Annotated in this window: 54 protein-coding genes (1 of these 54 running past the window's edge); 26 read left to right on the top strand and 28 right to left on the bottom strand. The window is 62.1% G+C overall.

Annotation, left to right across the window (positions count from 1 at the left end; all coding sequences use genetic code 11):
- From xylB to AC4PR2_RS20630, 4 genes are all read left to right on the top strand, one after another.
- Positions 1–133, top strand: partial view of a xylulokinase gene (xylB, locus tag AC4PR2_RS20645; protein ID WP_197803918.1) — the final stretch only. The gene continues 1,319 nt to the left of window position 1, outside the view; 133 of the gene's 1,452 nt are visible here — the last part of the coding sequence; its start codon lies off the left edge, out of view; its stop codon occupies positions 131–133.
- A gap of 116 nt (positions 134–249) precedes the next feature.
- Entirely contained in the window at positions 250–1,638 is a 1,389-nt protein-coding gene (locus AC4PR2_RS20640; protein WP_197803917.1) for an amidohydrolase, read from the top strand.
- 100 nt (positions 1,639–1,738) lie between these two features.
- Positions 1,739–2,290, top strand: a complete 552-nt coding sequence (locus AC4PR2_RS20635) for an isochorismatase family protein (protein WP_060441240.1) — start codon at positions 1,739–1,741, stop codon at positions 2,288–2,290.
- Between the two features lie 2 nt (positions 2,291–2,292).
- Positions 2,293–3,216 (top strand): GlxA family transcriptional regulator, encoded by a 924-nt coding sequence (locus AC4PR2_RS20630; protein WP_049202579.1) that lies wholly within the window; start codon positions 2,293–2,295, stop codon positions 3,214–3,216.
- Here AC4PR2_RS20630 and AC4PR2_RS20625 read toward each other — a convergent pair.
- Positions 3,211–4,203 carry an acyltransferase gene (locus AC4PR2_RS20625; protein WP_060441242.1) on the bottom strand — a complete coding sequence of 331 codons (993 nt, stop codon included), beginning with the start codon at positions 4,201–4,203 and terminating at the stop codon, positions 3,211–3,213. The genes AC4PR2_RS20630 and AC4PR2_RS20625 overlap by 6 nt on opposite strands.
- A 217-nt stretch (positions 4,204–4,420) precedes the next feature.
- Between AC4PR2_RS20625 and AC4PR2_RS20620 the strand changes: the two genes are divergently transcribed.
- Positions 4,421–5,668: an MFS transporter gene (locus AC4PR2_RS20620; RefSeq protein WP_038875940.1), complete on the top strand. Its 1,248-nt coding sequence runs from the start codon at positions 4,421–4,423 to the stop codon at positions 5,666–5,668.
- A 53-nt stretch (positions 5,669–5,721) separates the two neighbouring features.
- On the opposite strand, the gene AC4PR2_RS20615 is transcribed toward AC4PR2_RS20620, so the two are convergent.
- Positions 5,722–6,348: a LysE family translocator gene (locus AC4PR2_RS20615; protein WP_197830663.1), complete on the bottom strand. Its 627-nt coding sequence runs from the start codon at positions 6,346–6,348 to the stop codon at positions 5,722–5,724.
- Positions 6,349–6,469: 121 nt separating this feature from the next.
- On the opposite strand from AC4PR2_RS20615, the gene AC4PR2_RS20610 reads away from it, so the two are divergent.
- Positions 6,470–7,381: a LysR family transcriptional regulator gene (locus tag AC4PR2_RS20610; RefSeq protein WP_197803914.1), complete on the top strand. Its 912-nt coding sequence runs from the start codon at positions 6,470–6,472 to the stop codon at positions 7,379–7,381.
- A gap of 11 nt (positions 7,382–7,392) precedes the next feature.
- Here AC4PR2_RS20610 and AC4PR2_RS20605 read toward each other — a convergent pair whose 3' ends face one another.
- The 10 genes from AC4PR2_RS20605 to fdnG form a co-directional block, all read right to left on the bottom strand.
- On the bottom strand, positions 7,393–7,668 hold the full coding sequence (locus AC4PR2_RS20605) for a type II toxin-antitoxin system RelE/ParE family toxin (protein ID WP_033631416.1): 276 nt from the start codon (positions 7,666–7,668) through the stop codon (positions 7,393–7,395).
- Positions 7,668–7,928: a CopG family ribbon-helix-helix protein gene (locus AC4PR2_RS20600; protein WP_041037283.1), complete on the bottom strand. Its 261-nt coding sequence runs from the start codon at positions 7,926–7,928 to the stop codon at positions 7,668–7,670. The genes AC4PR2_RS20605 and AC4PR2_RS20600 overlap by 1 nt, the downstream gene beginning before the upstream one ends.
- An 82-nt stretch (positions 7,929–8,010) precedes the next feature.
- The gene (gene selB, locus AC4PR2_RS20595; protein WP_337046928.1) at positions 8,011–9,852 is read right to left on the bottom strand and encodes a selenocysteine-specific translation elongation factor; all 1,842 of its coding nucleotides are present in this window, start codon (positions 9,850–9,852) and stop codon (positions 8,011–8,013) included.
- Positions 9,849–11,243, bottom strand: coding sequence for an L-seryl-tRNA(Sec) selenium transferase (selA, locus tag AC4PR2_RS20590; protein WP_337046930.1), 1,395 nt, complete (start codon positions 11,241–11,243; stop codon positions 9,849–9,851). Before selA ends, selB begins: the two co-directional genes overlap by 4 nt.
- A 68-nt stretch (positions 11,244–11,311) precedes the next feature.
- Positions 11,312–11,917: a glutathione S-transferase gene (locus AC4PR2_RS20585; RefSeq protein WP_337046931.1), complete on the bottom strand. Its 606-nt coding sequence runs from the start codon at positions 11,915–11,917 to the stop codon at positions 11,312–11,314.
- 40 nt (positions 11,918–11,957) lie between these two features.
- Positions 11,958–12,608 carry a DcrB/PsbP domain-containing protein gene (locus AC4PR2_RS20580; protein ID WP_049274320.1) on the bottom strand — a complete coding sequence of 217 codons (651 nt, stop codon included), beginning with the start codon at positions 12,606–12,608 and terminating at the stop codon, positions 11,958–11,960.
- 114 nt (positions 12,609–12,722) lie between these two features.
- Positions 12,723–13,652 (bottom strand): formate dehydrogenase accessory protein FdhE, encoded by a 930-nt coding sequence (gene fdhE, locus AC4PR2_RS20575; protein WP_038875958.1) that lies wholly within the window; start codon positions 13,650–13,652, stop codon positions 12,723–12,725.
- Entirely contained in the window at positions 13,652–14,287 is a 636-nt protein-coding gene (fdoI, locus tag AC4PR2_RS20570; protein WP_004934017.1) for a formate dehydrogenase cytochrome b556 subunit, read from the bottom strand. The genes fdhE and fdoI overlap by 1 nt, the downstream gene beginning before the upstream one ends.
- Complete coding sequence (gene fdxH, locus AC4PR2_RS20565; RefSeq protein WP_033649532.1) at positions 14,284–15,186, bottom strand: formate dehydrogenase subunit beta; 903 nt, start codon at positions 15,184–15,186, stop codon at positions 14,284–14,286. Before fdxH ends, fdoI begins: the two co-directional genes overlap by 4 nt.
- Before the next feature lie 12 nt (positions 15,187–15,198).
- Positions 15,199–18,246 (bottom strand): formate dehydrogenase-N subunit alpha, encoded by a 3,048-nt coding sequence (gene fdnG / locus AC4PR2_RS20560; RefSeq protein WP_492175403.1) that lies wholly within the window; start codon positions 18,244–18,246, stop codon positions 15,199–15,201.
- 418 nt (positions 18,247–18,664) lie between these two features.
- Between fdnG and sodA the strand changes: the two genes are divergently transcribed.
- Both sodA and AC4PR2_RS20550 read left to right on the top strand, forming a co-directional pair.
- Positions 18,665–19,285 (top strand): superoxide dismutase [Mn], encoded by a 621-nt coding sequence (gene sodA, locus AC4PR2_RS20555; protein WP_197803909.1) that lies wholly within the window; start codon positions 18,665–18,667, stop codon positions 19,283–19,285.
- A 125-nt stretch (positions 19,286–19,410) separates the two neighbouring features.
- Entirely contained in the window at positions 19,411–21,339 is a 1,929-nt protein-coding gene (locus tag AC4PR2_RS20550) for a methyl-accepting chemotaxis protein (RefSeq protein ID WP_492175402.1), read from the top strand.
- 32 nt (positions 21,340–21,371) lie between these two features.
- On the opposite strand, the gene AC4PR2_RS20545 is transcribed toward AC4PR2_RS20550, so the two are convergent.
- Entirely contained in the window at positions 21,372–21,986 is a 615-nt protein-coding gene (locus AC4PR2_RS20545) for a histidine phosphatase family protein (protein WP_197803908.1), read from the bottom strand.
- A gap of 131 nt (positions 21,987–22,117) precedes the next feature.
- Between AC4PR2_RS20545 and yiiM the strand changes: the two genes are divergently transcribed.
- Together yiiM and AC4PR2_RS20535 are read left to right on the top strand one after the other, a co-directional pair.
- Positions 22,118–22,789: a 6-hydroxyaminopurine reductase gene (gene yiiM / locus AC4PR2_RS20540; protein WP_025304787.1), complete on the top strand. Its 672-nt coding sequence runs from the start codon at positions 22,118–22,120 to the stop codon at positions 22,787–22,789.
- 102 nt (positions 22,790–22,891) lie between these two features.
- Positions 22,892–23,671, top strand: a complete 780-nt coding sequence (locus AC4PR2_RS20535; RefSeq protein WP_197803907.1) for a methyltransferase domain-containing protein — start codon at positions 22,892–22,894, stop codon at positions 23,669–23,671.
- Between the two features lie 11 nt (positions 23,672–23,682).
- Here the strand turns inward: AC4PR2_RS20535 and AC4PR2_RS20530 are convergent, their stop codons facing one another.
- On the bottom strand, positions 23,683–24,045 hold the full coding sequence (locus AC4PR2_RS20530) for a YibL family ribosome-associated protein (RefSeq protein ID WP_004933989.1): 363 nt from the start codon (positions 24,043–24,045) through the stop codon (positions 23,683–23,685).
- 73 nt (positions 24,046–24,118) lie between these two features.
- The gene (locus AC4PR2_RS20525) at positions 24,119–25,585 is read right to left on the bottom strand and encodes an aminotransferase-like domain-containing protein (protein ID WP_038875970.1); all 1,467 of its coding nucleotides are present in this window, start codon (positions 25,583–25,585) and stop codon (positions 24,119–24,121) included.
- A 142-nt stretch (positions 25,586–25,727) separates the two neighbouring features.
- Between AC4PR2_RS20525 and AC4PR2_RS20520 the strand changes: the two genes are divergently transcribed.
- The gene (locus AC4PR2_RS20520; protein ID WP_492175400.1) at positions 25,728–26,336 is read left to right on the top strand and encodes a LysE family translocator; all 609 of its coding nucleotides are present in this window, start codon (positions 25,728–25,730) and stop codon (positions 26,334–26,336) included.
- Here AC4PR2_RS20520 and AC4PR2_RS20515 read toward each other — a convergent pair.
- The 7 genes from AC4PR2_RS20515 to AC4PR2_RS20485 all read right to left on the bottom strand — a co-directional run bounded on the left by AC4PR2_RS20515 (position 26,333) and on the right by AC4PR2_RS20485 (position 37,426).
- Positions 26,333–26,884, bottom strand: coding sequence for an MltR family transcriptional regulator (locus AC4PR2_RS20515; RefSeq protein ID WP_016929575.1), 552 nt, complete (start codon positions 26,882–26,884; stop codon positions 26,333–26,335). The genes AC4PR2_RS20520 and AC4PR2_RS20515 overlap by 4 nt on opposite strands.
- 94 nt (positions 26,885–26,978) lie before the next feature.
- Positions 26,979–28,124, bottom strand: a complete 1,146-nt coding sequence (locus tag AC4PR2_RS20510; protein ID WP_060424325.1) for a mannitol-1-phosphate 5-dehydrogenase — start codon at positions 28,122–28,124, stop codon at positions 26,979–26,981.
- Positions 28,125–28,182: 58 nt separating this feature from the next.
- On the bottom strand, positions 28,183–30,102 hold the full coding sequence (locus tag AC4PR2_RS20505; protein ID WP_102985076.1) for a PTS mannitol transporter subunit IICBA: 1,920 nt from the start codon (positions 30,100–30,102) through the stop codon (positions 28,183–28,185).
- A 540-nt stretch (positions 30,103–30,642) separates the two neighbouring features.
- Positions 30,643–31,362, bottom strand: a complete 720-nt coding sequence (locus AC4PR2_RS20500) for a DUF3053 domain-containing protein (RefSeq protein WP_016929578.1) — start codon at positions 31,360–31,362, stop codon at positions 30,643–30,645.
- A gap of 332 nt (positions 31,363–31,694) precedes the next feature.
- Positions 31,695–33,764: a glycine--tRNA ligase subunit beta gene (gene glyS, locus AC4PR2_RS20495; protein ID WP_038875981.1), complete on the bottom strand. Its 2,070-nt coding sequence runs from the start codon at positions 33,762–33,764 to the stop codon at positions 31,695–31,697.
- A 9-nt stretch (positions 33,765–33,773) separates the two neighbouring features.
- A complete protein-coding gene (glyQ, locus tag AC4PR2_RS20490; protein WP_004933966.1) occupies positions 33,774–34,691 on the bottom strand; it encodes a glycine--tRNA ligase subunit alpha in 918 nt (305 codons plus the stop codon).
- Between the two features lie 746 nt (positions 34,692–35,437).
- Positions 35,438–37,426, bottom strand: coding sequence for an autotransporter outer membrane beta-barrel domain-containing protein (locus AC4PR2_RS20485; RefSeq protein WP_070914474.1), 1,989 nt, complete (start codon positions 37,424–37,426; stop codon positions 35,438–35,440).
- 196 nt (positions 37,427–37,622) lie between these two features.
- Here AC4PR2_RS20485 and AC4PR2_RS20480 point away from each other — a divergent pair, with 196 nt between their 5' ends.
- From AC4PR2_RS20480 to ghrB, 8 genes are all read left to right on the top strand, one after another.
- Entirely contained in the window at positions 37,623–38,189 is a 567-nt protein-coding gene (locus tag AC4PR2_RS20480; protein WP_038875986.1) for a DNA-3-methyladenine glycosylase I, read from the top strand.
- Positions 38,186–38,632, top strand: a complete 447-nt coding sequence (locus tag AC4PR2_RS20475) for an N-acetyltransferase (protein WP_187322747.1) — start codon at positions 38,186–38,188, stop codon at positions 38,630–38,632. The genes AC4PR2_RS20480 and AC4PR2_RS20475 overlap by 4 nt, the downstream gene beginning before the upstream one ends.
- A 254-nt stretch (positions 38,633–38,886) precedes the next feature.
- Complete coding sequence (locus AC4PR2_RS20470) at positions 38,887–39,549, top strand: OmpA family lipoprotein (protein WP_016929583.1); 663 nt, start codon at positions 38,887–38,889, stop codon at positions 39,547–39,549.
- 126 nt (positions 39,550–39,675) lie between these two features.
- A complete protein-coding gene (locus AC4PR2_RS20465) occupies positions 39,676–40,710 on the top strand; it encodes a LacI family DNA-binding transcriptional regulator (RefSeq protein ID WP_038875990.1) in 1,035 nt (344 codons plus the stop codon).
- Between the two features lie 166 nt (positions 40,711–40,876).
- Positions 40,877–41,629, top strand: coding sequence for a sugar phosphate isomerase/epimerase family protein (locus AC4PR2_RS20460; RefSeq protein ID WP_060424332.1), 753 nt, complete (start codon positions 40,877–40,879; stop codon positions 41,627–41,629).
- Between the two features lie 7 nt (positions 41,630–41,636).
- Entirely contained in the window at positions 41,637–42,602 is a 966-nt protein-coding gene (locus AC4PR2_RS20455; RefSeq protein WP_060424404.1) for a sugar kinase, read from the top strand.
- A gap of 141 nt (positions 42,603–42,743) precedes the next feature.
- Positions 42,744–44,012: an MFS transporter gene (locus AC4PR2_RS20450; protein ID WP_060424334.1), complete on the top strand. Its 1,269-nt coding sequence runs from the start codon at positions 42,744–42,746 to the stop codon at positions 44,010–44,012.
- A 73-nt stretch (positions 44,013–44,085) separates the two neighbouring features.
- Positions 44,086–45,063: a glyoxylate/hydroxypyruvate reductase GhrB gene (ghrB, locus tag AC4PR2_RS20445; RefSeq protein WP_016929588.1), complete on the top strand. Its 978-nt coding sequence runs from the start codon at positions 44,086–44,088 to the stop codon at positions 45,061–45,063.
- A 1-nt stretch (position 45,064) separates the two neighbouring features.
- Here ghrB and AC4PR2_RS20440 read toward each other — a convergent pair whose 3' ends face one another.
- The gene (locus tag AC4PR2_RS20440) at positions 45,065–45,217 is read right to left on the bottom strand and encodes a hypothetical protein (protein WP_443014823.1); all 153 of its coding nucleotides are present in this window, start codon (positions 45,215–45,217) and stop codon (positions 45,065–45,067) included.
- 195 nt (positions 45,218–45,412) lie between these two features.
- Here AC4PR2_RS20440 and AC4PR2_RS20435 point away from each other — a divergent pair, with 195 nt between their 5' ends.
- The 4 genes from AC4PR2_RS20435 (at position 45,413) to AC4PR2_RS20420 (ending at position 49,538) form a co-directional block, all read left to right on the top strand.
- Positions 45,413–47,476 carry an alpha-amylase gene (locus AC4PR2_RS20435; protein WP_443014822.1) on the top strand — a complete coding sequence of 688 codons (2,064 nt, stop codon included), beginning with the start codon at positions 45,413–45,415 and terminating at the stop codon, positions 47,474–47,476.
- A 135-nt stretch (positions 47,477–47,611) separates the two neighbouring features.
- Positions 47,612–48,862: a valine--pyruvate transaminase gene (locus AC4PR2_RS20430; protein ID WP_004933935.1), complete on the top strand. Its 1,251-nt coding sequence runs from the start codon at positions 47,612–47,614 to the stop codon at positions 48,860–48,862.
- A 74-nt stretch (positions 48,863–48,936) separates the two neighbouring features.
- The gene (locus tag AC4PR2_RS20425; RefSeq protein ID WP_004933932.1) at positions 48,937–49,158 is read left to right on the top strand and encodes a ribbon-helix-helix domain-containing protein; all 222 of its coding nucleotides are present in this window, start codon (positions 48,937–48,939) and stop codon (positions 49,156–49,158) included.
- Positions 49,158–49,538 (top strand): type II toxin-antitoxin system VapC family toxin, encoded by a 381-nt coding sequence (locus tag AC4PR2_RS20420; protein ID WP_492175399.1) that lies wholly within the window; start codon positions 49,158–49,160, stop codon positions 49,536–49,538. The genes AC4PR2_RS20425 and AC4PR2_RS20420 overlap by 1 nt, the downstream gene beginning before the upstream one ends.
- A gap of 10 nt (positions 49,539–49,548) precedes the next feature.
- On the opposite strand, the gene AC4PR2_RS20415 is transcribed toward AC4PR2_RS20420, so the two are convergent.
- The 3 genes from AC4PR2_RS20415 to ibpA form a co-directional block, all read right to left on the bottom strand.
- Positions 49,549–51,207 carry a putative transporter gene (locus AC4PR2_RS20415; protein WP_443014821.1) on the bottom strand — a complete coding sequence of 553 codons (1,659 nt, stop codon included), beginning with the start codon at positions 51,205–51,207 and terminating at the stop codon, positions 49,549–49,551.
- A gap of 167 nt (positions 51,208–51,374) precedes the next feature.
- Positions 51,375–51,803, bottom strand: a complete 429-nt coding sequence (ibpB, locus tag AC4PR2_RS20410; RefSeq protein ID WP_004933922.1) for a small heat shock chaperone IbpB — start codon at positions 51,801–51,803, stop codon at positions 51,375–51,377.
- Positions 51,804–51,903: 100 nt separating this feature from the next.
- On the bottom strand, positions 51,904–52,317 hold the full coding sequence (ibpA, locus tag AC4PR2_RS20405) for a small heat shock chaperone IbpA (RefSeq protein WP_004933919.1): 414 nt from the start codon (positions 52,315–52,317) through the stop codon (positions 51,904–51,906).
- 309 nt (positions 52,318–52,626) lie between these two features.
- On the opposite strand from ibpA, the gene AC4PR2_RS20400 reads away from it, so the two are divergent.
- Positions 52,627–52,974 (top strand): YceK/YidQ family lipoprotein, encoded by a 348-nt coding sequence (locus AC4PR2_RS20400; RefSeq protein ID WP_016929593.1) that lies wholly within the window; start codon positions 52,627–52,629, stop codon positions 52,972–52,974.
- A 30-nt stretch (positions 52,975–53,004) separates the two neighbouring features.
- Here AC4PR2_RS20400 and AC4PR2_RS20395 read toward each other — a convergent pair whose 3' ends face one another.
- A complete protein-coding gene (locus tag AC4PR2_RS20395) occupies positions 53,005–54,285 on the bottom strand; it encodes a YidR family protein (RefSeq protein WP_055316928.1) in 1,281 nt (426 codons plus the stop codon).
- A 132-nt stretch (positions 54,286–54,417) separates the two neighbouring features.
- Positions 54,418–54,738 (bottom strand): hypothetical protein, encoded by a 321-nt coding sequence (locus tag AC4PR2_RS20390; RefSeq protein WP_126191937.1) that lies wholly within the window; start codon positions 54,736–54,738, stop codon positions 54,418–54,420.
- Positions 54,739–54,774: 36 nt separating this feature from the next.
- Between AC4PR2_RS20390 and AC4PR2_RS20385 the strand changes: the two genes are divergently transcribed.
- Both AC4PR2_RS20385 and AC4PR2_RS20380 read left to right on the top strand, forming a co-directional pair.
- Positions 54,775–55,743: a threonine/serine dehydratase gene (locus AC4PR2_RS20385; protein ID WP_337046935.1), complete on the top strand. Its 969-nt coding sequence runs from the start codon at positions 54,775–54,777 to the stop codon at positions 55,741–55,743.
- A complete protein-coding gene (locus AC4PR2_RS20380; RefSeq protein ID WP_070913628.1) occupies positions 55,730–56,671 on the top strand; it encodes an ornithine cyclodeaminase family protein in 942 nt (313 codons plus the stop codon). Before AC4PR2_RS20385 ends, AC4PR2_RS20380 begins: the two co-directional genes overlap by 14 nt.
- The last annotated feature ends 163 nt before the right edge of the window (positions 56,672–56,834 follow it).

The raw sequence follows: 56,834 nt of genomic DNA, 5'->3' as shown, positions 1-56,834 counted from the left end.
GCCGCTGGCCGAGCTGCTGCCAGAACTGCCGCTGGAGCAGCTGCATGTGCCGGACGCCGAACGCCACCGGCAATACGCCGTACAACGCAGAACTTTCCGCGAGCTGTACCGCTGCCTGCTGCCGTTGATGTGATGGGGGTCATTACCAAATCGAATAGTCACCAGTGGCAAATGTCGCTGCCAACCGGCCGGTTCCTCTCCTAAATTGGGGGATGTTTCACCCCTCACCTCTGGATTAAGGAACCGAACGTGGAAAACCCTCAACAACCGGGCCGCAGAGCCTTCCTCAGCCAAACCGGCAAACTCACCACCGCCTGCGCGGTGATCGGCCTGACGGGCGGCATGGCGCAGGCCGCGTCACCGGGCGGCGGGCAGTGCGCACCGGCACCGATGACCCTGACCGATCGCCACTACTACCTAAGTGAGGTGCGGCTGGAAGACGGCTTTGAATACGACGGCGAAACGGTGATCGGCACCCGCACCGCGCTGTACACGCTGGAGATCAAAGACGGCAAGATCGCCGCCATTCACGCCGCCAACGCCTCCCTGCCCGCCGGCGTGCCCCGCTATCAGGCGCAGGGCCAGCTGCTGCTGCCAGCGTTCCGCGACATGCACATCCACCTGGACAAAACCTTCTACAGCGGCCCGTGGCAGGCGCCGCGCCCGCGCCAGGGCAAGACCATCATGGACATGATCGCGCTGGAGCAGACGCTGATACCGAAACTGCTGCCCACCTCGCGGCAGCGGGCGGAAAACCTGATCGCCCTGCTGCAGTCCAAAGGCAGCACCGTGGCGCGCAGCCACTGCAATATCGATCCGGTCAGCGGCCTGAAAAGCCTGGAGCACCTGCAGCGCGCGCTGGAAAACCACCGGGCGGATTTCAGCTGTGAAATCGTCGCCTTCCCGCAGCACGGCCTGCTGCACTCCAGGGTCGATGCGCTGATGCGCGAAGCGATGCAGATGGGCGTGCAGTACGTCGGCGGGCTCGATCCGACCAACGTCGACGGCGCGATGGAGAAATCGCTGGACGCCATGTTCCAGATCGCCCTCGATACCGGCAAAGGCGTGGATATCCACCTGCATGAGACCAGCCCGGCCGGGGTCGCCGCCATTAACTACATGATCGCCACCGTGGAGAAAAACCCGGCGCTGCGCGGCAAGGTCACCATCAGCCACGCGTTCGCCCTGACTACGCTGACGCCGGGCGAACTGGCGGAAACCGCCACCCGGCTGGCGGCGCAGCAGATCACCATCGCCTCCACGGTGCCGATCGGCGGCCTGATGATGCCGTTGCCGCAGCTCAGCGAGAAAGGGGTGTTCGTGATGACCGGCACCGACAGCGTGATCGACCACTGGTCGCCGTTCGGCACCGGCGACATTCTGGAGAAGGCCAACCTGTACGCCCAGCTGTACCGCGGCTCCGACGAGTATCACCTGTCGCGCGCCATGGCCATCTCCACCGGCGGCGTGCTACCGCTGGACGATAAGGGCCAGCGCGCCTGGCCGAAAGCCGGCGACGCCGCCGAGTTCGTGCTGGTCAACGCCAGCTGTTCCGCCGAGGCGGTCGCCCGCCTGCCGGCGCGCAGCGCCACCTTCCATCAGGGGCGTCTGGTGGCCGGCCAGGTGAGCAAAACCTAAGGTCGGTCCGCTGTTGTCATCATGATGGCCGTTTTTGGCCTTCTGCCAGAGCAAGGTGCAGCGCAAGATGGTCGCTACACACACTGGCGGAGGGCCGAAAATGTCACAGAGCGCGTTATTGATCATCGATGTCCAACAATCATTCCAGCACCGTCCATTCTGGCAGGAGGACGATCTGCCGGCGTTTCAGCAGGCGCTGACCCGCCTGATCGCGGGCTGCCAACAACGCGGCGCGGCGCTGGTCGACGTGCTGCACGTTTCGCCACAGGGGCCGTTCTCGCTGGCATCAGGCCACGTGCAGCGCCTGCCGTTCCTCACCCACCAGGCGGATATCACCGTGCATAAGCATGTGCACAATGCGCTGACCGAATCCGGCCTCGACGCCTGGCTGCGCGAGCGGGATATCAACCACCTGATCGTCTCCGGCATCCGTACCGAGCAGTGCTGCGAAACCACCACCCGGGTGGCGTCCGATCTCGGTTATCGGGTGACCTTCGTCACCGAGGCGACGCTGACCTTCCCGATGCGCCATCCCGACGGTGAAGTCTTTACCCCCGCGCAGCTGAAGCGGCATACTGAAACCGTACTGGTCGATCGTTTCGCCCGCATCGCCAGCGTGGATGAGGCGCTGGCGCAACTCGCACAGGAGTAACCATGTCGCAGGCCGTCTATTTTCTGCTGTTGCCCAACGTGCTGTCGCTGGACGTCAGCGGCCCGGCGGAAACCCTGCGCCTCGCGGGGCAGTTCAGCCTGCGTTATCTCAGCCCGGCGCCGCAGATCGTCTGCTCCATCGGCATGACGCTGAGCGGCCTGCAGCCGTTGCCCGAACGCCTGGAAGACGGCGCCATCCTGGTGCTGCCGGGCGTCGGCGATTCGCAGCGCTATTTCGCCGGGGAAGAGGCCGAGCAGGCGCGCCGCTGGCTGGCGACGCTGCGGCCCGATCTGCAGCGGCAGCGCATCACCCTGGTGTGCATCTGCTCCGGCGCGCTGCTGGCGGCGCAGGCCGGGCTGCTCGACGGCTATCAGTGCACCACCCACCACGACGTCATCGAGCGTATCCGCCGGCAGGCGCCGGCGGCGCAGGTGAAAGAGAACCGTATCTTCGTCGAAGATCGCGGCGTCTACACCAGCGCGGGCATCACCACCGGCATCGATTTGGCGCTGCACCTGGTCCACCGCCACTGCGGCTCCGGCCGGGCGCGCGACGTCGCCCGCGATATGGTGGTCTATTTCCGCCGCGCGGGGGACGATCCGCAGCTGTCGCCCTGGCTGCGCTACCGCAACCACCTGCACCCGGCGGTGCACCGCGCGCAGGACGTGATGGCCGCCGAGCCGGAGGCCGACTGGTCGGTGCCGCAGGTGGCGGAAAAAGCGCACGTCAGCAGCCGCCACCTGGCGCGGCTGTTTCGCAGCCACGTCGGCATCAGCGTGCGGGAATATCATGAGCAGCTGCGGCTGGCGGTGGCGCAACAGCGCCTGCAGCAAGGATATGGGTTGGAGAAGGCCGCGCTGGCGGCCGGCTTTTCTTCCGGGCGGCAGCTGCGCCGCGCCCAGCAGCGCCAGCGCTCGCCGCTATGACACCAGCCGGCGGGTATCCAGCCGCTGCAGGCCGACAGACAGCAGCAGGCTGAGCCCCAGCGCCACGCCGAACACCCAGAAGATATCCAGCAGCGGGTGGCCAGTGAAATCCAGGTGCCGGCTGCGCATCACGTTGACGATAAGGGCGTGAAAACCGTAGATCGCCAGCGAATGGCGGGAGAACGCGCTCAGCCAGCCGATCGGCTGCGGCAGACAGTGTTTCACCCACACCAGCAGCGCCACCGCCGCCATAAACACCAGCGGGCCGCTGTAGATATAGTAGGTATCGGCGAAGTTGCCGTTGATGAACAGCTGGTGCTTGGTGCCGCGCGCGATCAGCGCCACGCACAGCGCAAATCCCAGCGCCGCCAGCCAGCCCACGACGCGCCCGCGCGCCTCCATCATGCCAATCGCCCGCCCGGCCAGCGCATACAGCAGGTAGTAGAAGGTATCGCCGTAGATATACAGGTTAACCGGCAGCAGGTGCACGTTGCCGAAGGTCAGCTTGTCGGTATTCGGGTTGGCGATCGCCGCCAACACCACCAGCGCGGCGGCCAGGTAACGGCGCGACACCGGCTTGACGCTGATCAGCGGCGACAGCAGGTAAATCACCGCAATGGCATAGAAAAACCACAGATGATAGAACACCGGCTTTTGCAGGATGGCGCGCAGCGACGGCCAGAAGCCGATCTTGGTAAAGGCCGCGATATAGATCAGCGCGATGGCGCTGTAGAACAGAATGCAGCAGGCGATACGGGTGAAATGCCGCCGGCCGGCGCTCTTGTCGCCGAAGAACAGGTAGCCGGAAATCATGAAAAACAGCGGCACCGACACGCGCGACAGCGAGTTCAGCACGTTGGCGATATCCCAATTGTGCAGCCCTATCGCCGCGCCGTTGGTGACGTAATAGGTGGTGGCGTGGATCATCACCACCATCATGCACGCCATCGCCCGCAGGTTGTCTATCCAGCCGATTTTCTCGCTCAAACGCTCGCCCGATCTTGTGTCATATTGATATGTTAAGAAGAGGTTATCGGGCACGGCGTTCGGCGACAACCCAAAAGCGAAATATCAGAATGCACTTAAACAACACCTTATTATTGCGAAGGTGAACAATTGGCGGCAAAATAGCCGCCACAACTCGCTCAGTTTGCGCTTCCCGCCCTGGCAGTTCCTTTTTCTCTTTTACTATCAGTACAATAATATGAAAACGACATTACCACCTGCGGCACGTTTGGGCCGACAGGCGCTTTTATTCCCTCTTTGTCTGGTGCTGTTCGAGTTCGCCACCTATATCGGCAACGATATGATTCAGCCGGGCATGCTGGCCGTCGTGGCGGATTTCAACGCCGGCGAAGAGTGGGTACCCACCTCGATGACCGCCTATCTGGCCGGCGGCATCTTCCTGCAGTGGCTGCTCGGGCCGCTGTCGGATCGCCGCGGCCGTCGCCCGGTGATGCTGGCCGGGGTGGCGTTCTTTATCGTCGCCTGCCTGGCGATCCTGCTGGTCACCACCATCGAACAGTTCATCGCCATGCGTTTCCTGCAGGGCATCGGCCTGTGCTTTATCGGCGCCGTCGGCTACGCCACCATTCAGGAGTCGTTTGAAGAATCGGTGTGCATCAAGATCACCGCGCTGATGGCCAACGTGGCGCTGATCGCCCCGCTGCTCGGGCCGCTGGCCGGCGCGGCGCTGATCCACGTCGCGCCGTGGCAGAGCATGTTCGTGCTGTTCGCCGCGCTGGCGGCCATCGCCTTCTACGGCCTGTGGAAAGCGATGCCGGAAACCGCCACGCTGCAGGGCGAGGCGTTCTCCGCCGCCAACCTGTGGCGCGACTACCGCCAGGTGCTGGGCAACCGCCGCTTCCTGTGCGGCGCGCTGGCGATCGGTTTCGCCAGCCTGCCGCTGCTGGCCTGGATCGCCCAGTCGCCGGTGATCCTGATCAGCGGTGAGTCGCTGTCGACGCTGGACTACGGCCTGCTGCAGATCCCGGTGTTCGGCGCGCTGATCCTCGGCAACCTGACGCTGGCGCGCCTGACCGGCAAAAACAGCGTGGAGCGCCTGATCAAGCTGGGCGCAGGCCCAATGCTGTTGGGGCTGCTGATCGCCGCGCTGGCAACCCAGTTCTCCAGCCACGCCTACCTGTGGATGACCGCCGGCCTGAGCCTGTACGCCTTCGGCATTGGCCTCGCCAACGCCGGGCTGTATCGCCTGACGCTGTTCTCCAGCAACGTCAGCAAGGGCACGGTGTCAGCCACCATGGGCATGCTGAGCATGATGGTGTTCACCGTCGGCATCGAACTGGCCAAGGTCGCCTACGTCTGGGGCGGCAGCGGGCTGTTCAACCTGTTCAACCTCATCAGCGGCCTGTGCTGGCTGACGCTGGTGGCGCTGTTCCTCGGCAAACGCCGCAACGGCGACCCCACGCCGCAGCCGACCGGCGCGGCTTAAATGCCACGATAAAACGCCGGTCCGGTTTCCCGACCGGCGTTTTTTATGCGGCTTCAGCCGAACAGCCCCCACAGCGCATACCCCGCTCCCACTACCGCCACCCCCAACAGCAGCGACGCCGACAGGACAGAGATCGCCCGCCGCGCGTGCTGCAGCGCCATTCCCGACAGCAGGGTGATATAGGTCAGCAAGATGGCGAAGTCCGCCAGCACCCACAGCGCGGTCAGCAGCGTCAGGCTGGTGCCGATCGAGGGGGTGACGGCGATAAACTGCGGGAAAAAGGCGACGAAGAAGACAATGTCTTTGGGGTTGGCGATGCCCACCAGAAAACCGTTCAGGATCGCCGAGCGTTTTTGCGGCGGCGCAACGGGCTGCGCATCGGGGGTTCGCGCGGATAAATCCTCATACAGCGAGACGATCGCCATACGGCCGATAAACAGGCAACCCAGCAGGCCTACCCACTGCAGCATGCGCATATCCACGGCGAACAGCCCGGTGATAATCAGCGCGGCGATGCCGATCAGCAACAAGGAGGCCCCGTTGCTGCCCAGCGCGGTCAACAGCGCACGCCGGGCGCCAAAGCGCGCGGCGGTGTTGGCCACCATCGCCACCACCGGCCCCGGCGTGGCGATCAGCAACAAAATGGCGGCGAAATACGCCGCCAGTAACGACAGGTTCATCTTTATTTCACTCACATTCAGTCAGTTGGCGTCGCGCCATTATCATGCCGCCGCCCCCGCCTTGAAAAAGGAGTAATCCTGTCGTTTACTGTGAATCAGACTCATTATTAGAGACGCCGCGATGGCCAGTTCCCTTCCGCCGCTTTACGCCCTGCGCGCCTTCGAAAGCGCCGCCCGCACCGGCTCGTTCACGCTGGCCGCCGAGGAGCTGCATCTCACCCCGAGCGCGGTCAGCAAGCACATCAAAACGCTGGAGCAGCACTTCGGCTGCCGGCTGTTCCAGCGCAACGGCCCGCGTATCGAGGTCACGCCGCAGGGGAAAATCTTCGCCGCCGAGCTGCAGCAAGGGTTTGGCCGCATCGAGCAAGCCTGCGAGCTGTTCAGAAGCCACCGCGATCTGCTGCGGCTGAAGGCGCCTTCCACCCTGACCATGCGCTGGCTGCTGGACTGCCTGAGCCGGTTCCGGCAAACGGCGCAGGCGTTCGACGTGCAGGCAGCCAGCGTCTGGATGGACATCGACAGCGTGGATTTTTTCAGCGAACCCTACGACTGCGCCATCCTGCTCGGCAACGGTCATTTCGGCGCCAATACCGCCGCCGCCAAGCTGTTCGACGAATGGCTGATCCCGATTTGCGCCCCCGCGCTGCTCGCCGACGGGCAGCGCGATCTCGCCACCTGCCCGCTGATCCACCCTTCGCCCGATCGGCGCGACTGGCGGCGCTGGCTGCAAAAAAGCGGCATCGCGGCCCCGATCGATCTTGCACGCGGCCAGGTATTTGATTCGCTGGAACAGGGCAACGCCGCAGCCATCGCCGGGCACGGCATCTCGATCGGGGATCTGGCGCTGAGCCTGCGAACCATTGAGGAGGGATTATTGGCGCTGCCTTGTGACGCCGCCGTGCGCACCGGCGAGGGCTATTATCTGGTTTGGCCGGCGGAGTCGGCGAAACGGCCGCTGATCGAACGCTTACAGGCGTTTCTCACCGCCCAAACGCCCGACGTCAGCCGGGCCGCCGTCAGGTTTATCGGCTAGGGGAATTTGGCCTATCGCTCTTCGCGGGTATGCCAAATACGCAGAACATAAATCGCTGCCGGCTGCACCTGGTAACGTATCTCATAGCGGCCGACCAGAATACGCCTCACTTCCTGCGGTAAAAACTCGTCCAACCTTTCACCCAAGCGAGGATTATCAAGCAACGCTTTAGGCGCGGCGACCAAAGCCTTCACCGAATTCGCTGCCGCAGTACGGTTAGCCAAGGCAAGAAACTCAAACAAACGCGCCAAATCCGATAGCGCCTTACTCGTCCATTTTAACTCCATCAGCGCGGTACCGGCAGCGGATCGTCACTGTCCAGGCTGGCAGCCCAGGCTTCTACCGACTCATGATCGATAACGTTTTGCTGTTCGACATCGGCCAGCGCCGCCAGCGTTAATCGACGGCGCTCTTCCTCTTGCTCAAGCCAGGCGGCGAGGGCTTGCTTCACTATCCATCCCCGTGAGCGGTCAAGTTTGGCGGCCATTTCATCCACCTTTTCAGCCAAAGGCAGCGGCACATGAGCGGTGATGACTTTCGTATTCATCGTCTTGCTCCTCAATACAATCGACATCAATCAAAGTGATTAAAGCTGATTATACTGCCATCAGAGAACAAAAAACACGCTATCAGTTGCCGAACAACCCGCCGTCGCGCAGCAAATGCTCGTTACCCTTGCGGCGGGTAAAACCGCTGCGATCGAAGAACTCCAGCACCTGGATCGCCAGCTTGCGCCCGACGCCGAGCCGATCGCGGAAGTCGGCGGCGTTGGCGCCGCCCCGCTCCGCATCCAGCTCGCGGATCAGCGCCGCGAACTGATCGATGCGTCGGCTGAGGTAGTAGCGATCCACCACCACCGCCGTCACATGGCCCAGCTGAGCTGCCTTACGCAGCAGCGCCCGTACCCGGCTCTCTTCCTCGCCCAACTCGCTCGCCAGATCGCGCACCCACCACGGCTCGTCGCCGAACAGCGGTTCGATGCGTGCCCACAGCGGCGCCTCTTCGGCGCTGAATGCCAGACCGTGTTCCGGCAGATGCAGCCAGCCGCGCGTGTTGCGCAGCGCACCGGCTTTCAGCAGCCGATCGATCATCATAAACACCAACGCTTCCGGCTGCTGAGGCAGCGCCATACGCCGCAGGCGGGCGCGCCCTAACCCCAGCTGGTCGGCGTGCTGTTGGTGGTACTCCGCCAGCACCTGCAGCAGCCGGCTCTCCGCCTGTTGCACCTGATCCTGCGCGAGCGCCCGGTCACCGACGATCAGCAGATCGCGGTCCGCCAGCAGTGCCGCCAGGCCGTCGTCGGTCAACTGACGCGCCCAGGCGAACGCCGCCAGCGACAGCGCGCCCTGCGGCAGCTCAAGCGCCAGCACCTGCGCATCTTCTTGCGCCTGCGCCAGAGCCTGCAGCCATGCCAGGTAGTCCGGCTGGCGCTTGCCGCGCTTGGGCGCGCTCAGCCTGAGCACCCGGGCCGCGCCCAGCGTTTGCCGTGCGCCGATGTCGCGCAGCACCAGCCGATCGTTTTCCGCCAGCCACAGCGGGCGATCGAGGATCAGTTCCGCCAACCCGTCGTTCAGCAGCGAAATGCGCCCGGTGATGTGGCTGGCGGCATGGTGCAGATGCAGCGGCTGCCAATGGCGGATCGGCCGATCCGCTTCCAGCGCCACCAGAATGCGTTCCGCCGCCTCCGGCGGACGCTGCGCCAGCAGCCAGTCGCCGCGCGCGATCCGGTCTTTATCGACATCGCCGCTGATGTTCAACGCAATGCGTTGCCCGGCCTGCGCCTGCTCCACGGTCTGATTTTGGGCGTGCAGGCCACGCACCCGCACCGGCGCGTCGGCGCCGGTCAGCCACAGCGAATCCCCCACCTGCACCCGGCCACCGAGCGCGGTGCCGGTCACCACCAGCCCCGCCCCTTTGACGCTGAACGCACGGTCTACCGCCAGGCGAAAACGGCGCGTCAGCGCGTGCTCGCCGGAGGGCAGCGCCAGCAAATGCGCGCGCAGCGCCTCGATGCCTTCCCCCGCCGCCGCCGCGGTAACAAACAGCGGCGCATCGGGCCAGCCCTGGCGCACCAGTTCGTCGCGCACCTGGCGGCGTACCTCGTCGACACGCGCCGCGTCCACCCGGTCGGCCTTGGTCAACGCCACCGTCAGCGCCGGGCGCCCGCTCAGGCGCAGGATCGCCAGATGCTCGCGGGTTTGCGCCATCACGCCGTCGTCGCAGGCCACCACCAGCAATGCATGGTCGATACCGCCGACGCCCGCCAGCATATTGGCGAGGAATTTCTCGTGGCCGGGCACGTCGATAAAGCCCAGCACCCGGCCGTCCGGCTGCGGCCAGTAGGCGTAACCCAGATCGATGGTCATGCCGCGGCGCTTTTCTTCCGGCAGGCGATCCGCGTTGATCCCCGAGATCGCCTGCAGCAGGGTGGTTTTGCCATGATCGACATGGCCGGCGGTGGCGATGATCATGAGGCGCTCAGCGCTTCGATCAGCGCCCCTTCCTGTTCCAGACAGCGCAGATCCAGCCACAGCCGGCCGTCGCCGAGGCGGCCGATCACCGGCTGCGGCAGGCGGCGCCAGTGTTCAGCCAGCGCCTCCAGCGTGGCGCCGCGGCCGTCGCGCGGCGTGAAGGTCAGCGCATAGCTGGGCAGGCGATCCACCGGCAGTGAACCGCTGCCAATCTGCGACCAGCACGGTTCGGCGCGCAGCTCGAAATCGGCGGTGAACCGTGGCGTCAGCGCCACCAGCAGCCGCTCGGCCGCCTGTTGCATCTCCAGCTGCGGGCGGGTCAGCAGCCGCAGCGTCGGCAGCTGCTCAGCCAGTTTTTCCGGCTGCAGATAGAGCCGCAGCGTGGCCTCCAGGGCCGCCAGCGTCAGCTTGCCGACGCGCAGCGCGCGTTTGAGCGGATGCTGCTGCAGGCGAGCGATCAGCGCCTTTTTGCCGACGATGATGCCGGCCTGCGGGCCGCCCAGCAGCTTATCGCCGGAGAACGTCACCAGATCGACGCCAGCGGCCAGCAGCCGCTGCGGCATCGGTTCGGCGGGCAGGCCGTACTGCGCCATGTCGATCAGCGAGCCGCTGCCCAGATCGGTGGCGGTCGGCACGCCCTGTTCGGCCCCGAGCTGCGCCAGTTCGGCCTCGTCGACCGCCGCAGTAAAGCCCTGAATGCTGTAGTTGCTGGTGTGCACCTTCATCAACAGGCCGGTCTGCTCGTTGATGGCCTGGCGGTAATCTTTCAGATGGGTACGGTTGGTGGTGCCGACCTCCACCAGTTGGCAGCCCGCCTGGCGCATCACGTCGGGTATGCGGAACGCGCCGCCGATCTCCACCAGCTCGCCGCGCGACACTACCACCTCTTTGCCGGGAGCGATCGCCGCCAGCATCAGCAGCACCGCCGCCGCGTTGTTATTGACGATGCAGGCGTCCTCCGCGCCGGTCAGCCGGCACAGCAGACTCGCCACCGCCCGATCGCGATGGCCGCGCCCGGCACCATCCAGATCGTACTCCAGCGTCACCGCCTCCCCCATCACCGCGCTTACCGCGTCCTTCACCGGCTGCGCCAGCAGGGCGCGCCCGAGGTTGGTGTGCAGCACGGTGCCGCTGAGGTTGAACACCGGCAGCAAAGCCGGGCGTTGCTGCCGGGCCAGCTCCGCCCGCAGCGCCTGCGGCCAGTCGTCGCACCAGGCGGGTAAACGTTGCTGTTGCTTGATAGCGGCGCGCGCCTCGGCCTGCAGCCGGCGCAGCAGTTCGCCGATCAGCGTCTGGCCATGCTGCGCCACCAGCGGTTCAATCGCGGGTTCTCGCAGCAGGCGGTCGATGGCGGGCAGTTGGCTGTAAAGAAGGTGGGATTCAGTGCTCATGGTCGCTCGGTTTTCAGTTTAGACGTATCGGCATAGCAAAACCCCGCCGCGGCGGGGGAGAAAAAAGCTCAGGGCGGCGAGGTGCGGGCGAAGCTTTCGCGGGCGAACAGGCGTTCGGCCAGCTTGACCAGCGCCGGGCGCTCGACGCACCAGTTGGGCAGGATGCGGCGGAAATTGAGGTAGCCCAGCGCGCAGCCGGTGGCGATATCCGCCAGCGTCAGCCGCTCGGCATTGAGCCACGTTTTTTCCCGCGCCAGCGCCTCCAGCGCATCCAACCCCTGCGTCAGTTTGTCACGCTGGCGCAGCATCCAGTTTTCGTCCTGTTTTTCCGGCGCGCGCCGGCTTTCGCGAAACAGGGTCGCCGCCGCTTCGGTCACGCCGTCCGCCAGCGCCGCCACCTGGCGGACGCGCAACGCGGCGGCGCGATCGGCCGGCAAGAACGCCGGTTCCACCGCCAGCAGCTCAAGGTATTCGGCCACCACCGGCGAGTCGTAAAACACCTCGCCGTCATCGGCGATCAGCACCGGCACCTTGGCGAGCGGGTTCAGCTCCTTCACCCGGCTGCCGGGCTCATACGGCGGATCGTTGAGGAATTCGAACGCGATCCCCTTCTCCAGCAGCATCACGGAAATCTTGCGCACAAAGGGACTGGTGTAACTGCCGATAAGCTTCATCCGTTCTCCTCCGCTTCGTCCTGGCCGCGGCGCGGCGCCCTTACTTCACCGCCAGGGTATCGATAATCCGCTGCACCAGCGCCTGGTGCACTTCCGGCGTTTTGGCCGGCGACAGCATTTGCAGCGTCACCACCCGCTTGTTGAACACCGTCAGCACCAGCGTGGACACCACCTTCTGCCCGTTGACGGTCTGCTCGGTATCCACCCGGCGAAACTTCTGTTTGCCGACGGTGAAGTTCTCTTCTTTGGTGGTCTGGATATTCTGATAGCGCTCGGCCAGCACCGTGATGGCGCTCTGCGCCAGCTCTTTCAGCATTTTGTCGCTGGTGTTGAGCTTCATGTCGTCCGGCGGGATCACCTCGGACGAAACCGCGCTCTGGCGCGACTTGCCGTCAAGGAAGCGCTGAATGGTGGAGGTGCTGTCGTTGATGATGCCGCTGTTCAGCGTCTGATCGCTAAATCCCGGCGGCAGCTCGAAGGTGATTTTGCCCTTCTGCAGCGACACGCTCAGCCCCGGCGGCGCGGGCGGGGTTTCTACCGGCGCAGGCGGCGGCGGTGGCGCGGGCTGCGTCACGGTCGGCTTGGTGTCCGGTGGCGGCACCGCCGGTTTGGTGTCGTCTTTGTTGTCGCAGGCCGCCAGTCCCATCGCCAGCACGGCGACCGCGGTCAGTTTTGCCAGGGTGTTTAACATCGTGGTTCCTTTCGCTTGGCGCGTTATGGCCTAAACGTAGCAACTCGCCCGGGCGAATGCCAGAAGCCCGTTCTGAAATTGCTGGTCCGGCCCCGCGCGAACGGGGCCGGGCGGTTACTCCGCCGGGAACAGGAACGGATTGATGCTGCTGCGGCCGAAGCCTTCTTCTTCCATGCGGGCGTCCAGCACCAACGAAGCCAGATCGTCGGCCACCGCTTCGACCTGCGGGTCTTTTTCCTGATAGAGGATCTTCAGGTAAGTACCGCAGTCGCCGCAGCTCTCCGCCTTCACCGCCGCCTGCTCGCTGTCCAGCGACCAGTAGTTGAGATCGCGGGTCTGCTCGCAGTTGCTGCACTTCACCCGCACCACGTGCCATTCGCTTTCGCACAGGTTGCAGTGCAGGTAGCGCAGGCCGTTGACGGTGCCAATGTGCACCATGCTGGAGACCGGGATGCTGCCGCACACCGGGCAGAACTGGCGCTGCTCGCCGTATTCGGCGCGCGCCTTGCCGGGGATCAGGCTGGCCATCTGCGCCCAATAGAGCGACAGCGCGGCCCAGAGGAACGGCGCCTTCTCGCTGCCCACCTTGCCGAACTCGCGGTTGAGCAAGGCGTCGGCCATCAGCTCCAACTCGTGCGCCGAGGCTTTCTCCAGGTTGTCCAGCACCGCCAGTATATGCTCCGGCGCCTGCGGGCGCAGCTCGGCGATCAGCGACGTCAGCAGCTTGCGCCAGTGCTCGCTGCGCGGGAACACGCTCAGATCGAGCGGCGGTTTGCCGCTGGCGGCGCCCTGCGCCAGCGCTTCGCTCAGATCGAGCTCCAGCGGGTTATCGTGCAGCGCATGCTGCTGCGCCTGCGCCAGCTCAGCGGCGAAGTTCAGGTAGTCGCCCAGCGGGTTATCGACCGCCAGCTGACGCAGACGATCGGCGCGGCGGCTGTACAGGCTTTTCAGGTTGGCGAAAAGTAACGGCGGGATGTTCTCCGCCGTTGTGGACTTCTCACGCTGTGCCCCTAACTGCTCTTTAGGAACGATGCGGATACTCATCAGGGTTTATCTTCCTGTCGTTTCTCGCGGACCTCACGGTACCAGCGCGGATGATGTTTCTTGGCCCAGGCCGCCGGCACCCAGCCTTCCACCATCGCGGTAATGGTGCCTTTTACCCACAATGCGGCGTAAATGTGCACCATAATCACGATAATCAGGCCGACCGCGGCCAGCGAATGCACCAGCAGCGCGATGCGGATCAGCGGGATGGAGAACGACGGCGCAAAATACGGCCGCCAGATCACCACGCCGCTGGCCAGCAGCAGCACCAGGCTGATAATCGCCGCCCAGAACACGCACTTCTGGCCGAAATTATAACGCCCGGTGTCACCCACTTCCTCGTTCATGGCGATTTTGTGGATGTTCTTGGCCCAGACGATATCTTCCCGGTTGATCAGGTTATGCTTCCAGTAGCGCAGGAACATCAGCAGGAACGCGGCAAACATGATCACCCCGACAAACGGGTGCAGAATGCGCGCCAGCTGCGGCGTCCCGAAGATGTTCATCAGCCAGTTGAAGGAGGGGAAGAAGAACCCCAGCCCGCTGATGGCGGCGAACACGAAGCAGAACGCCACGATCCAGTGATTGATGCGCTCCGGTGCGCTGTAACGCTGAATGGGCTTTTCCTTTCTCATTTGCGCGTCTCCTCGTCGTGCGACTCGTCGTGCTCGTCCTCATCGTCGACGCGGTTAGGCCCGACGCCGACATAGTGGAACACGCTGGCCGCGAAGGTGGCGGCAAAGCCGATGGCCGCCAGGGGTTTCCACACGCCCTTCCAGAAGGTCACCGCCGGGCTGATGCTCGGGTTGTCCGGCAAACCGTGGTACAGCTGCGGTTTGTCGGCGTGGTGCAGCACGTACATCACGTGCGTGCCGCCCACCCCCGCCGGATCGTACAGACCGGCGTTCTGGTAGCCGCGGGTGTTCAGCTCGCTGACGCGATCTGCCGCTACCTGCTTCATCGCTTCCTTGGTGCCGAAGTGAATGGCGCCGGTCGGGCAGGTTTTCACGCAGGCCGGTTCCTGGCCGACGTCCACGCGGTCGACGCACAGGGTGCACTTGTACACCCGGTTGTCGTCCTTGTTCATGCGCGGTACGTCGAACGGGCAGCCGGCGATGCAGTAGCCGCAGCCGATGCAGTGCTCGGACTGGAAGTCGACGATGCCGTTGGCGTACTGAATGATCGCGCCTTCCGACGGGCAGGCCTTCAGGCAGCCCGGATCGGCGCAGTGCATGCAGCCATCCTTGCGGATCAGCCATTCCAGCTTGCCGTTTTCCTCCACCTCGGAGAAGCGCATCACCGTCCACGACTTGGCGGTCAGATCGGCGGGGTTATCGTACACCCCGACGTTGTGCCCCACCTCGTCGCGGATGTCGTTCCATTCGGAACAGGCCACCTGACAGGCCTTGCAGCCGATACAGGTGGTGACATCGATCAGTTTGGCCACTTCTTCCTGGTGGTCACGGGCGCGCGGCGCCGGCGTGAAACCATTGGTGGCGGATTTACGAATGATGTCTTGAGATTGCATGGCCATAATTCGTCTCCGTTACACCTTTTCCACGTTGACCAGGAACGCCTTGAACTCCGGCGTTTGCGTATTGGCGTCGCCGACGAACGGCGTCAGCGTGTTGGCGATAAAGCCTTTCTTCGCCACCCCTTCGTAACCCCAGTGGATCGGGATGCCGATGGTGTCGACTTCCTGGCCGTGCACCTGCAGCGTGCGAATACGCTTGGTCACCACCGCCTTGGCCTTGATGTAGCCGCGGTTGGAGCTGACCTTCACGGTGTCGCCCTGCTTGATGCCTTTCTTCTCTGCCAGCTTCTCACCGATCTCCACGAACTGCTCCGGCTGCGCGATGGCGTTCAGCCGCGCGTGCTTGGTCCAGTAGTGGAAGTGCTCGGTCAGACGATAGGTGGTACCGACGTAAGGGAACTTGTCGGATTTGCCCATCGCCGCCAGATCGTCCTTGAACACGCGCGCCGCCGGGTTGGACACCACGTTCGGGTGCAGCGGGTTGGTGCCGAGCGGCGTTTCGAACGGCTCGTAGTGTTCAGGGAACGGCCCTTCCGCCATCTTGTCGGTGGCGAACAGGCGGCCCATGCCCTCCGGCTGCATGATGAACGGCCCGACGTCGCTGCCCGGCGCGGCGGTGCTGTAGTCCGGGATATCGGCCCCGACCCACTTGGCGCCGTCCCACTCCAGCAGCTGGCGTTTCGGATCCCACGGTTTACCCTGCGGGTCCGCCGAGGCGCGGTTGTACAGGATGCGGCGGTTGAGCGGCCATGCCCAGGCCCAGCCCAGCGTATTGCCGAGGCCGGACGGATCGGCGTTGTCGCGCCGCGCCATCTGGTTGCCGGCCGGCGTCCAGCTGCCGGCGAAGATCCAGCAACCGCTGGCGGTGGTGCCGTCGTCGCGCAGCTGCGCGAACGAGCTAAGCAGCTCGCCTTTTTTCACCAGCACTTTGCCGTCGGCATCCAGCAGATCCGCCAGCGCCTTGCCGTTGTTTTCCTGCGCCACCTCTTCCGGCGACGGGTTGTCCGGCGTCAGGTAGTCCCAGCGCATGTTCAGCACCTGTTCCGGCACCGCACCGCCGTCGCGCGCATACATCTCGCGCAGGCGGCTGAAGATGCCCGCCAGGATCTCGCCGTCGTTCAGCGCTTCGCCCGGGGCATCTGCGCCTTTCCAGTGCCACTGCAGCCAGCGGCCGGAGTTGACGATCGAGCCGTTTTCTTCGGCGAAGCAGGTAGACGGCAGGCGGAACACTTCGGTCTGGATCTGCGAAGGATCCACCTCGTTGAACTCGCCGTGGTTCTGCCAGAAGTTGGAGGTCTCGGTGTTCAACGGATCGATGGTCACCAGGAACTTCAGCTTGGACAGCGAAGCCACTACCTTGTTTTTATTTGGGAACGACGCCACCGGGTTAAAGCCCTGGCAGAAGTAGCCGTTGACCTTGCCCTGCGCCATCATTTCGAAGTACTGCAGCACGTCGTAGCCTTTGTCCCACTTCGGCAACCAGTCAAAGCCCCAGCTGTTGTCCTTCTGCGCCTTGTCGCCGTAGAAGGTCTTCATCATGCTGACGAAGAATTTCGGGTAGTTGCCCCAGTAGTTCACCTGGCCCGGCAGCAGCGCCTTCGGCGTGTTGGCCTTCAGGTAGGTCTCGAGATCGGTCTGTTTCTCCGACGGCAGCGTCATGTAGCCCGGCAGGCTCTGCGACAGCAGGCCGAGATCGGTCAGCCCCTGGATGTTGGAGTGGCCGCGCAGCGCGTTGACGCCGCCGCCCGCCATGCCCATGTTGCCGAGCAGCAGCTGGATCATCGCCATGATACGGATGTTCTGCGCGCCGACCGAGTGCTGAGTCCAGCCCAGGGCATACAGGAACGAAGCGGTTTTATCCGCGACGCAGGTTTCGGCGATGTATTCGCACACCTTGAGGAAATCGTCCTTCGGCGTGCCGCAGATGTTGGTCACCACGTCAGGCGTGTAGCGGCTCACGTGCTGTTTCAGCATGTTCCACACGCAGCGCGGATCCTGCAGCGTGACGTCGCGCTTGGCGAAGCCGTTCTCGTCGAACTGGTAGTTCCAGGTGGTTTTGTCGTACTTGCGATTTTCCGCGTCGTAGCCGCTGAACAAGCCGTCTTCGAAGGCAAAGTCTTCCCGCACCAGCAGGCTGGCGTTGGTGTAGGCCTCGACGTATTCGCGGTTGAACTTGTTGTTGGTCATCAGATACAGCAACACGCCCGACAGGAAAGCGATGTCGGTCCCGGAGCGGATCGGCGTGTAAAAGTCCGCCACCGATGCGGTTCGGGTAAAGCGCGGATCGATCACGATCAGCTTGGCATTGTTGTGTATTTTGGCTTCCATCGCCCAGCGGAACCCCACCGGATGCGCTTCCGCCGCATTACCGCCCATGACGATAATCAAATTCGCGTTCTTGATATCAACCCAGTGGTTGGTCATCGCACCGCGACCAAATGTTGGAGCAAGACTTGCTACCGTTGGTCCGTGTCAGACACGCGCCTGGTTGTCTACGGCAAGCATGCCGAGAGCGCGACTAAATTTTTGCGACAGAAAACCGGTTTCGTTGCTGGCGGCCGAGGCGCACAGCATGCCGGTGGTCAGCCAACGGTTGACGGTAACGCCCTGGTCGTTGGTTTTGATGAAGTTGGCGTCGCGGTCTTCTTTCACCAGCTTGGCGATGCGGGTAAAGGCGTCGTCCCAGCTGATGCGTTGCCATTTGTCCGACCCTGGCGCCCGATATTCCGGGTACTTGAGGCGGCTTTCGCTGTGGATGAAGTCAACCAGGCCGGCGCCTTTCGGGCAAAGCGCGCCGCGGTTTACCGGATGATCCGGATCCCCTTCGATATGGAAAATGCTTTCTTTGGCGTTCTTGGCGCCATCACCAAGGCTGTACATCAACAGCCCACAGCCGACGGAACAATACGTACAGGTATTACGGGTCTCGCGGGCGCGCAGCAGTTTGTACTGCCGGGTTTCCGCCAACGCCACTTCGGGGGCAAAGCCCAGCGCGGCCACCGTCGTTCCTGCCATACCGCCAGCGCAGATCTTAAAGAACTGCCTTCTGCTGACCTGCATGGGGGTCTCCTTTCACTCTCGATTGTCACATTGTTCAAATGCGCCTGCCCCGCTAGCGCGGCAAACGCGAATGTCACTGTTGTTATGCTTGCTACGAACGCCGGCCATATTACCACAGCGTGCTTGTGGTTGTTACACACTCGTGCTCATTCAGTGAACGCATTGGCACATTTCGATACATTTCGGCGTGGGTGCTCCCTACAGTATAGAGAGTAACCCACGCGCCGGATCGACGGCTTGAGGCGGCCATCCGCCGCCCTCTTCTATCAGTATGTTAGCGCAGCGATTTGTTCATTAACCACACAGTTCACAGGGCATTGATAATCATTTTCAATATCATTTAATTAACTATAATGATCCGACTGCTTACGCGGTGCTCGCCCTTTGCGCCGCCCATACACCACTGGAGATGATGATTATGAGTTATTCACTGCCATCCCTGCCGTACGCTTACGACGCACTGGAACCGCATTTCGACAAGCAGACGATGGAAATCCATCACACCAAACACCACCAGACCTACGTCAACAACGCCAACACCGTGCTGGAAGCCTACCCAGAGCTGGCCAAATACAGCGTTGAAGAGCTGATCCAGGATCTGGATAAAGTGCCTGCCGACAAACGCACCTTCATGCGCAATAACGCCGGCGGCCACGCCAACCACAGCTTCTTCTGGAAAAACCTGAAAACCGGCACCACGCTGGGCGGCGATCTGAAAGCGGCCATCGAGCGCGATTTCGGCAGCGTTGAGAAATTCCAGGAAGAGTTCGAGAAAGCCGCAGCCACCCGCTTCGGTTCCGGTTGGGCCTGGCTGGTGCTGAAAGACGGCAAACTGGCCGTGGTGTCTACCGCTAACCAGGACAGCCCACTGATGGGCGAAGCCGTCGCCGGCGCTTCCGGTTTCCCAATCATCGGTCTGGACGTGTGGGAACACGCTTACTACCTGAAATATCAGAACAAACGCCCTGACTACATCAAGGCGTTCTGGAACGTGGTCAACTGGGATGAAGCCACCGCACGCTTCGCCGCGAAGAAGTAATTCGCCCCCGTTGATGAAGATGCCCGCCACCGGCGGGTATTTTTTTGCCTGAAATCCGCTAAAGTTTGACCACTTCTTGCCGATGGTTTGTTCAATTGACGTTCGCCCGGAGAAGGAAAAACGCTATGGCGGCATTGCAAGCATTGGCAGGAAAGTTCACTCATCTCACCGTAGGTAAAAAGCTCGGTCTCGGCTTCGCGCTGTTGCTGCTGTTGGCGGTCGTCATCGCCGGCACCGGGGCGCAATATCTGCACATCATCGAATCCCGCGCCGATCGCATCGACTTCAGCAACCGGCTGAACGAGGAGATCAACCAGGCCAAATACAATCGCGCCATGTACGGCCAGACCTACCGGCCGGAGTACATTCAGAACAACCGCGCCAATATTGAGAACGCCGTCAAACTGATAGACCAGGGGCAGGCGCTGGACTGGGACGCCCAAAGCCGCAAGGATCTGCTGCGTCTGGTGACGCTGATCGGGGAATATCAACAGCAGCAAAAAGTCTTTGAGCAGGCGGTCACGGCGAAAGACGCGGTGCGCCAGAGCTGGAACATGTCGGAAGTGCAGGCCAGCCTGAGCCAGGTGGAACGCCAGCTGACCAACGGCGATCTGCAGCTGGCCTTCATCCAGCTGAACCAGAAGCTGACCCAGGTGCGCTACGGCGCGCGCGGCCTGCTGCTGAGCCTGAACAAGGAAACCGAAGCCCCGCTGATGGCGGCCATCGACGACGCGCGCGACGCGGCCAACGCCCTGAGCCGCAGGGTGAGCGACGCGCAGCGCCCGCAGCTGCAGCCGCTGCTAGCCGCCCTGGACGATTACAAAAACCGCATCGCGGCTTACCTGCCGGCCTATGAGCACGAGCAGCAGATCAGCCGGCAGCTCGGCGAACGCGCGCAAGCGATCGGCATGCTGGTCAACGCCTTTATGCAGGACGAGCTGGTGCAGACGCGCAACAACATCAATCTGGCGCAGCTGCAAATGGGCATCACCACCCTGATCGCCATCATCGCCGGGGTGCTTATCGCCTGGCGCATCACGCTGCAGATCACCCGTCCGCTGCACAGTACGCTGGCGATGGCGGAACGCATCGCCGGCGGTGACCTGCGCCAGGCGCAGACCAGCACCCGCCGCGACGAGCTGGGGCAGTTGCTGAACGCGGTGGCGGCCATGAGCCAAAACCTGCGCACCATGATTGAGAAGATCCAGATGGGGGTCAGCCAGGTTTCTACCGCCTCTGCGGAAATCGCCGCCGGCAACACCGATCTCTCTTCCCGCACCGAGCAGCAGGCGGCGGCGGTCGAGGAAACCGCCGCCAGCATGGAACAGCTGACCGCCACGGTGAAACAGAACGCCGACAACGCCCATCACGCCAATCAGCTGGCCACCGATGCCTCGCAGACCGCGCAGCAGGGCGGCAAGCTGGTGGAAAACGTGGTCAGCACCATGCGCGATATCTCCAGCAGTTCGCAGCGTATCGCCGAAATTACCACCCTGATCAACGGCATTGCCTTCCAGACCAACATCCTGGCGCTCAACGCCGCGGTAGAAGCGGCGCGCGCCGGCGAACAGGGTCGGGGCTTCTCGGTGGTTGCCAGCGAAGTGCGCAGCCTGGCGAGCCGCAGCGCCCAGGCGGCCAAGGAGATCGAAGGGCTGATCGCCGAATCGGTCAGCCGGGTGAAAACCGGCACCGAACTGGTGGAAAGCACCGGCAACACCATGGAACAGATCGTCCGCTCGGTCACCCACGTGCGCGACATCATGGCCGAGATCGCCGCCGCCTCCGATGAGCAGACGCGCGGCATCGCCCAGATTGGCCAGGCGATCGTCGAGATGGACCACACCACCCAGCAGAACGCCGCGCTGGTGGAAGAGTCCGCCGCCGCCGCCGATTCGCTGGAAGAACAGGCCGACATGCTGCTGCAGAGCGTCTCGGTGTTCCGTTTGGCGGAGCAGACCGAACCCGCCGCCGTGAAAGCCGCCGCGCCGAAAGCGCCGGCGGTAAAACCCGCGGCCGCCAACGCCGCAGCGGAAGAGAACTGGACCACCTTCTGATGCCCTCAAGCGAGGAACATCTGTTCCTCGCCCTATCTTTGTGGCAACAGGTGGGTCGCGACTCCCCAATTCAACAAATTAAAACCAGAGGCGGTCGCATCAAGCATTGCGTAGCCGCAATTGCGATGACCGTATCTGCGGAGGTCCTCCTGCGGGTCGGCCCCTTTAAGCCACCAAATCAGTGCCTGCAGAGCATGGCCGTGCGTAACAACACCAAGCGTTTGATTTTGTCCATCGACAGCCAGATCGGACAGACAAGCCATCAGGCGCCAGGCAACCTCATAAGCATTCTCCCCTCCCCGAGCCGACGCCTCTGCCTTACCGGCAAAGAGGCACTGCGTCGCTTCAGGATAAACGCGCATGGCCTGCGCATAAGATAACCCTTCCAGCTTGCCAAAATCTTGCTCCTGCAAGCGTTCGTCCATTTGCACAGTACAGCCACATATCTGCGCCAACTTCTCCGCCGTCACACAAGCCCGACCGGCCGGTGAACTGACCAGCAAAGTGAGCGATAACATCTGCAACCTAGCGCCAAGCGCCGCGATTTGACGTTGTCCCTCCTCTGTCAGCGGACTGTCACTTCGCCCCTGAATAATTCCTGAGCGGTTCCATTCTGATTCCGCATGCCTCAATACAATGAAACGCATGGTTCTTTCTCGACGATAAAGGCCTAACTATAGACAGGAAAAACACATCCTTCCGTACAGGTAAATGCCGAGTAGTTTACGACATCGTCTCAGGCTATGCTGAGCCCTCGACGCGAGACACGGAGGCGCACATGCATCACCCAGACGTTTACATCGGCAATATTCAACCCTATGAAGGCGGGCGCCCCAGCGCCATCGCCAAACGCCAGGTGGATGGCGCCATCCGGCTCACGCCGCTCGGCCTGGAAGGCGACGAGCAAGCCGAGAAAAGCTACCACGGCGGGCCGGATCGCGCGCTGTGCCACTACCCGCGCGAGCATTATGCCCACTGGCGCGAACAGTTTCCGGCGCAGGCCGAGCAGTTTTGCGCCCCGGCCTTCGGCGAGAATATCTCCACCGAAGGACTGACCGAACACAATGTGTTTATGGGCGACATCTTCCGCTGGGGCGAAGCGCTGATCCAAGTCACCCAGCCGCGCTCGCCGTGCTTCAAGCTCAATTATCACTTCGCCATCGAGGACATTTCGGTGCTGATGCAGCAAAGCGGCCGCTGCGGCTGGCTGTATCGGGTGGTGTCGCCCGGCGCGGTCAGCGGCGATCGTCCGCTGGAGCTGGCGGCGCGCAACAGCGACGTGTCGGTCGCCGAAGCCATCGCCATCGCCTGGCACATGCCGTTCGACGCGGAACAGTATCGCCGCCTGTTGGCGGTGGCCGGCCTCTCCGCCAGCTGGAGCAAAACCATGCTCACGCGGCTTGCCGAAGGGCGCCTCGAGGACTTCAACCGCCGCCTGCTCGGCCGTTGAAATTGCGGGCGGAAAAGATGAAAAACGTGCGCCGAATGCCGCGTTAACCCTATTCTTCCGCCTATACTGTAGCCGCACGTTTTTTCAGCCAGGAGCCAGGTAATGACCACCCCGATCCATTCGATTCATCACGCCGCCGCCGAAGGCTATCAGGCCAACGCCGATCGCTATGTGAAAGGCCGGCCGGATTACCCGCCGGAAATCGCCGTCTGGCTGCGTGAAACTATCGGCCTGCACGCCGGCATGACGGTCATCGATCTCGGCGCCGGTACCGGCAAGTTTACCCCGCGCCTGCTGGAAACCGGCGCGCAGGTGATCGCCGTCGAACCGGTGCCGCAAATGCTGGAAAAACTGTCGGCGGCGCTGCCGCAGGTGAAAACGCTGGCGGGCACCGCCGAGGCGATCCCGTTGCCGGACGAGTCGGTCGATGCGGTGGTCTGCGCCCAATCCTTCCACTGGTTCGCCACGCCGCAGGCGCTGGCGGAAATCCAGCGCATCCTCAAGTCCGGCGGCAAACTCGGTCTGGTGTGGAACATGCGCGATGCGCGCGTCGGTTGGGTGCGTAAATTGAATCAGATCGTCGATAGCCACGAAGGCGATGCGCCGCGTTTCTATACCGGCGAATGGCGCAAGTTCTTCCCGTTCAAAGGCTTTGAACCGCTGCAGGAGCAGGTGTTTATGCTGGGCCACCGCGGCGCGATGGAGGACGTAATTTACAACCGGGTGCGTTCAACCAGCTTTATCGCCGCGCTGCCGCAGCCGCAACAGGAGCAGGTTATCGAGCAGTTGCGCCAGCTGGTGGCGGAAGAAGAGGAACTGCGGGGCCAGGACACGGTCACCGTGCCCTATCAGACCAAGGCGTATTTCACCACCAAGGTCTGACGCCCGGGGGTTCAGAACGCTTTCTTGGCGTAACCGGTGACCGCTTTCAGGCCCATCTCGCGGCCCAGCGCGGTCATCGGGTGCACCACGATCAGCCCGCGCGCGCTCTTCTTCAGCGCACCCATATCGGCCTGCTCTTTCTTGGTGATCTCGCGGCTGAACGGCAGCTTGCTCAGCTTCTGCGCTTCGGCGCTCAGCTTCTCGCCGCGCACGTTTTTCAGGCGTTCGATCTCCGTCGCCAGTTTCTCTTTCTCTTTGGTGTGCTGCGCGATCAACTCAGGGTTGCCCTGTTGGATCACGGTGGCGTCTTTGTGGTTCAAGGCGTCCAGCAGGTCGCTCAGGCGCTTGATCTCTGCCTTTTCTTTCTCTTTCATGGTCTCTGGCCCGTTGTGCCCAAAATGGCACGCTAATCAATGATACCGGCATTGTAGCAAAAGGCGCGCGCCGTTACCCGTCTTGCGCAATGCCGGGCGGCAGGCCGCTCATCTCGCAGGCCCTGGCGCCGAGCCGGGCCAACGCCTGGGTGTAGCGCGCGTTGAACGGGTAGCAGCAGGAGAGCCGCAGCGCGTTGCGGTAGCGCCCGCTCGGGGAATACAGGGTGCCCGGCGTCAAACAAATCTGCTCCTCCAGCAGCTGATGGAACAGCGCCACGCTGTCCACACCGGGGGGAAATTCGACCCAAAACACGAACCCGCCCGCCGGCTGCGTGGCCAGCGTGCCACGCGGGAAATGCCGGGCGATCAGCGCCCGCGCCTCGTCCACCTGCGCCGCATAACGCTTGCGCAGGTTGCGCAAATGGTGATCGTAGCCGCCGCTCTCCAGGAAGGTCGCCAGCGTTTCCGACAGCAGCTGCGACTCGGACATCGATGACACCGCCTTCAGCTTGCGCAACGCCTCGTGGAAACGGCCGCCGCAGATCCAGCCGACGCGAAAGTCCGGCGCCAGCGTTTTGGTAAAACTGGAGCAAAACAGCACCCAGCCGTCGCGATCGAACGCCTTCACCGCCGGCGACAGCGCGCCGCCGAACTGGATCTCGGCATACAGCCCGTCTTCAATCAACGGCACCTGATGATCGTTCATCAGCCGCGCCAGCCGCTTTTTCGCCGCCAGCGGCATAGTGCAGCCCAGCGGGTTTTGCACCGTCGGCATGGCGATCACCGCGTTCAGCCGCTTCTCGTTCAATAGCAGTTCCAGCGCGTCCAGCGACAGCCCCAGCTGCGGATCGGTGGGGATTTCCAGCGCTTTCAGCCCCAGGCTGGCCAGCAGCGGCAGCAGATAGAAATAGGTTGGCGACTCCAGCCCGACGCAGTCACCCGGTTTGGTGGTGACGCGCAGCGCCAGCTGCAGCGCTTCCATGCAGCCGTGGGTCAGCACCACGTCGCCCGGCTCCAGCAGCATGCCCAGCGTCATCGAGCGGCGGGCGATCTGCTGACGCAGCCGCAGGCTGCCGGGCGGCAACGGGTACTGCCCGATCAGATCCGGCTGGCGGCGCAGCTGAGAGGACAACATGCGCCCCAGCTTGCCGCCGGGATAAAAATCGCTGGTCTGCGGGCAGGCCAGCGCAATGTTGGTGAAAGCCGGGTTTTGCTGGGCGGCAAACACGGTGTCGATCAGCGCCAGCACGTCGTCCGCCGGCGGTTCAATGCGCCCGCTGGGCGCCGAGGCCATCTTCAGCGCCGGCAGCGTGCTGCGAACATAAAACCCCGACTGCGGCCGCGCTTCGATCAGCCCGCGATCCTCCAGCGTGCGGTAAGCCGACACTACCGTATTGATGCTGACGCGATGAGTTTGCGCACAGCGCCGCACCGACGGCAGGCGGTCGCCGGGCCGCAGCGTGCCGCGGCGAATGGCCTCGGCCAGCGTATCCGCCAGCTGCAGGTAACGGGTGTCCGGGGTTTCATCGAGCAGGGTCACAATTTCTCTCCAGGCAATGGGTACAGTTCACATTTTTCACAACTGTAACCATGACAATATCTGATTTGTGGTTCTGTCACCATCCCATCGCAGCGATTATGCTGATCCTCTCGTGATTACCGCCATTTTCAAGGAACCTGCCATGCTGGACTCCGCCTTTGTCAGCTACGTCACCGTCATGTCGATTACCCCCGGCCCCAACAACCTGCTGCTGGCCTCGTCGGGCGTCAACTTCGGCCTGCGCCGCACCCTGCCGATGCTGTTTGGCATCTGCGTCGGTTGTGCGGTGCAGCTGGCGATCATTATCCCGCTGCTGGCGCTGGCGCTGAGCTGGGCCGGCATCATCCGCCTCCCGCTGGCGGTGATCGGCTGCGCCTACCTGCTGTGGCTGTCGTGGAAACTGTTCCAGGCGGCCTCGCCGGACGCCAAAGAGCAGGCGCAGCCGATGAGCCTGCTCAATGGCGCGCTGTTTCAGGCGGTCAACCCCAAGGCCTGGCTGATGGTGATCAACGTGGCGATCCTGTTCACCCCGCGCGAAGGCGCCACCTTTGTCCATACGCTGTCGGTCATCGCCGGCTTCGCGCTGCTGAACCTGCCGTGCGTGCTGCTGTGGGCGGTGCTGGGCGACCGGTTGCGCAACGCGCTGCGGGTCACCTGGAAACTGCGCGCCTTCAACGGCGTGATGTCCGGCCTGATGGCCGCCACCGCGCTGTGGTTGTTGTTCGACGAGTGGCGCGCGGCCTTTGCTTAGCCGCGGCCGAGAGGAGAGAGTCGGGAAGGTTGTTTGGCGCCGATGCCGGCGATCAGATCGGTAATGGACAGCACCATGGTGGAGCGCACCATCTGCTGATAGCGCTGGCGCTGCATGGCGATCAGCGCTTCATCCGCTTCGCCCGGCTGCAGGAAGGTCGGCACCGGCGGCAGCGCGGCCACGCAGTGCAGCTCGCCGAAGGGCCCGAGGATTTCGTCGTCGACGAAGCGGTATTCCGAGCCGTCGTGGTTCAGCTCTTCGCGCATCGCCATCAGCAGCTCGGCGTCTTCATATTCGTGGCGGGAGATCACCCCCAGCCCGTACATCAGCTTCAGGCGCACCGACAGCTCCCCGAGCGGGCCGCTGCCGGACAATAGCGGTTCGACGGCATATTTCACCGCGTAGTCATCCTTGCGGAATACCTGCACCACCAGCACGTTGAGCGCTTCCGCCAGCAGCTCTACCGCCGCGATCAGGAAGCTGCGCACCGTTTTGCCCGCGTTCAGCTTTTCCAGAACCTGGTTTTCAAATGCCTGTGCTTCTTCCATCGTCGCTTTTCGAAAGGCGTGGGGAGGGCCGTCGATGCCGAACTCGGGTTGCAGGAGCGCAGCAAGCTGCGCTCGGGTGTTCATCATCACGATTCTACTTGTGCATGGCGTTATACACAGCAACGGCCTCTTCTACAACCTCGCTTTCCGCCGGCAGGCCGGAAATTTGCGCCAGCGCGGCTTTCGGCCCGAGCGTGTTCAGCAATTCCGCCAATTCCAGCGCCTGCGGATCCTGTTCGCTGCGGTAGCTCATGGCGGCGGCGATGCCCTGGATCAGGTTGGCGTGCGGCAGGCCGTATTCCAGCGTGCCCAGCAGCGGTTTGATCAGGCGATCGCCGGCGCTCAGTTTGCGCAGCGGCTGGCGGCCCACGCGCTCGACGTCGTCGTGCAGATACGGGTTTTCGAAGCGGCCGAGGATTTTGTTGATGTAGGCGGCGTGCTTGTCGGCGTCGAAGCCGTAGCGCTTGATCAGCACCGCGCCGCTCTCTTCCATCGCCCCTTTCACCACGCGGCGGATCGCCGGGTCGAGAATGGCGTCACGAATGGTTTGCAGCCCGGCCTGTTGGCCGAGGTAGGCGGTGATGGCGTGACCGGTATTGAGGGTGAACAGCTTGCGCTCGACGAACGCCATCAGGTTGTCGGTCAGCTCCATGCCGGCGATCGCCGGAGGCTGGCCTTTGAACTGGGTCTGATCGACGATCCATTCGCTGAAGGTTTCCACCGTCACTTCCAGCGGATCGCTGCTGTCCGCCGGCGGCACGATGCGGTCGACCGCCGAATCGACGAAGCCGACGTGCTGCTCAACCCATGCCTGCTCGTCCTGCGGCAGCGCGGCGAACACATGCTGTTTCAGCTGGCTGGTGCCGCGCACCATGTTCTCGCAGGCGATGATGTTCAGCGGCTGCACATTGCCCTGCTGATGACGCAGCACCAGCCCTTTAGCGATCGTGCCGGCGATTTTACCGAGAATTTGCGGGCCAACAGCGGTGGTCACCAGATCCGCCTCAGCGATCAGCGCCACCGCCGCCTCGCTGCCGCTGTTGACGGCGCTGACGTTGTTGACGTTCTCCACGCGTTCTTGCTCGCCCACCACGTGCACCGCGTAGCTTTTACGGCTGTTCAGCAAATCCAGCACCGTTTGATTGACGTCGGCGAAGGTCAGCTCAACCCCTGCGTCCGCCAGCAGCTTGCCGATAAAACCGCGGCCGATGTTCCCTGCGCCAAAATGTAATGCTTTCATATCTCTACCTTCTTAATGTCGAAGGGTGCAGCAAGCTGCACCCTTTAAAATGATTCTGTTATCCGGCTTTTTTGCCGCCGAGCAGGTCCAGCACTTCCTGCACGCTGGTGGTATTCGCCAGCCGCTCGATCACGCTCTCGTCATCCAGCGCGTTGGTCAGGCTGGTGATCACCTGGATATGCTCGTTGTTGCGCGCGGCGATGCCGATCACCAGGCGGGCCACTTCATCCTCTTCCTCGCCGAAGCGCACGCCCTGCGGGTACTGGCAGAACACCACGCCGGTGCGCAGCACCCGGTCTTTGGCCTCGATGGTGCCGTGCGGCACGGCGATCGACTCGCCCAGGTAGGTGGAGGTGAGTTTCTCGCGCTCCAGCATCGCCGGCACGTACTCCGCCTCGACGTAGCCGCCTTTCACCAGCTGCTCGCCGGCGAAGCGGATCGCCTGCTCTTTGTCGCTGGCCTGCAGGTTGAGGAACACGTTGCTCTCGCTCAGCTTGAACAGGTTCGGCTCACCGGCTTCGAAGCTGTCGTCCAGCGCGCCCAGCACCTTCTGCTGGTTGTCGCTGGTTTTGTTGACCGCCACCAAACGGTCGACCAGATCGCTGTACAGCTTGCTGTCGAGGAAGTTGGTCAGAGAGATGTGCTGGGCCTGCGGCGCGTGGCGCATCGCGCGCTCGGTCAGATCGCGGTGGGTGATCACCAGATCCACGTCGTCCGGCAGGCTGTTGATGGCGCTGTTGGTCACCGAGATGTTCTTCAGCCCGGCGTCGGCCACTTTCTTGCGCAGCACCCCGGCGCCCATGGCGCTGGAGCCCATGCCCGCATCGCAGGCAACGATGATTTTGCGCACGGTGCTCAGATCGCCGTCGACCGATGCCGACGCCGCTGCGCCGCCTTTGGACTGCGATTTCATCTCTTGCATGCGACGGGTTGCGGCTTCCAGATCGTCATCCTCTTTCACCTTGGAGGTTTTCAGCAGGAAAGCGGACACCACGAAGGAGACGGCAAAGGCTGCGCACACCGCCGCAATGTTGGCGAAGTAGGCGCCTTTCGGCGTCATCGCCAGCACCGCCAGGATCGAACCCGGAGAAGCCGGAGAAACCAGGCCGCCGTTCAGCATCGTCAGGGTGAAGACGCCGGTCATGCCGCCCAGGATCACCGCCAGCAGCAGGCGTGGGTTCATCAGCACGTAAGGGAAGTAGATTTCGTGGATGCCGCCCAGGAAGTGAATGATTGCCGCACCGCCGGCGGATTGCTTGGCGCTGCCGCGGCCGAAGAACATGTAGGCCATCAGTACGCCCATGCCCGGGCCTGGGTTGGCTTCAATCAGGAAGAACACCGACTTACCGGCTTCCGTAGCCTGCTGGATACCCAGCGGCGAGAAGATGCCGTGGTTGATGGCGTTATTCAGGAACAGGATTTTCGCCGGTTCAACGAAGATGGACGCCAATGGCAGCAGGTTGTTCGTCACCATGACGTGTACGCCCGCCGCCAGCAGCTTGGAGAGCACCTCCACCAGCGGCCCGATGCCGAGGAAGGCCAGGATCGCCAGCAGCATGCCGATGATGCCGGCGGAGAAGTTGTTCACCAGCATTTCAAAGCCGCTTTTGATCTTGCCGTCCACCCAGCGGTCAAAGTGCTTGATAGCCCAGCCGCCCAGCGGGCCGGCGATCATCGCGCCGAGGAACATCGGCATGTCGGCGCCAACGATGACGCCCATGGTGGTGATGGCGCCGACGACGCCGCCGCGATCGCCGCCCACCAGCCGCCCGCCGGTATAACCGATCAGCAGCGGCAGCAGGTAGGTGATCATCGGGCCGACCAGCTTGGCTAAGGTTTCATTCGGCAGCCAGCCGGTTGGAATGAATAGCGCGGTGATAATCCCCCAGGCGATAAAGGCGCCGATGTTGGGCATCACCATGTTGCTCAGGAAGCGGCCAAAGTTTTGTACTTTGACCTTGATGTCTGGTGAAAACATAAAACACACCCCTATTGTTACGCGCTGACAATAGAGCGCGTGATTATTGTTGTGACGATCCAGCCGTGTTGCCGCTGTATGCGAAACGGACTCTATCACGCTGTTTTTGTCACGCGAACTTCACGGATTTTTTGTGATACAAATCACATACAACACCCCAACAAACCACCCTTTATAGTGACAAAGATCACATTTATGGCGTGTAAAAAAAGCACAGTGAGAAAAAAACCGCCTTGAAACCCGTAATAACGTGATATTTGTCACATTTTTAACTTGGTGGTTTGTTTTTAAATTGTGACAAACATCACAATTTATTTTTGGCTGCAGCGCCCGATCGCGACGCTCTGTTTGATCTTCCCTGTAAGCACTCATCCCGCCGGGAACTAGCGAAGTGATGAATGAAAGAAAACTACATTGCCGAATGAATGGATTAATTGAAGTGTAGTACAGAAGCCTGCGCAATAAACCAGCAAGCTATTGGAAACGCTGAGGGGAAATAAAACAGGCCGGCAATGCCGGCCTGCTGCGTGCGTGGAGGCGTTATTGCGTCACGCTTTGAATGGCTTTCTGCGCGTTTACCAGGTTCTGCTGTTTGGCCACCAGATTCGACATCATGGTGTTGTACTGCGCCACCTGCTGCGCGGTACGGAACTGCACGCCGTTGTTGTTGAAGCTGACCTGATTGCCCTGACTCTGCAGGAAATCGCCAACCTGCACCAGATCCTGCACGAAGCTGGCGGTGGTCGGGATCGCCGGCATCAGGGCGTTGGCCGGTGCGGTGACAATCTTGTCATAGGCCTGGTTATACACCGCCTTCAGATCGTCGGGCTGCTTCAGCGCCGCGCGGGCGGTATCCGCCTGTGACTTGGCGGACTGGATCTGCTGGCCCAGCAGGTTCAACGCCCCGACCGATTGCTGCAGCGCATCGCGTTTGTTCAGATAGTCCTGCGCGGTGCGGATCTGGTTAATCTGATCCAGCGCCGGCGTCAGGCTGGCGCCGACCGACTTGGACAGCTGCTGCGAGAAGCCGACCAAAATCGCGTAATCGCCGGCATAGTTGCCGAACTTCTGCTTCTGATCTTCGCTCAGCGTGGGGATGTTCGCCCCGCTGCGCATCACGGTATTCTGTAAGTAATCGATAAATGCTTTGCGCTGTTCCGGCTCTTTATCGCCGCAGGCGGTCAATTGCATGACCACCAACAATGCCAATACCGGTGCCAACCAACGCGCGAAACCTCTGCTCTGGATCCCTACCGCCATGTGACATAACTCCTGTTATAAACCTGCTTTTTCATTGGACTCCGCCCCTTTTTCCGCACTCCGTGCGCCTATAAGAATAGATCAACTGGCGGCGTTCCGATACGCGATTCCGCTTGCGATGAGCATTGCCCCGGCCGGATGCGGTTGAAAATCGTGCGCAAAACGCACTGAGGTTCATTGCCGTCGACGACCGGACGCTTCAATTTCCCCAAGTCGCCCCCCAAGTCGCCCCCCAAGTCGCCCCCCAAGTCGCCAGGCGACCTTGCCTTCGCACCCAGGAAACGGAAATAAAAAAAGGCGCCCGCAGGCGCCTTTTCACAGCAGAGAATCGCTTACTGCAGCACGGAGATATCCGCCACCTGCAGGAACAGTTCGCGCAGCTTGCTCAGCAGCGTCAGGCGGTTTACGCGCACTTCCGCATCGTCCGCCATTACCATCACGTTGTCGAAGAACGCATCCACCGGCTCACGCAGCGCGGCCAGTTCCACCAGCGCTTCCTGGTAGTTGCCCGCCGCGAAGTACGGCTGCAGTTTGTCGCGCAGCACCACCAGGTGAGTCGCCAGCTGGATCTCCGCCGCGTCCTTCAGCACCGAGGCGCGCACGCTGTCGTTCAGCGTTTCGGTAGACTTGGCCAGAATGTTGGAGACGCGTTTGTTGGCCGCAGCCAGCGCCGCCGCCGCTTCCAGCGTACGGAAGTGGGATACCGCCTTGACGCGCGCGTCGAAGTCGGCCGGCTTGGTCGGACGGCGCGCCAGCACCGCCTGAATGGTATCGACCGCGTGGCCTTCTTCCTGATACCAGGCGCGGAAGCGGCCCAGCATGAACTCCACCACCTCGTCGACCACCTTGGCGTTGGTCAGCTTGCTGCCGTACAGGCGCACGGCCTCTTCGGTCAGGGTCTGCAGATCCAGCGGCAGGTTTTTCTCGACGATGATGCGCAGCACGCCCAGCGCGGCACGGCGCAGCGCGAACGGATCTTTATCGCCCTTCGGATGCTGACCGATGCCGAAGATGCCGGCCAGGGTGTCCATCTTGTCGGCGATCGCCAGGGAACAGGCCACCAGCGACTGCGGCAGCGCATCGCCGGCGTAGCGCGGCTGATACTGCTCGTTCAGCGCAACGGCGACGTCTTCCGCCTCACCGTCGTGGCGCGCGTAGTGCATGCCCATCACGCCCTGGGTATCGGTGAATTCGAACACCATGTTGGTCATCAGGTCGCACTTCGACAGCAGGCCCGCGCGGGTGGCGTGGTTGACGTCGGCGCCAATCTGGCCAGCAACCCAGCCCGCCAGCGCCTGAATGCGGTCGGTTTTGTCGCGCAGGGTGCCCAGCTGCTGTTGGAACAGCACGGTTTCCAGGCGCGGCAGGTTGTCTTCCAGGCGTTTCTTGCGGTCGGTGTTGAAGAAGAACTCGGCGTCGGCCAGGCGCGGACGCACCACCTTCTCGTTACCGGAGATGATCTGCTGCGGGTCTTTCGACTCGATGTTGGCCACGAAGATAAAGTTCGGCAGCAGTTTGCCCGCGGCGTCATACACCGGGAAATACTTCTGGTCGCCCTTCATGGTGTACACCAGCGCTTCCGCCGGCACCGCCAGGAATTTCTCTTCGAATTTGGCGGTCAGCACCACCGGCCATTCCACCAGCGAGGCCACTTCTTCCAGCAGGCTGTCGCTCAGATCGGCCTTGCCGCCAATCTTCTGCGCCGCCAGCTCGGCATCGCGCTTGATGAGGGCTTTACGCGCTTCATAGTCGGCGACCACTTTGCCGCGCTCCAGCAGGATCTGCGGGTATTGGTCGGCGTTGTCGAGGGTGAACTCGGCTTCGCCCATGAAGCGGTGGCCGCGCACGGTGCGCGCAGAGTCGATGCCCAGCACGGTGCCTGGGATCAGATCGGCGCCCAGCAGCATCGTGACGGTATGTACCGGACGCACGAACTGCACGTCGGAGTCGCCCCAACGCATCAGTTTCGGGATCGGCAGTTTAGCCAGCGCGGTGCTGACCATGCCGGCCAGCAGTTGCTGCGCCGACTGGCCTTTGACGTGGGCGCGGTACATCAACCACTCGCCCTTGTCGGTCACCAGGCGTTCAGCCTGATCGACGGTGATGCCGCAGCCGCGCGCCCAGCCTTCGGCCGCTTTGCTCGGTTTGCCCTCGGCGTCGAACGCCTGGGCAATCGCCGGGCCGCGTTTTTCAATTTCGCGATCGGCCTGCGCCGCGCTCAGGTTGGCCACTTTCAGCGCCAGGCGGCGCGGTGCGGCGAACCAGCTCACGTCACCGTGTTCCAGGCCGGCGTTGTCCAGCTCGGCGGTGAAGTTGGCGGCGAAAGATTCCGCAAGGGAACGAAGCGCCTTCGGCGGCAGCTCTTCCGTGCCGATTTCCACCAGGAAAGTCTGTTGAGTCATGGCTGCCTCTTAGTTCTCGTTCTTCTTGTTGCACATCGGGAAGCCCAGCGCTTCGCGGGAAGCGTAGTAGGCTTCGGCAACGGCTTTGGTCAGCGTGCGGATGCGCAGAATGTAGCGTTGACGCTCGGTCACCGAAATCGCCTTGCGCGCGTCCAGCAGGTTGAAGGTATGGCCCGCCTTCAGGATGCGTTCGTAGGCCGGCAGCGGCAGCGGTTTTTCCAGCGCCAGCAGCGATTGGGCTTCTTTCTCGTACTGCTCGAAGCAGGAGAACAGGAAGTCGACGTCGGCATATTCGAAGTTGTAGGTGGACTGCTCCACTTCGTTCTGGTGGAACACGTCGCCGTAGGTGGTAACACCCAGCGGGCCGTTGCTCCACACCAGATCGTACACGCTGTCCACGCCCTGGATGTACATCGCCAGGCGCTCCAGGCCGTAGGTGATCTCGCCGGTCACCGGCTTGCACTCCAGGCCGCCGACCTGCTGGAAGTAGGTGAACTGCGTCACTTCCATGCCGTTCAGCCACACTTCCCAACCCAGGCCCCAGGCGCCGAGCGTCGGGTTTTCCCAGTTGTCTTCCACGAAGCGAATGTCGTGAATGGTCGGATCCAGACCCAGCTCTTTCAGCGAGCCCAGGTAGAGTTCCTGAATGTTGTCCGGCGACGGCTTAATCACCACCTGGAACTGGTAGTAGTGCTGGAGACGGTTCGGGTTTTCGCCGTAGCGGCCGTCGGTCGGGCGGCGGGATGGCTGCACATAGGCGGCGGCCATCGGCTCCGGCCCCAGTGCGCGCAGGCACGTCATCGGGTGTGAGGTTCCCGCGCCGACTTCCATGTCCAATGGTTGAACGATGGTGCAGCCCTGGCGCGCCCAATAATCCTGCAGTGTCAGGATCAGGCCCTGGAAGGTCTTGGTATCAAACTTTTGCATGTTGAATTCGCACGCGATACAAGTGGATTTAGATGGAATGGGCCAGTATACCCTTTGACCGTAAGATATACAGCCAGAATCCGGCAACAAGTGCGAATCGGGGCGAGAAGCGCTGGATTTTCACACGTCGGCCGCAGCGTGAAGACACAGCGCTCCGGCCGGCCCCCTCGCCATCCACGAGCCGGCCTGAAAGGCGTGACGCCGCCAAATCCATTAGATGAGCTTAACAAAAATATCACTCACCGCCGTTTAAATAAGCAATTAGCTGAACGCGATATCTCCCCTCGCCGGCCAAATTCAGGCTGATTTGCGTACGCATATCCTTATATTTGCCACAAGATAAAGTTGCGCCAATGTTATTTTTGTTAATTTTATCAACTAAAAAACTCCCCTCACCGAGAGATAATGTGATCAAGTGCCAGATTATTTCTTATGAACGTGAAAAATAAGGCGATAGCGCACGGCGGACCGAGGCTCTGGGTATGAAGGGAAGGTCAGGGATGAAATACGGCGCAAACGGGCCACAGAAACAAATTGACAGTTAATCTTTGGTTATACAATAATAAATAAAATTTTCCCTGGTGTTGGCCAAGTGGCTACCTGATCCTTTCATAGGATCAGTTTTTTTTTTGTATTTCCGCCAACGTCATTGCGGCCCGCATAATTCACGCCAGGCCGCCCCCCGCTTAAATTCCTCATCAGCCCTTATGGCTTCTCCTGCGCCGTTGAGTGCGCCGATGGCCAATTCAAAAACGCGCGCTGACGCCGACGTTATACATAAACTGCTCGCCGCTGCTCAGCCCGCCGGTTTGCGACACGGTGGCGAAGGCCGATACCCTGTCCGTCAACGGCATGTTGGCCCCCAGCGTGACATCCACCCAGTTTTTGTCCTGGCCCGCACTGTCGCGGGTGAACGAGGTTTGCGTCGATTTCAGGCCACCGCCGGCGCGGTAGACGTCGTCGCCGAACTGATGCTGATAACTCACTTCCGCATAAGGGTTAAACACGCCGAATTGCGTATCCAGCCGCCAACCCAGCGCGCCGATCTGCGAGTGATAAGTTTGATCGTTGAAGCGCATGGCGGTGCTGTCATCGCCATCTTCACCGTAGCCGGAAACGCGGCTGTAATCCCAGGCGAACTGCGCGACCGGCCCGGTGGTCAGGTAAGAAGTAATCGGGAAGTCATAGCCGGCGGTCACGCGCGCGCCCCACTGCTTGCCGGTGGTCGAACCGGTTTCGGTGCGCGTCAGCGGCCCCAGCCGCATGCTGCGGCGGATGTCGTCATAATCCATCGTCGCATAGTGCAGATCGGCGTTGACCCAGCCATGCTCGAATAGCGCCAGCGAACTGAAGGCCGACAGCAGCAGCCCGCGCGCCTTGTAATCAAAGCGGCTGGAAGGATGCTGATCGTCGTTGGAACCGGCGATCAACGCGCCGATTAACCAACCGTCGGTCAGCTGATAGTCCACGCCGACGGTCAGGTTGTGGGTCGTGGCATTGCCGTCCCCCGCCGCCCGGTTATCGGCATAGTCGTAGTGCTGGCCGGCGTAACCGCCGAACACGCCCAGCGATCCCTGCGGGTTGTCGCCATTGCGCAGCTGCTGGAAGCGACTGTCGAGCGTGGCGCGGCTGTCGCGCGCCATCGCCGCGGTCGCCTGATTCAGCGCCACCACCTGCGCCGGGCCATCCAACACCGCCTGGATATAATCCGCAATCAGCAGGTGTGCCTGCGGGCTGGGGTGGAAATGGTCGGAGAACAGATAGGACTGGCTGGCGTCGAAGCCGGGCATATCGGAACGGCAAACCGCCGAGGAAACGCCCGGCGGGCAAGCCATACCGGCGGTGTTGGCGAAGCCGAACTGCGCCGGATTGGCGATCGCTTCGGCGAACAGCTTGTTGACGTCCACCCGCACGATATTGCCGCCGCCCTGCGCCAGCAGACGGTCTTCACTTTGATTATAGAAATCGGTCAGCTGGGCGGCCTGCGCACTCAGGCTGTCATACGCCGCGATAAGCTGCGCGGCGATCGCCTGCTGCACCTGAGGAATGGCGCTGCCCTGCTTCGCCGCGGCGGCCAACGCCGCGTGGATCGCCTGCGTGCGTGAAGCGTTGTCCGGCGTCGCCACCGAATTAAGCGTGGCATAGGCCGCCTGGATCGCCGCCCCCTGCACCGGCGACAGCGCCTGTTGAATGATCAATTCCATCAGCTGCGGCGTGGAGCCGATGTTCGGCACCGTTGGCACGATCACCGTGCCGGCGCCGGCGTTCAGCAGCGAATGCACCTGCGCAGCGGCGGCCGCAGCGCTGTTATAGGCCACGCCGGGCGCGGTAGCGGCATTCAGCGCCGCCGCCGCCAGATCGTTGCCGCCGATCCAATGAATATACAGCCCGTCGCCGTCGGCCTGGCCATTGACCCGGTTCAGATAGCGCTGCACCTGATCCTGGGTGTTGTCGACCGGGTTCAGGCCCGGCACCGCCACGGCGCCGCCGGCGGCGTAGTTTTCACCGCCGTTGTCCGAAGCCACCAGCGCCGCCCCGATGCGTTGCGCCAACGCTTCGTCGTACAACAAGTGCTGGTTGCCGTCATAGGTGAACCGGCCGTTGTTGCCGGTATCGCTCAGGCTGTCGCCAAAGACGTACAGTTGATCGTACGCCTGAGCCGGTAGGGTCACACTGCAAAGTAGCGCCACTGCAAGCGCCGCCGGGCGGGGCATGCACGTTATTTTTAGAGGCATGAATCGACTCCTGAGAGCCTGCAAATGAAGGCAATGTCGTTTTTATCGTTGACCGGTTTTCCACCGGCCATGTAGTAACTATTGTCGGCTTTTTCGTCACGTCAAGCGGGCTGATGACAAAACAATCAGAGGCTTGCCAAGTTCGGCGCTACGAGCGATGATTACTGTTCATAAACACAGCATAAGGACAGTCAGGATGGCAGACGAACGTTGCGGTTGGGTGACGGCCGATCCGTTGTATCTCGAGTATCACGACAAGGAATGGGGCGCGCCCACCACCGACGCGCGCGAACTGTTTGAAATGCTGTGTCTGGAGGGGCAACAGGCCGGCCTTTCCTGGATCACCGTTCTGAAAAAGCGCGAGAATTACCGTCGCGCTTTCCACGGTTTCGATCCGCAGCGTGTCGCCGCCATGACCACAGAGGACGTGGAAAACCTGCTGCAGGACAGCGGCATCATCCGCCACCGCGGCAAGATAGAAGCCATCATCACCAACGCCAAAGCCTATCTGGCGATGGAAGCGGCCGGCGAAGATTTCGTCGCTTTCATTTGGGACTTCGTCGGCGGCCGGCCGCAGCTCAATCGCTGGCAGGCGCTGAACCAGGTGCCGGCCAAAACCGAACAGTCCGACGCCATGTCCAAAGCGCTGAAAAAGCGCGGCTTCAAGTTTATCGGCTCCACCATTTGTTACGCCTTCATGCAGGCCAGCGGGCTGGTGAACGATCATCTGACGGGGTGCATCTGCTACCCAAAGCCACGGTGATCCGCCCCTGTGGACCGGAGGATATCGAACGGCTGATGGCGCTGTGGCTGCCCAGCACCATCGCCGCCCATCCGTTCGTGGCGGAAAAGTACTGGCGTGAGAGCGCCGCGCTGGTGCGGGAAAACTACCTGCCGCGCGCTCAAAGCTGGGCCTGCTGGCATCACGACGAGATCGTCGGCTTTATCAGCGTGCTGGACGAGCAGTTCATCGGCGCGCTGTTTGTCGATCGGGCGTTTCACGGCCGCGGCATCGCCCAGGCGCTAATGACGCACGTGCAGCAGCGCTACCGCCGGCTCAGCCTGGAGGTGTACCAGCAGAACCTGCGTGCCTGCGCGTTCTACCACAAGCACGGCTTTCAGGTGATGCAGCGCCTGTTCAATGAAGAAACCCAGGCCTATACGCTGATCATGAACTGGTCGGCAGTCGAAAATTCAACCCATTAGGCTTAAAAAAGGCGCATCCGCACCCCGGATGCGCGCAATTAGGAATCCGCTGCATAGCGCCGCCCGGCGTTTTGTCGCATAACTCCCCCCAGCACTTCCCCGCGCTCATCATTTGTCACGTTTTTCTCCGGAACTGCCGGCGAGTCAACGCGTCATAGTAGCGCGATGACGCGCGCCCCACCTGCGTCGCCTATTTTTTGCGCCCCCGTTTTGGGCAGGCGCGTACAGATTTTGATGCCATTAAGGACAAGAACATGAAAAAACGCATTGCAATTATTGCCGGCGCAGTGAGCGTAGCGCTCACGCTGTCGGCCTGTACCACTAACCCATACACCGGCGAATCCGAAGTCGGCAAATCAGGCATCGGCGCAGGCCTCGGGGCCGCATTGGGCGCCGGTGTCGGCGTGCTGTCCTCTTCCAAGAAAGATCGCGGCAAGGGCGCGCTGATCGGCGCGGCGGCCGGTGCGGCACTGGGCGGTGGCGCAGGTTATTACATGGACGTGCAGGAAGCCAAACTGCGCGACAAGATGAAAGGCACCGGCGTCAGCGTCACCCGCCAGGGCGACAACATCGTGCTGAACATGCCGAACAACGTGACCTTCGACAGCAGCAGCGCCACGCTGAAACCGGCGGGCGCCAACACCCTGACCGGCGTCGCCATGGTGCTGAAAGAGTACCCGAAAACCGCGGTCAACGTTGTCGGCTACACCGACAGTACCGGCTCCCGCTCGCTCAACATGAACCTGTCGCAGCAGCGCGCCGACGGCGTAGCCAGTGCGCTGATCACCCAGGGCGTGGCGGCAAACCGTATCCGCACCACCGGTGCCGGCCCGGACAACCCGATCGCCTCCAACAGCACCGCGGAAGGCAAGGCGCAAAACCGCCGCGTCGAGATCACCCTCAGCCCGCTGCAGTAATCCCGTGCGGGGCGCGCAACCGGCGCCCCGCCGCCTCCCTGCGATTTTCTCCTTACCCTTCAATACTCCCGCCCGCACATCGGGTATGGTAGTCTCCTTGGCAATTAACCGCAGGAGGGATCGGCTGTGAGCACTGTCAAGGCAACGCGCGCCTCAGGGCGCGCCACCATCAGCGATGTGGCCAGCATCGCCAAAACCGGCAAGACCAGCGTGTCACGCTATCTGAATGGTGAACAACACCTGCTTTCCGACGATCTCAAACAGCGCATCGAACAGGCGATCCGGCAGCTCGACTACCGGCCAAGCCAGATGGCGCGCAGTCTAAAGGGCGGCCAGACCCGCCTGATCGGCCTGATCCTCGCCGATATCACCAACCCCTATTCGGTGGACGTGATGCGCGGCATCGAGGCCGCCTGCCGCCAGCACGGCTTTACCCTGCTGGTGTGTAACACCAACAACGAAGTCAATCAGGAACAGCACTACCTGCAGCTGCTCAGCAGTTACCGGGTGGAAGGCATCGTGGTCAACGCGGTCGGCATGCGCGAGGAAGCGTTATCCACGCTGCAACAGTCGATGCTGCCGATGGTACTGATCGACCGCAAAATCCCCGACTTCGCCTGCGACGTGGTGGGCCTGAACAACCGCGAAGCCGCCACCGTCGCCACCGAACATCTGCTGCAACAAGGTTTCGAAGCAATCCTGTTCCTCAGCGAGCCGCTCGGTACGGTCAATACCCGTCTCGAACGCCTGCACGCTTTCAGACACACCATGGCGCAGCACCCCACGCTGTTGGCGGAGCAGGCCGAAACGCCGCTCAACGATCGGCAGAAGCTGGAGCAGGTGCTGAGCGATTTCAGCGGCCGCCATCGCGGCATGCGCAAGGCGGTGATCTCCGCTAACGGCGCCCTGACGCTGCAGGTGGCGCGCGCCATGCGCCGGCTCGGCATTCAGTGGGGCAACGACATCGGCCTGCTGGGCTTCGACGAGCTGGAGTGGGCGGAGCTGGCGGGCGTCGGCATCACCACGCTGAAACAGCCCACCTACCAAATGGGGCACGCGGCGCTGGAGCGGCTGGTGCAGCGCATTCAGGGCCTGGCTGCCCCCAGCGGCGAGCAGATGTTCTCCGGCGAGCTGATCGTCCGCGGCTCCACCACCCGCTAACCCGCCTTCTCCGGGGCCGTTGCCCGCCCCGCCCTCATCGGCTGTTTTTTGCTCAGCTTCGTGATTGCGATCATATTTTTACACTCTGTCGCTTTCCGCTGGAACCGGTTCCATTTAACGTACCGGTAACAGCAGCGGCGGCGACAATGCCGCCTCAGGAGTCAAAATGAAAACAGAAATCATCGTGGTCACCGGTGCCTACGGCACCGATACCGTCAAACAACACGGCGGCCAGCGCGCGCTGTTGCCCATCATCGCCGGCGCAGGCGCCGACGGGGTGGAGATCCGCCGCGAACTGTTCGCCGCCGGCGAACTGGACAGCCTGCCGGCCCTGGCGCAAGAGATCGATCGCCAGCAGCTGTTCGCCGTCTACTCCGCCCCTGAGGCGCTGTTCACCCCGCAACATACGCTGAACCCTAACCTGCCGGCGCTGCTGGCGGAAGCGCAGGCGCTGAACGCGCGCCGGCTGAAGCTTTCCCTCGGCCATTTCCGCCCCGGCTTCGATTTTACCGAGCTGAAAGTGGCGCTGGAGCAGCACCCGGTCAAACTGGTGGTCGAAAACGATCAGACGCCGGACTGCGGCATTTTGTCGATGCTGAACGCCTTTTTCCACGCCGCGGAAGATAGCCACCTGCCGGTCAGCATGACCTTCGATATGGCCAACTGGCTGTGGGTGGGGCAAGACGCCTTTGCCGCCGCCGAACGCCTGGCCCGCCACGTCGGTTACGTGCACGTCAAAGCCGCCACCCAAGGCCCGCGCGGCTGGCGCGCCGTCGCGCTGGACGATACCGACGGCAGCTGGCGCGATCTGCTGGCCCGCCTGCCGCACGATGCGCCGCGCGGCATCGAATTCCCGTTGCAGGGCGATGATCTGGAAGCAGTCACCCGCCATTACGTCAATATCTTGCGTGCGGAGTAACCCCATGATGACAACGTTAACGGCAACGACGGCGCAGCAGGCGCCCCTGGATGTGGTCACGCTGGGCGAAGCCATGGCGATGTTCGTGGCGGCGCAAACCGGCGATTTGGCGGAGGTGGAAACCTTCACCAAACGCATCGCCGGCGCCGAACTAAACGTGGCGATCGGCCTGGCGCGTCTGGGCATGAACGTCGGCTGGGTCAGCCGCGTCGGCAACGATTCGTTCGGCCGCTTCACCCTGCAGCAGCTGAAAAAAGAAGGCATCAACTACCGGCAGGTGACGGTCGACGGCCACTATCCCACCGGTTTTCAGGTGAAATCCAAAACCACCGATGGTACCGATCCCAGCGTGGAATACTTCCGCAAAGGCTCGGCGGCCAGCCACCTGTCGGTCGCCGATTTCGACCCTGAGTATTTCGGTTCCGCACGCCACCTGCACCTGAGCGGCGTTGCAGCGGCGCTGTCCAGCGAGTCGCTGGCCCTGTGCCACCATGCGGCGCGCGAAATGCGCGCCATGGGCAAAACCATTTCGTTCGACCCCAACCTGCGTCCGGTGCTGTGGCCTAGCCGCGAGGTGATGATCGAGCAGCTGAACCAGCTGGCATTCGCCGCCGACTGGGTGCTGCCGGGGCTGAAAGAGGGGCAGATCCTCACCGGCCAATCGACGCCGGAAGGCATCGCCGATTTCTATCTGGAACGCGGCGTGCAGGCGGTGATCATCAAAACCGGCCCGGACGGCGCCTGGTTTAAAACCGCCGCCGGTGACAAGGCGGCAGTGGCCGCAGTGAAGGTCGACAACGTGGTGGATACCGTCGGTGCCGGTGATGGCTTTGCCGTCGGCACCCTCAGCGCCCTGCTGGAAGGAAAAACGCTGATACAGGCGGTGCAGCGCGGCAACAAAATCGGTTCGCTGGCGATCCAGGCCATCGGCGACAGCGAAGGCCTGCCAACCCGCGCGGCGCTGGCCGAATAACAATAAAAAAAAACGACTTCTCCGCATGACGTCAGCCTCTGGCCCTACAACCGGGACGCGTCGGGAGAGCATCTGCCCCTTTGTCTTGCATGCCCAGCGTGCCGGGCGAAGGGGATGCAACACCACTGAAGGATACTGAACATGAACAAAGCGACTGTCGCGGCCAAACGCTGGTGGTACATCATGCCCATCGTGTTTATCACCTACAGCCTGGCCTATCTCGATCGCGCCAACTTCAGCTTCGCCTCTGCCGCCGGCATCAATGAAGATCTCGGCATCACCAAAGGCATGGCCTCGCTGCTGGGTGCGCTGTTTTTCCTCGGTTATTTCTTCTTCCAAATTCCCGGCGCCATCTACGCCGAACGCCGCAGCGTCAAAAAATTGATCTTCTGGTGCCTGATCCTGTGGGGCGGTTGCGCCTCGCTGACCGGCGTGGTCAGCAATATCCCGATGTTGGCCGCCATCCGCTTTATCCTCGGCGTGGTGGAAGCGGCAGTGATGCCGGCGATGCTGATCTACATCAGCAACTGGTTCACTAAATCGGAACGGTCACGCGCCAATACTTTCCTGATCCTCGGCAACCCGGTGACGGTGCTGTGGATGTCGGTGGTGTCCGGTTATCTCATTCACGCTTTCGGCTGGCGCGAAATGTTCATCATCGAGGGCATTCCGGCGGTTATCTGGGCGTTCTGCTGGTGGGTGCTGGCGAAAGACAAACCGGCGCAGGCCGGCTGGCTGAGCGCCGAGGAGAAACTGGCGCTGCAACAGCAGCTGGACGAAGAGCAGAAAGGCATCAAGGCCGTGCGCAACTACGGCGAAGCCTTCCGTTCGCGCAACGTGATCCTGCTGTGCGTGCAGTACTTCGCCTGGAGCATCGGCGTGTACGGCTTCGTGCTGTGGCTGCCTTCCATCCTGCGCAGCGGCATGCAGATGGGCATGGTGGAAGCCGGCTGGCTGTCGGCGGTGCCTTATCTGGCGGCGACCATCGCCATGATCGTGGTCTCCTGGGCGTCGGACAAAATGCAAAACCGCAAGCTGTTCGTCTGGCCGCTGCTACTGATCGGCGCGCTGGCGTTCTTCGGCTCTTACGCCGTCGGCACCAACCACTTCTGGATCTCCTACGGCCTGCTGGTGGTCGCCGGCGCCGCGATGTACGCCCCCTACGGGCCGTTCTTCGCCATCATTCCGGAAATGCTGCCGAAAAACGTCGCCGGGGGCGCCATGGCGCTGATCAACAGCATGGGCGCGCTGGGGTCGTTCTTCGGTTCGTGGTTCGTCGGCTATCTGAATGGCGCCACCGGCAGCCCGGCGGCCTCTTACATGTTTATGGCCATCGCACTGGTGGTGGCGGTGGTGCTGACGCTGATCGTCAAACCCGCCCGCAACGAGATCCAGCCGCAATTGGCTTGATCCGGTTATACTTTTTATCTGTTAACCCAACCGGGGGGGCGCCATGCCCCCTTTGGCCCAGCTGGAGTTCGTGATGAAGCCTTCTATCGTATTGTACAAAAGCCTGCCTGCCGATCTGCGTGAACGTCTGGAACAGCACTTCACCGTGCACGCCTTCAACGGCCTGCAGCCGGAGAACCGCGACGAACTGCGCCAGGCGCTGCAGCAGGCCGAAGGGATCATCGGTTCCGGCGGTAAAATTGACGAAGCCTTCCTGCAGCAGGCACCCAAACTGCGCGCGGCCTCGACCGTTTCCGTCGGCTACGACAACTTCGACGTCGAGGCGCTCAACGCCCATAACGTGCTGCTGATGCACACCCCGACGGTGCTGACCGAAACCGTCGCCGACACCATCATGAGCCTGGTGCTGGCGACCGCGCGCCGGGTGGTGGAAGTGGCCGAGCGGGTAAAGGCCGGCGAATGGCGCGGCAGCATCGGGCCGGACTGGTTCGGCGTCGACGTGCACCATAAAACCATCGGCATCCTCGGCATGGGGCGCATCGGCCTGGCGCTGGCGCAGCGCGCGCATTTCGGTTTCGGCATGCCGGTGCTGTACAACGCCCGCCGCACGCATGAAGAGGCGGAACAGCGCTTCAACGCGCGCCGCTGCGATCTGGACACCCTGCTGGCCGAGTCGGATTTCGTTTGCATCACGCTGCCGCTGACCGAACAAACCTTCCACATGATCGGCCGCGATCAGCTGGCGAAAATGAAGAAAAGCGGCATTCTGATCAACGCCGGCCGCGGGCCGGTGGTGGATGAGCAGGCGCTGATCGAAGCGCTGCAAAACGGCGTGATCCACGCCGCCGGGTTGGACGTGTTCGAGAAAGAGCCGCTGCCGGCCAACTCGCCGCTGCTCAGCATGCCGAACGTGGTGGCGTTGCCGCACATCGGCTCCGCCACCCATGAAACGCGCTACGGCATGGCCGCCTGCGCGGTGGATAATTTGATCGCCGCGTTGACCGGCACGGTGAAAGAAAACTGCGTCAACCCGCAGCTGTTGCGGAAATAACTCAGCGCGGCCGGTGGTCTGCAGATAACCGGCCGTGTTGCTCTTCCTGCTGCGGCGCGAACAGCGCCTGCAGCTGATGTTCTTCGGCAAAGAGCTGCAATTCGGCATCCTGAATTGCCTGAACGATCTCTTCTCGCCAGTTTTTGTCCGTCATCGCTAACCTCCTTTGATGTTCATCGTTTAATCTGCCGCAGCGCGCGCGCAAAGCCAAGCCGAATCAATCCGAAAACGCTCCGCCCTTCCTCTCCTCCCCGAAAAACCCCCGCAGGGAGGAGGCCATTTTTCCACCGTTTGCCACACTGGGCGCTACCCTGCGAAAAAACGCTTCCTGCCGCGCGTAAGGAGAGCCATGAAACTGTTACCCCTGCCCTTGTTGATGCTGCTGTCGCCTTCGGCGCTGGCCGGCTGGACGCTGCCGGGCTTCCCGGCCTTCGACGAAGCGGCCGCCGGGCTGTTCGCCAGCCAGGCCGCGCTGCCCAAAGGCCAGCTGCCGCTGCGGCTGTATCAGGATAACCACTGCTGGCAGCCGGCCGAGGCGGTGAAGCTTAACCAGACGCTGTCGCTGCAGCCCTGCGGCACTCATCCGCCGGTCAGCTGGCGGCAGTTCCGCACCGGCGACTATCAGGTGCGTATCGACACCCGCAGCGGCACGCCGACGCTGCAGCTCAGCCTGAGCAGCGCGCCGGAAAACACCGCCGTTGCCGTCCGCAGCTGCCCGCGCTGGGACGGCAAGCCGGTCACGGTCGACGTCGCCTCCACCTTCGCCGAAGGCGAAACGCTGCGCGATTTCTATTCCGGCCAAACGGCGCAGGTGAGCCAGGGGAAAATCACGCTGCAGCCCGCCGCCGCCAGCGGCGGCCTGTTGCTGCTGGAATCCGCCGCCACGGCGAAACCGGCGGCGTTCAGCTGGCATAACGCCACGGTCTACTTCGTGCTGACCGATCGCTTTGAGAACGGCAACCCGGCCAATGACCACAGCTACGGGCGCCGCAGCGACGGCCTGCAGGAAATAGGCACCTTTCACGGCGGCGATCTGGCCGGCCTGACGCAGAAACTGGATTATCTGCAGCAGCTGGGCGTCAACGCCTTGTGGATCAGCTCGCCGCTGGAGCAGATCCACGGCTGGGTTGGCGGCGGCACCAAAGGCGATTTCCCGCATTACGCCTATCACGGCTATTACGCGCTGGACTGGACTCGCCTCGACGCCAACATGGGCACCGAACAGGAGCTGCGCACGCTGGTCGAGCAGGCGCATCGGCGCGGCATTCGCATTCTGTTCGACGTGGTGGTGAACCATGTCGGTTACGCCACGCTGGCGGATATGCAGACGTTCCACTTCGGCTCGCTGTATCTGCAAGGTACAGAGGTGGAGAAAACCCTGGGGAAAAACTGGAGCGACTGGCGCCCCGGACCGGGGCAAAACTGGCACAGCTTCAACGACTACATCAACTTCAGCGACAAAGCGGGCTGGCGCCAATGGTGGGGGAAAAACTGGATCCGCACCGACATCGGCGACTATGACTCACCGGGCTATGACGACCTGACGATGTCGCTGGCCTTCCTGCCGGACATCAAAACCGAAGCGCCCGGCGCCAGCGGCCTGCCGCTGTTCTATCGCCACAAACCCGACACCGCCGCGCGCGACATTCCCGGCGCCACCACCCGTGATTACCTGACCGTCTGGCTCAGCCAGTGGGTGCGCGATTACGGCATCGACGGTTTTCGCGTCGATACCGCCAAGCACGTGGAAAAACCGACACTGGCGCTGTTGAAGCAGCGCGCCACGGCGGCATTGGCGGCGTGGAAAGCGGAGCATCCGCAGCAGGCGCTGGATGACGCGCCGTTTTGGATGACCGGCGAGGCCTGGGGCCACGGGGTGATGAAAAGCGACTATTACCAAAACGGCTTCGACGCGATGATCAACTTCGACTTCCAGGACCAGGCGGCGCAGGCATTGGGCTGCTTTGCCGACATCGATGCCACCTACCGGCAGATGGCCGAGCGGCTGCAGGATTTCAACGTGCTGAGCTACCTCTCTTCACACGACACCCGGCTGTTCTTCGCCAGCGACGCCAAAGGCTCGCTGCCGCTGCAACAGCGGGCGGCTAACCTGCTGTTGCTGGCGCCGGGCGCGGTGCAGATTTACTACGGCGATGAAAGCGGCCGCCCGCTCGGCCCAACCGGTTCCGATCCGCTGCAGGGTACCCGCTCCGACATGAACTGGCGTGAGCTGCTGGGGGAAAAAGCCCCGCTGCTGGCCCACTGGCAACGGTTGGGGCAGTTCCGCGCTCGCCATCCGGCGATCGGCGGCGGCGTGCAAACCCCGCAGCCGCACGCCACCTACTACGCCTTCAGCCGCCGGCTCGGCGACGATAAGGTGATGGTGGTGTGGGCCGGCGAACGGTCACAATAATCCAGCGTAATATGCTGCTAATCGGCCAATGGGCGAAGTTTGTGCCCATTGGTCGATTTGTCGGCCGCGTTGCAGCGGGATTTGTCTGGCGGTATGGTGGGGGATTACCTGCTAAGAAACAGTACTGCTGCACCTATGACTTTCTCACTTTTCGGCGAAAAATTTACCCGTTATGCGGGCATTACCCGTTTGATGGACGACCTGAACGAAGGCCTGCGCACCCCCGGTGCCATCATGCTCGGCGGCGGCAACCCGGCGCAGATCCCAGAGATGGAAGCCTACTTCAAACAGCTGTGCCAGGAGATGCTCGATCAGGGCAAACTGACCGAAGCGCTGTGCAACTACGACGGCCCGCAAGGCAAGGACGCGCTGCTGAAAGCGCTGGCCAATCTGCTGCGCGACGAGCTCGGCTGGGAGATTTCGCCACAGAATATTGCACTGACGAACGGCAGCCAAAGCGCGTTTTTCTACTTGTTCAACCTGTTCGCCGGCCGCTATGCCGACGGTTCGCGCCGCCGCGTGCTGTTCCCATTGGCGCCGGAATATATCGGCTATGCCGACGCCGGGCTGGACGAAGGGCTGTTCGTCTCCGCCAAGCCGAACATCGAGCTGCTGCCGGATGGCCAGTTCAAGTATCACGTTGATTTCGAACACCTCACCATCGGCGACGACATCGGCATGATCTGCGTTTCACGGCCGACCAACCCGACCGGCAACGTGATCACCGACGAAGAGCTGATGAAGCTCGACCTGCTGGCGCAGCAGCGCGATATTCCGCTGGTGATCGACAACGCCTACGGCGTGCCGTTCCCCGGCATCATCTTCAGCGACGCCACGCCGCTGTGGAACCCGAACACCATCCTGTGCATGAGCCTGTCCAAACTCGGCCTGCCGGGCTCGCGCTGCGGCATCGTGATCGCCGACGAGAAGGTGATCACCGCGCTGACCAACATGAACGGCATCATCAGCCTGTCGCCGGGCAGCATGGGGCCGGCGATGGCGACAGAAATGATCGCGCGCGGCGATCTGCTGCGCCTGTCGAACGAGGTGATTCGCCCGTTCTACAAACAGCGCGTCGAGCACACCATCGAGATTATCCGCCGCTACCTGTCGCCGGAGCGCTGCCTGATCCACAAACCGGAAGGGGCTATCTTCCTCTGGCTGTGGTTCAAGGATCTGCCGATCACCACCGAAGTGCTGTATCAGCGCCTGAAAAAGCGCGGCGTGCTGATGGTGCCGGGCCACTACTTCTTCCCGGGGCTGGAGCACGACTGGCCGCACACCCACCAGTGCATGCGCATGAACTACGTGCCCGACCCGGAGAAAATCGAGCGCGGCGTGGCGATCCTGGCGGAAGAGATCGAGCGCGCGCATCAGGAAGGCTAACGCCAGCTGATTGAAAATCGACCGATAAAGATATACGATGCATATATCGTATATCTTTTTTTGGAGGGCTAGCGATGACCCGCATCGTGATCGATTTACCTGAAGAAGACCTGCGGCAGCTCGACAATCTGAAAAATATCCGCCACGTTCCCCGGGCCGAAATCATCCGTCAGGCCGTCTCCCGTTATCTGACGGAGAACCACGTTGAAGATCCCAGCAATGCTTTCGGGCTCTGGTCCGGGGCGATGGGCGATGGCGTAGACTACGAAAATCGTCAGCGCGAGGAGTGGGAATAATGGTGGCTCAACGGGCGTTATTCGACACAAATATCCTGATCGATTATCTCAACGGCATTCCTCAAGCCAAAGACGTTCTGACCGCATACCACATCAACCCGGCTATTAGCGCCATCACCTGGATGGAAGTGATGGTGGGTGCCAAAAAACAGGGGCCAGCGCTGGAGCTGAAAACGCGCCAGTTTTTAGGGCAATTCCTGCTGCTGCCTATTACCGATGAAGTTGCCGAACGCGCCGTAGAACTGCGCCACTCACAGCATGTGAAGCTGCCGGACGCCATTATCTGGGCCACCGCGCAGGTGGGGTTCCGGACGCTCATCTCCCGCAATCCCAAAGATTTCGGCACTGACAACGGCGTGTTAATGCCTTACCGGCTGTAGTCGGGCAGCCTTACAGCGTCCAGAACAGCACCGCCAGCAGCTGCGGCGACATGATGCGCAGGAACATCGCCAGCGGATACACGGTGGCGTAAGACAGCGCGGCGGCGCCGCTGGTGGGATGCAGACCGTTGGCGAAGGCCAGCGCCGGCGGATCGGTCATCGATCCCGCCAGCATGCCGGACAGCGTCAGGTAGTTCATCTTGCCCACCGTGCGCGCCAGAATACCGACGCTCAGCAGCGGAATGGCGGTGATCAATGCGCCATAACCAATCCACGTCAGCCCTTCGCCGTGCAACAACGTATCGATGAAGTTGCCGCCCGACTTCAATCCGACCACCGCCAGAAACAGCACGATGCCCAGTTCGCGCAGCGCCAGGTTGGCGCTCGGCGGCATAAACCAATACAGCTTGCCGATGCTGCCGATGCGCCCCAGGATCAACGCGGCCACCAGCGGCCCGCCGGCCAACCCCAGCCGCAATGCCGCCGGGAAGCCGGGCACGAACAGCGGAATGGAGCCGAGCAGCACCCCGAGCCCGATGCCGATAAAGACCGGCAGCATCTGCACCTGCTGCAGTTTTTGTTGGGCGTTGCCGACGATTGCCGTCACCGCGTCGATGGCCTCCGGTCGACCGACCAGGTTGAGAATATCGCCGAACTGCAGCGTCACGTTGCTGCCGGCCACCAGCTCCACGCCGGCGCGGTTGAGGCGTGAAATCACCACGTCATACTTCTGCTTCAGGTTCAGATCGCGGATTTTCTTGCCCAGCACCTGCTCGTTGGTCACCACCGCCCTCACCACCTGCAGCGCGGTGCCACGCGTCGACAGCGAGGCATCCACCTCTTCGCCGATCACCAGCCGGGCATTTTCCAGATCTTCGCGTTTGCCCACCAGATGCAGGTAGTCGCCAAGCTCCAGCCGCTCGTGCGGCGCCGGCACCATCAGCAGCTCCCCGCGTTTGAGGCGCGAACAGACGATCGCTTCACCGTTGAGCAGCGGCACCTGCTTGATCGCCATGCCCTGCAGATTGGGATTGCGCACCGCCACGTTCATGGCGTGCAGCAGCTCACGCTGATTGCCCAGGCTGCTTTCAAACGCCTGCGCCTCGCGCTCGATGTTGATGCGGAAAAACAGCCGGATCAGCCACATCACCAGCAGAATGCCGCATATGCCGAACGGATAGGCCATGGCGTAGCCCATGCCCATCCCGTCCACCAACGCCGGATCGGAACCGAGATCGGTCAGGATTTGTTGACCGGCACCCAGCGCCGGAGTGTTGGTGACCGCGCCTGAGAACACGCCGAGGATAATCGGCAGCGGCACGTCGAACAGCTTGTGCACCGCCGCCGCCACGACGCCGCCGGTCAGCACCAGCAGCACCGCGAAGGCGTTGAGGCGCAGACCAGAGACGCGCAGCGAAGAGAAGAAACCGGGGCCGACCTGAATACCGATGGTGTAGACAAACAGGATCAGGCCGAACTCCTGGATAAAGTGCAGCATGTCCCCGTTCAGGCTGATTTGCCCGCTCTGGGCGAAGTGACCGACCAGGATGCCGCCGAACAGCACGCCGCCGATGCCCAGTCCGACGCTATACAGCTTCCAGTTCCCCATCCACAGCCCAATGACGGCCGCCAGCGCCAACATGCTGACGGTCAGGGCGATATCGCTCATAGGTCACATCCTTGCCAAAGTTGAATCGGGAATTCACGGTTAAAAGCACACAATTAACAAGGATTATGACATCGGACAAACGGGGGGACTGTGGCGTGCGCCACATAACGCAGCGGGGGAGATCCGTCTGGATCTCCCCCGCATGATGATGACCGTTTTTCAGTCGGTTATTTGGCTTCCAGCTCCGGCGTCGCACCGATGGCGATGCGCTGCGGCTGCAAGGCTTCCGGCACCTGACGCACCAGATCGATGTGCAGCAGGCCATTTTCAAATTTAGCCTCGGACACCTGCAGATGCTCCGCCAGGGTGAAGGTCAGCTGGAACTCTTTGCACACCAGGCCTTGATGCAGGTATTCGACCTGTTTTTCCGGCGGCGTAGGTTTACCGCTAACGGTCAACCGCGGCCCTTCCACCTCGATATTCAGCTCGCTCTGCCGGAAACCGGCCAGCGCCAGAGAAATGCGGTAGTGATTGTCATCGCTTTTCTCGATGTTGTACGGTGGGAACCCCTGGGGTTCCTGGCCCCCCATTGAACTGGCCAATTTATCAAAACCAATCCACTGACGCAGAAGCGGAGATAAATCGTAATTACGCATAGGAACAACTCCTTTCATTAAGCGAGATGTGTTTATTCAGCCCCCTGACGGCAGGCTAGGTATTATTTACCGGCAGCGTACCTGCCGGCGAAACGGAAATTTATTTAATTTCGATGCGGCGCGGTTTTAATGTTTCCGGCACGATGCGTTGCATGTCGATATACAACAGGCCATTCTCCAGTTTGGCGCCTTTAATTTGAATATGTTCGGCCAGCTGGAATTTACGCTCGAAATTACGCTCGGCGATGCCCTGGTATAAATAGGTTTTTTCTGCCGGTTCGTTATTGTGCGCCCCGCGCACGATCAGCAGATTATCTTGCGTGGTGATCTCCAGCTCCTGCTCGGCAAACCCGGCTACCGCGATGGCAATGCGATAATGATTTTCGTCCACCAGCTCGACATTATAAGGCGGATAACCGCCGTTGCCCTGACTCTGACCGGCTTCCAGCGCGTTGAACAAGCGATCGAAACCAATGGCGGAACGGTATAGCGGGGAAAGATCAAAATTACGCATAAAACAGCCTCCTAAGGCACTTCAGCGAGGTTGAAATAAATACGCCTTCCACTCTGGACAGGCTAATTAAGCCAGAATTCCCTTACGGCGAATTCTCAATTCGGCTCTGATGATAAAATGGGGGTTGATTTCATCAATTCAACAGGCGAGGATCAAAAAAACTTCGCACCGATTAGGCGAAAGTTTTTTTACCACTTACACTAAAGTGAGAGAGCCGCCACAGAGCGGGATTTTGCTTCTTTAAAAGCAGCAACAGGATGTTATAAATCAGCTTAATTTAGGGGAACAGCAACCCTGCAGGATGGATTAATGACGACGATGAAAGCGATAGCGACGGGCTGCATGTTGTTGGCGACCAGCGGTTGCTCCAGCGTGATGAGCCATACTGGCCCGAATCAGGGTTACTACCCCGGCACCCGCGCCAGCGTGGACATGCTGAAGGACGACAACACCAGCTGGGCGATGATGCCGCTGGTGGCGCTGGATCTGCCGTTTTCCGCAGTGATGGACACCGTACTGCTGCCTTACGACTATCTGCGTTCCGGCAACGACGCCACCGCAGACTCGCCAAAAGCGCGCATCCTGCGCAGCGAGCAGCAGAATCTGGCGGCAACCGGCAATCCCGGCGAAGGCAACGACAGCACCGCCACCCACTAGTCGCGCACGCAGCGGGCCGCCAGGCCCGCCTTACACCTCAACCACAAAGATCTGGTTGAACCCCGCTATCTCGCGCATAAACGCCACTTTCTTGCCATCCGGTGAAAACACCACGGCATCCGCCGACGGCGGCTGCGCGCTGCGCTGCGTTAAACGCTGCAGGCGGCCGCCGGCGACCTCGCACAGCATCACGCTGTTGTCGCACACCAAGGCAATCGCCCCGCCCTGCGGGTGCCAGCTGAACGCTGACTGGATGTCATGCTCGCTGCGGCTCACCTGCCGCGGCTCCCCGCCGTTCGGCGACACCGTCCACAGCTGCACCACGCCGCCGTCGTCCTTCATCAAAAATGCGATTTGGCTGCCGTCCGGCGAGCTGCGCAGCCAATGGCGCGGCGCACCGGCAACGCCCGGATAACGACGATCGCCGGTAAAGGTTACCCGCCGCTGCCTGACGCCCTGCGGCGGCGCCGGCAACTCGCTTTCCGTCCCCTGCAGCGGCAAAGCGCCCGCCCTGGCGTAATCGGCATCGTTCTCCGGCAGATCGACAATAAACACCTCCGGCAGCTTCTCGCCGGCGGCGGACAGCGTATCGCCGATGAACGCCAACGCCCAGCGCTGCCGGCTGCCATCGGCCTTACGGTAACCCTCGCGGCCGATCCAGCCTTCTTCGTAAGCGCGATTGATCTGATCGCTGCCCGGCTGCGGCTGCGGCACCGTCTCGCTGACCAGCACGCAATAGTGGCTACCGTCATATTCGCGCGGGTGCTGTTTCGGCGGATTGACCCCGTGCAGCGGCACGGCCACCCCGACGTTGCGCAGATCGCGCGCCGGATCGCGTTCGTGCATGACGTGGTCGTTGTAGGTAAAGCTGAGGCGGCTGCCGTCCGGACTGAAAACGTGCACATGGCTGCCGCCGCGCAGCGCACCTGGCGTGTAGGGGGCGGTGATATCCAGCGCGTCGAGGGTGATGGCCAACTCGCGATCCGGTTCGCTGACGATCACCCCGCGGCGGTGGTGAAAATCATACTGCCAGGCACTGTCCGGGTGCTCCGGGCCGTGGATAAAGGCATAGCGCGCCGGCGCATCGGGGCTGACCGTGACCACGCCGACGTGGGCACCGTGCTGGGCGCGATAAACCACCTCCACCGCGCCGCTGGCGACGTTGACCCGCTCGATGCTCAGACCGGTGAAAGAGGCGCCGCGCGGGCGCACGTCATAAGCCAGCCATTGGCTGTCCGGCGTCCAGACGTTGATATTGGTTAACTGATGCCCGCGAGGGTCGAAAGTCAGTTGTTTTTCCCGATGGCTCATGGCGGTTCTCCTGCGCATGCCGGCACTGAGTCGCCATCTTACCGGATCGGCGACAGCGTTTCACATGGCCTGCGCGGGTAAGGCGGGAGGATTTTTCGGTTCGAAATGACGCAATTATTTTTCAGCGTCTTATCATTTAAACCGAACGACGGCGTCGGCAGGAAATAAGCGGCCGATTAGGCGTTCGCATTCCTGGCGGCGAAACTCAACGGCGCCCATGCCGTATAGGCGGATGCCGCGAGCGCTATTTTTTTCATTCTCATTTCCTTCATCAAAATAAGTCAGCGGCAGCACCTTCCTTAACGCAAATAAATAAAAAATCGTGTCGCTAAACGACAGGTTAATGATTATTTTCAACGCCAACGCGATGCTCTTCCCCGGCCGTTGCCGCTGGCGGGCCGGGTTGCCCGGCGGTCGGGCGACGGGGTTTACAATCAATACAAAAAAGTACAAACTGGTTTTTTAAGTCCAGAATATTACGGAGCCGGTATGAATCCCCTCTTCGATGCCATTGTTTCTGCCCATCAGCAACTGCGCCCTCAGGTACGGGTCACGCCCCTGGAGCGCAGCGTGCTGCTTTCGCAGCAGCTCGGCTGCGAGCTGTATCTGAAATGCGACCATCTGCAGCACACCGGCTCCTTTAAATTTCGCGGCGCCAGCAACAAGCTGCGGTTGCTGGATAGCGAGCAACGCCGGCGCGGCGTGATTGCCGCCTCAACCGGCAACCACGGCCAGGCGGTCGCCCTGGCGGGGCAGCTGATGGGCGTTGGCGTCACGGTTTATGCGCCAGAGACGGCCGCGAGCATCAAGCTAGACACCATCCGCGCGCTGGGCGGCACCGTGGAATTGGTGCCGGGCGATGCGCTGAACGCCGAACAGGCCGGGGAACAGGCCGCCCGCGAACAGGGAAAAACCTATATTTCGCCGTATAACGACGAGCAGGTGATCGCCGGCCAGGGCACCTGCGGCATGGAGCTGGTTGAACAGCTCACCGGTCTGGACGCCGTGTTCGTGGCGGTGGGCGGTGGTGGCTATATCGCCGGTATCGGCACCGTTTTGCGGCAATTGTCGCCGAACACGCAGCTTATCGCCTGCTGGCCGGAAAACGCCACCAGCATGTACAGCGCGCTGGAAGCGGGCCATATCTTCCCGGTGGAAGAGCAAGAAACGCTGTCCGACGGCACCGCCGGCGGCGTCGAACCGGGCGCCGTGACCTTTCCCCTGTGCCAGCAGCTGATCGACCGTAAAGTGCTGGTCAGCGAGGCAGAGATCAAACACGCGATGCGCCGGATCGCCGCCAGCGATCGGTGGATTATCGAAGGCGCGGCCGGCGTGGCGCTGGCGGCGGCGATCAAACTGGCGCCGGAATATCAGGGGAAAAAAGTGGCGGTGGTGCTGTGCGGCAAAAATATCGTGCTGGAGAAATACCTTAAGGCCATCGCCGATGCGCATCCTTAATCAGCAGCAAATCCTCGCCGCGTTCGACGCCGAGGCCATAACCGCGCTGCTGAAGCAGGGGTTTATCGCCTATTCGCAGCGGCAGGTGCAACAGCCGCCGGTGCAGCATTTCCTGTTCGAACAGGCCGCCGGCGATTGCTGCATCAAATCCGCCTGGCTGGAAGGCGACGAGCTGTTCGTGGTCAAGGTGTCCGCCGGTTTCTATCGCAACGCCGAACGCGGCCTGGCCAGCAATCAGGGATTGGTGATGGCGTTCTCCGCCCAGACCGGCGAACCCCGGGCGCTGCTGCAGGATGAGGGCTGGCTGACCGCGCTGCGCACCGCACTGGCCGGCCGCATCGCCGCCGAGCTGTGCGCGCCGCCGCATATTCAGGCGATCGGCATGGTCGGCACCGGCCTGCAGGCGCGGCTACAGCTGCAATGCCTGAAACCGGTGACCGATTGCCGCGAGGTGTGGGTGTGGGGCCGCAACGAACAGGCGCTGGCGGCGTATCGGCGCGATGCCGAGGCAGAAGGTTTTCGGGTGCTGACCACGCAGGACGCGGCGGAACTGGCGGCGCACTGTCAGCTGATCGTGACCACCACGCCCAGCCGCGAACCGATCTTGCAGGCGGCGGATATCCGGCCCGGCACGCACATCACCGCCGTGGGCGCCGACGCGCCAGGCAAGCAGGAGCTGGCGACCGATCTGGTGGCCAATGCGGACGCGCTGCTGGTCGATGCGCTGGCGCAATGTGCTGACTACGGCGAGATCGCGACGGCTTATCGGCAAAACAGGCTCACTTCAACGCCAATCGTCGAAATGGGCGCCCTCTTGGCGCAGGGCGGGCGGTTGCGAAGCGAGTCGCAGCACATCACCATCGCCGATCTTACCGGGCTGGCGATTCAGGATCTGCAGATCGCCAAAGGGGTGTTGGCGGCAATATAAAGGGGCGCCGCAGCGCCTAATGCCGATCAGTTAAGGATCACTTGAACGATCCTGTCGCTGTGTAAGAATCCGTAATCTCTCTGAGATTACGGATTTTTTTATGTTGCTGAGTCAGGCTCTTGATACCGTTCTTAAATTCTCCCCCAAAGAATTCGCTGCGCTT

The organism is Serratia sp. A07, assembly GCF_058725505.1.
Note: the sequence above shows the minus strand (reverse complement) of the source record. Positions and strands in the feature narration are given on the sequence as shown.

Bases quoted from the DNA above. Each gene is read 5' to 3' on its own strand.
- AC4PR2_RS20400 (WP_016929593.1), top strand. From the start codon at position 52,627: ATGACGACGATGAAAGCGATAGCGACGGGCTGCATGTTGTTGGCGACC.
- AC4PR2_RS20395 (WP_055316928.1), bottom strand. From the start codon at position 54,285: ATGAGCCATCGGGAAAAACAACTGACTTTCGACCCTCGCGGGCATCAG.
- AC4PR2_RS20515 (WP_016929575.1), bottom strand. From the start codon at position 26,884: ATGGAAGAAGCACAGGCATTTGAAAACCAGGTTCTGGAAAAGCTGAAC.
- AC4PR2_RS20600 (WP_041037283.1), bottom strand. From the start codon at position 7,928: ATGAATACGAAAGTCATCACCGCTCATGTGCCGCTGCCTTTGGCTGAA.
- selB (WP_337046928.1), bottom strand. From the start codon at position 9,852: ATGATCATCGCCACCGCCGGCCATGTCGATCATGGCAAAACCACCCTG.
- AC4PR2_RS20510 (WP_060424325.1), bottom strand. From the start codon at position 28,124: ATGAAAGCATTACATTTTGGCGCAGGGAACATCGGCCGCGGTTTTATC.
- AC4PR2_RS20440 (WP_443014823.1), bottom strand. From the start codon at position 45,217: ATGACGGACAAAAACTGGCGAGAAGAGATCGTTCAGGCAATTCAGGAT.
- ibpB (WP_004933922.1), bottom strand. From the start codon at position 51,803: ATGCGTAATTACGATTTATCTCCGCTTCTGCGTCAGTGGATTGGTTTT.
- AC4PR2_RS20485 (WP_070914474.1), bottom strand. From the start codon at position 37,426: ATGCCTCTAAAAATAACGTGCATGCCCCGCCCGGCGGCGCTTGCAGTG.
- AC4PR2_RS20470 (WP_016929583.1), top strand. From the start codon at position 38,887: ATGAAAAAACGCATTGCAATTATTGCCGGCGCAGTGAGCGTAGCGCTC.
- AC4PR2_RS20505 (WP_102985076.1), bottom strand. From the start codon at position 30,102: ATGTTTTCACCAGACATCAAGGTCAAAGTACAAAACTTTGGCCGCTTC.
- AC4PR2_RS20450 (WP_060424334.1), top strand. From the start codon at position 42,744: ATGAACAAAGCGACTGTCGCGGCCAAACGCTGGTGGTACATCATGCCC.
- yiiM (WP_025304787.1), top strand. From the start codon at position 22,118: ATGCATCACCCAGACGTTTACATCGGCAATATTCAACCCTATGAAGGC.
- fdoI (WP_004934017.1), bottom strand. From the start codon at position 14,287: ATGAGAAAGGAAAAGCCCATTCAGCGTTACAGCGCACCGGAGCGCATC.
- AC4PR2_RS20550 (WP_492175402.1), top strand. From the start codon at position 19,411: ATGGCGGCATTGCAAGCATTGGCAGGAAAGTTCACTCATCTCACCGTA.
- AC4PR2_RS20435 (WP_443014822.1), top strand. From the start codon at position 45,413: ATGAAACTGTTACCCCTGCCCTTGTTGATGCTGCTGTCGCCTTCGGCG.
- AC4PR2_RS20420 (WP_492175399.1), top strand. From the start codon at position 49,158: ATGGTGGCTCAACGGGCGTTATTCGACACAAATATCCTGATCGATTAT.
- AC4PR2_RS20635 (WP_060441240.1), top strand. From the start codon at position 1,739: ATGTCACAGAGCGCGTTATTGATCATCGATGTCCAACAATCATTCCAG.
- AC4PR2_RS20615 (WP_197830663.1), bottom strand. From the start codon at position 6,348: ATGAACCTGTCGTTACTGGCGGCGTATTTCGCCGCCATTTTGTTGCTG.
- AC4PR2_RS20580 (WP_049274320.1), bottom strand. From the start codon at position 12,608: ATGTTAAACACCCTGGCAAAACTGACCGCGGTCGCCGTGCTGGCGATG.
- AC4PR2_RS20605 (WP_033631416.1), bottom strand. From the start codon at position 7,668: ATGGAGTTAAAATGGACGAGTAAGGCGCTATCGGATTTGGCGCGTTTG.
- AC4PR2_RS20520 (WP_492175400.1), top strand. From the start codon at position 25,728: ATGCTGGACTCCGCCTTTGTCAGCTACGTCACCGTCATGTCGATTACC.
- AC4PR2_RS20385 (WP_337046935.1), top strand. From the start codon at position 54,775: ATGAATCCCCTCTTCGATGCCATTGTTTCTGCCCATCAGCAACTGCGC.
- AC4PR2_RS20430 (WP_004933935.1), top strand. From the start codon at position 47,612: ATGACTTTCTCACTTTTCGGCGAAAAATTTACCCGTTATGCGGGCATT.
- ghrB (WP_016929588.1), top strand. From the start codon at position 44,086: ATGAAGCCTTCTATCGTATTGTACAAAAGCCTGCCTGCCGATCTGCGT.
- AC4PR2_RS20460 (WP_060424332.1), top strand. From the start codon at position 40,877: ATGAAAACAGAAATCATCGTGGTCACCGGTGCCTACGGCACCGATACC.
- ibpA (WP_004933919.1), bottom strand. From the start codon at position 52,317: ATGCGTAATTTTGATCTTTCCCCGCTATACCGTTCCGCCATTGGTTTC.
- AC4PR2_RS20585 (WP_337046931.1), bottom strand. From the start codon at position 11,917: ATGAAGCTTATCGGCAGTTACACCAGTCCCTTTGTGCGCAAGATTTCC.
- AC4PR2_RS20415 (WP_443014821.1), bottom strand. From the start codon at position 51,207: ATGAGCGATATCGCCCTGACCGTCAGCATGTTGGCGCTGGCGGCCGTC.
- AC4PR2_RS20480 (WP_038875986.1), top strand. From the start codon at position 37,623: ATGGCAGACGAACGTTGCGGTTGGGTGACGGCCGATCCGTTGTATCTC.
- AC4PR2_RS20610 (WP_197803914.1), top strand. From the start codon at position 6,470: ATGGCCAGTTCCCTTCCGCCGCTTTACGCCCTGCGCGCCTTCGAAAGC.
- fdxH (WP_033649532.1), bottom strand. From the start codon at position 15,186: ATGGCCATGCAATCTCAAGACATCATTCGTAAATCCGCCACCAATGGT.
- AC4PR2_RS20500 (WP_016929578.1), bottom strand. From the start codon at position 31,362: ATGGCGGTAGGGATCCAGAGCAGAGGTTTCGCGCGTTGGTTGGCACCG.
- AC4PR2_RS20455 (WP_060424404.1), top strand. From the start codon at position 41,637: ATGACAACGTTAACGGCAACGACGGCGCAGCAGGCGCCCCTGGATGTG.
- glyQ (WP_004933966.1), bottom strand. From the start codon at position 34,691: ATGCAAAAGTTTGATACCAAGACCTTCCAGGGCCTGATCCTGACACTG.
- AC4PR2_RS20425 (WP_004933932.1), top strand. From the start codon at position 48,937: ATGACCCGCATCGTGATCGATTTACCTGAAGAAGACCTGCGGCAGCTC.
- AC4PR2_RS20530 (WP_004933989.1), bottom strand. From the start codon at position 24,045: ATGAAAGAGAAAGAAAAGGCAGAGATCAAGCGCCTGAGCGACCTGCTG.
- AC4PR2_RS20620 (WP_038875940.1), top strand. From the start codon at position 4,421: ATGAAAACGACATTACCACCTGCGGCACGTTTGGGCCGACAGGCGCTT.
- AC4PR2_RS20545 (WP_197803908.1), bottom strand. From the start codon at position 21,986: ATGCGTTTCATTGTATTGAGGCATGCGGAATCAGAATGGAACCGCTCA.
- fdhE (WP_038875958.1), bottom strand. From the start codon at position 13,652: ATGAGTATCCGCATCGTTCCTAAAGAGCAGTTAGGGGCACAGCGTGAG.
- AC4PR2_RS20535 (WP_197803907.1), top strand. From the start codon at position 22,892: ATGACCACCCCGATCCATTCGATTCATCACGCCGCCGCCGAAGGCTAT.
- AC4PR2_RS20380 (WP_070913628.1), top strand. From the start codon at position 55,730: ATGCGCATCCTTAATCAGCAGCAAATCCTCGCCGCGTTCGACGCCGAG.
- glyS (WP_038875981.1), bottom strand. From the start codon at position 33,764: ATGACTCAACAGACTTTCCTGGTGGAAATCGGCACGGAAGAGCTGCCG.
- selA (WP_337046930.1), bottom strand. From the start codon at position 11,243: ATGAGCACTGAATCCCACCTTCTTTACAGCCAACTGCCCGCCATCGAC.
- sodA (WP_197803909.1), top strand. From the start codon at position 18,665: ATGAGTTATTCACTGCCATCCCTGCCGTACGCTTACGACGCACTGGAA.
- AC4PR2_RS20630 (WP_049202579.1), top strand. From the start codon at position 2,293: ATGTCGCAGGCCGTCTATTTTCTGCTGTTGCCCAACGTGCTGTCGCTG.